The sequence below is a fragment of the Paenibacillus sp. J22R67 genome, from assembly GCF_059692175.1.
Genome location: NZ_JCAUAX010000001.1, coordinates 1,035,785 through 1,093,455, shown reverse-complemented (window position 1 = coordinate 1,093,455; position 57,671 = coordinate 1,035,785). Strand labels below are relative to the sequence as shown.

At 47.2% G+C, this 57,671-nt stretch carries 41 protein-coding genes (2 of these 41 running past the window's edge); 36 read left to right on the top strand and 5 right to left on the bottom strand.

Translation table 11 applies throughout. From position 1 onward, the window contains the following. The 13 genes from AC58VC_RS04910 to AC58VC_RS04850 all read left to right on the top strand — a co-directional run. A protein-coding gene (locus tag AC58VC_RS04910; protein WP_497367690.1) for an O-antigen ligase family protein crosses the window boundary here: on the top strand, window positions 1-75 show its end. Its footprint begins 1,266 nt before the window's first position; the window shows 75 of its 1,341 coding nt (coding positions 1,267-1,341); the start codon falls outside the window, past its left edge; its stop codon occupies window positions 73-75. Continuing rightward, window positions 75-860, top strand: a complete 786-nt coding sequence (locus AC58VC_RS04905) for a WecB/TagA/CpsF family glycosyltransferase (protein WP_477499948.1) — start codon at window positions 75-77, stop codon at window positions 858-860. The genes AC58VC_RS04910 and AC58VC_RS04905 overlap by 1 nt, the downstream gene beginning before the upstream one ends. 10 nt (window positions 861-870) lie before the next feature. Then, complete coding sequence (locus AC58VC_RS04900; RefSeq protein ID WP_497367689.1) at window positions 871-2,364, top strand: O-antigen ligase family protein; 1,494 nt, start codon at window positions 871-873, stop codon at window positions 2,362-2,364. Continuing rightward, window positions 2,306-3,673: a lipopolysaccharide biosynthesis protein gene (locus AC58VC_RS04895; RefSeq protein ID WP_497367688.1), complete on the top strand. Its 1,368-nt coding sequence runs from the start codon at window positions 2,306-2,308 to the stop codon at window positions 3,671-3,673. Before AC58VC_RS04900 ends, AC58VC_RS04895 begins: the two co-directional genes overlap by 59 nt. Before the next feature lie 27 nt (window positions 3,674-3,700). Beyond that, window positions 3,701-4,537, top strand: coding sequence for a glycosyltransferase family 2 protein (locus tag AC58VC_RS04890; RefSeq protein ID WP_497367687.1), 837 nt, complete (start codon window positions 3,701-3,703; stop codon window positions 4,535-4,537). Beyond that, a complete protein-coding gene (locus AC58VC_RS04885) occupies window positions 4,521-5,783 on the top strand; it encodes a glycosyltransferase family 4 protein (RefSeq protein ID WP_497367686.1) in 1,263 nt (420 codons plus the stop codon). The genes AC58VC_RS04890 and AC58VC_RS04885 overlap by 17 nt, the downstream gene beginning before the upstream one ends. Continuing rightward, window positions 5,752-6,897 (top strand): glycosyltransferase family 4 protein, encoded by a 1,146-nt coding sequence (locus tag AC58VC_RS04880; protein WP_497367685.1) that lies wholly within the window; start codon window positions 5,752-5,754, stop codon window positions 6,895-6,897. The genes AC58VC_RS04885 and AC58VC_RS04880 overlap by 32 nt, the downstream gene beginning before the upstream one ends. A 30-nt stretch (window positions 6,898-6,927) precedes the next feature. After that, window positions 6,928-8,028 carry a glycosyltransferase gene (locus AC58VC_RS04875; protein WP_497367684.1) on the top strand — a complete coding sequence of 367 codons (1,101 nt, stop codon included), beginning with the start codon at window positions 6,928-6,930 and terminating at the stop codon, window positions 8,026-8,028. Between the two features lie 4 nt (window positions 8,029-8,032). After that, the gene (locus AC58VC_RS04870) at window positions 8,033-9,364 is read left to right on the top strand and encodes a UDP-glucose dehydrogenase family protein (protein WP_497367683.1); all 1,332 of its coding nucleotides are present in this window, start codon (window positions 8,033-8,035) and stop codon (window positions 9,362-9,364) included. Window positions 9,365-9,405: 41 nt separating this feature from the next. Then, window positions 9,406-10,776, top strand: coding sequence for a sugar phosphate nucleotidyltransferase (locus tag AC58VC_RS04865; RefSeq protein ID WP_497367682.1), 1,371 nt, complete (start codon window positions 9,406-9,408; stop codon window positions 10,774-10,776). A 133-nt stretch (window positions 10,777-10,909) separates the two neighbouring features. After that, complete coding sequence (locus AC58VC_RS04860) at window positions 10,910-12,412, top strand: glycosyl hydrolase (protein WP_497367681.1); 1,503 nt, start codon at window positions 10,910-10,912, stop codon at window positions 12,410-12,412. A 20-nt stretch (window positions 12,413-12,432) separates the two neighbouring features. Next, window positions 12,433-15,042 (top strand): discoidin domain-containing protein, encoded by a 2,610-nt coding sequence (locus tag AC58VC_RS04855; protein ID WP_497367680.1) that lies wholly within the window; start codon window positions 12,433-12,435, stop codon window positions 15,040-15,042. A 618-nt stretch (window positions 15,043-15,660) separates the two neighbouring features. Next, on the top strand, window positions 15,661-16,233 hold the full coding sequence (locus tag AC58VC_RS04850) for a TetR/AcrR family transcriptional regulator (RefSeq protein WP_497367679.1): 573 nt from the start codon (window positions 15,661-15,663) through the stop codon (window positions 16,231-16,233). Window positions 16,234-16,276: 43 nt separating this feature from the next. On the opposite strand, the gene AC58VC_RS04845 is transcribed toward AC58VC_RS04850, so the two are convergent. Genes AC58VC_RS04845 through AC58VC_RS04835 form a run of 3 tightly spaced genes read right to left on the bottom strand, consistent with a single transcriptional unit; the run spans window position 16,277 to window position 22,109 of the window. Next, entirely contained in the window at window positions 16,277-18,346 is a 2,070-nt protein-coding gene (locus AC58VC_RS04845; RefSeq protein ID WP_497367678.1) for a glycoside hydrolase family 65, read from the bottom strand. A gap of 43 nt (window positions 18,347-18,389) precedes the next feature. Then, entirely contained in the window at window positions 18,390-21,074 is a 2,685-nt protein-coding gene (locus AC58VC_RS04840) for an alpha-L-rhamnosidase (RefSeq protein ID WP_497367677.1), read from the bottom strand. Between the two features lie 18 nt (window positions 21,075-21,092). Continuing rightward, on the bottom strand, window positions 21,093-22,109 hold the full coding sequence (locus AC58VC_RS04835; RefSeq protein WP_497367676.1) for a glycoside hydrolase family protein: 1,017 nt from the start codon (window positions 22,107-22,109) through the stop codon (window positions 21,093-21,095). A gap of 234 nt (window positions 22,110-22,343) precedes the next feature. Between AC58VC_RS04835 and AC58VC_RS04830 the strand changes: the two genes are divergently transcribed. The 18 genes from AC58VC_RS04830 (at window position 22,344) to AC58VC_RS04745 (ending at window position 50,207) form a co-directional block, all read left to right on the top strand. Next, window positions 22,344-23,492: an iron-containing alcohol dehydrogenase gene (locus AC58VC_RS04830; RefSeq protein ID WP_497367910.1), complete on the top strand. Its 1,149-nt coding sequence runs from the start codon at window positions 22,344-22,346 to the stop codon at window positions 23,490-23,492. Window positions 23,493-23,569: 77 nt separating this feature from the next. Continuing rightward, window positions 23,570-24,493: a 4-hydroxy-tetrahydrodipicolinate synthase gene (gene dapA, locus AC58VC_RS04825; protein WP_497367675.1), complete on the top strand. Its 924-nt coding sequence runs from the start codon at window positions 23,570-23,572 to the stop codon at window positions 24,491-24,493. Between the two features lie 4 nt (window positions 24,494-24,497). Further along, window positions 24,498-25,418 carry a dihydrodipicolinate synthase family protein gene (locus AC58VC_RS04820; RefSeq protein WP_497367674.1) on the top strand — a complete coding sequence of 307 codons (921 nt, stop codon included), beginning with the start codon at window positions 24,498-24,500 and terminating at the stop codon, window positions 25,416-25,418. A gap of 21 nt (window positions 25,419-25,439) precedes the next feature. After that, a complete protein-coding gene (locus tag AC58VC_RS04815) occupies window positions 25,440-26,066 on the top strand; it encodes an SGNH/GDSL hydrolase family protein (protein ID WP_497367673.1) in 627 nt (208 codons plus the stop codon). 866 nt (window positions 26,067-26,932) lie between these two features. Continuing rightward, complete coding sequence (locus tag AC58VC_RS04810; RefSeq protein ID WP_497367672.1) at window positions 26,933-28,246, top strand: alpha-L-fucosidase; 1,314 nt, start codon at window positions 26,933-26,935, stop codon at window positions 28,244-28,246. A 6-nt stretch (window positions 28,247-28,252) separates the two neighbouring features. Continuing rightward, window positions 28,253-30,976 carry a beta-N-acetylhexosaminidase family protein gene (locus AC58VC_RS04805; protein WP_497367671.1) on the top strand — a complete coding sequence of 908 codons (2,724 nt, stop codon included), beginning with the start codon at window positions 28,253-28,255 and terminating at the stop codon, window positions 30,974-30,976. Window positions 30,977-30,996: 20 nt separating this feature from the next. Further along, window positions 30,997-33,375 (top strand): glycoside hydrolase family 95 protein, encoded by a 2,379-nt coding sequence (locus AC58VC_RS04800; protein ID WP_497367670.1) that lies wholly within the window; start codon window positions 30,997-30,999, stop codon window positions 33,373-33,375. Beyond that, window positions 33,372-34,397 carry a sialidase family protein gene (locus AC58VC_RS04795; protein WP_497367669.1) on the top strand — a complete coding sequence of 342 codons (1,026 nt, stop codon included), beginning with the start codon at window positions 33,372-33,374 and terminating at the stop codon, window positions 34,395-34,397. Before AC58VC_RS04800 ends, AC58VC_RS04795 begins: the two co-directional genes overlap by 4 nt. 80 nt (window positions 34,398-34,477) lie before the next feature. Then, window positions 34,478-36,634, top strand: coding sequence for an MGH1-like glycoside hydrolase domain-containing protein (locus AC58VC_RS04790; protein WP_497367668.1), 2,157 nt, complete (start codon window positions 34,478-34,480; stop codon window positions 36,632-36,634). After that, window positions 36,631-37,698, top strand: a complete 1,068-nt coding sequence (locus tag AC58VC_RS04785) for a sialidase family protein (RefSeq protein ID WP_497367667.1) — start codon at window positions 36,631-36,633, stop codon at window positions 37,696-37,698. Before AC58VC_RS04790 ends, AC58VC_RS04785 begins: the two co-directional genes overlap by 4 nt. Before the next feature lie 119 nt (window positions 37,699-37,817). Beyond that, the gene (locus AC58VC_RS04780) at window positions 37,818-38,708 is read left to right on the top strand and encodes a helix-turn-helix domain-containing protein (protein WP_497367666.1); all 891 of its coding nucleotides are present in this window, start codon (window positions 37,818-37,820) and stop codon (window positions 38,706-38,708) included. A gap of 198 nt (window positions 38,709-38,906) precedes the next feature. Then, on the top strand, window positions 38,907-40,028 hold the full coding sequence (locus AC58VC_RS04775; protein ID WP_497367665.1) for an ABC transporter ATP-binding protein: 1,122 nt from the start codon (window positions 38,907-38,909) through the stop codon (window positions 40,026-40,028). 18 nt (window positions 40,029-40,046) lie between these two features. After that, window positions 40,047-43,022, top strand: coding sequence for an extracellular solute-binding protein (locus tag AC58VC_RS04770; protein WP_497367664.1), 2,976 nt, complete (start codon window positions 40,047-40,049; stop codon window positions 43,020-43,022). Then, window positions 43,009-43,989, top strand: coding sequence for a carbohydrate ABC transporter permease (locus AC58VC_RS04765; RefSeq protein ID WP_497367663.1), 981 nt, complete (start codon window positions 43,009-43,011; stop codon window positions 43,987-43,989). Before AC58VC_RS04770 ends, AC58VC_RS04765 begins: the two co-directional genes overlap by 14 nt. Next, window positions 43,990-44,889 carry a carbohydrate ABC transporter permease gene (locus AC58VC_RS04760; protein ID WP_497367662.1) on the top strand — a complete coding sequence of 300 codons (900 nt, stop codon included), beginning with the start codon at window positions 43,990-43,992 and terminating at the stop codon, window positions 44,887-44,889. A 37-nt stretch (window positions 44,890-44,926) separates the two neighbouring features. Next, window positions 44,927-46,363: a DUF5605 domain-containing protein gene (locus AC58VC_RS04755; protein WP_497367661.1), complete on the top strand. Its 1,437-nt coding sequence runs from the start codon at window positions 44,927-44,929 to the stop codon at window positions 46,361-46,363. A gap of 22 nt (window positions 46,364-46,385) precedes the next feature. Further along, window positions 46,386-47,831, top strand: a complete 1,446-nt coding sequence (locus AC58VC_RS04750) for a DUF5605 domain-containing protein (protein ID WP_497367660.1) — start codon at window positions 46,386-46,388, stop codon at window positions 47,829-47,831. A 12-nt stretch (window positions 47,832-47,843) separates the two neighbouring features. Then, window positions 47,844-50,207: a glycoside hydrolase family 95 protein gene (locus AC58VC_RS04745; RefSeq protein ID WP_497367659.1), complete on the top strand. Its 2,364-nt coding sequence runs from the start codon at window positions 47,844-47,846 to the stop codon at window positions 50,205-50,207. Window positions 50,208-50,400: 193 nt separating this feature from the next. Here AC58VC_RS04745 and AC58VC_RS04740 read toward each other — a convergent pair whose 3' ends face one another. Next, window positions 50,401-51,084, bottom strand: a complete 684-nt coding sequence (locus tag AC58VC_RS04740; RefSeq protein ID WP_497367658.1) for a putative endonuclease domain-containing protein — start codon at window positions 51,082-51,084, stop codon at window positions 50,401-50,403. 337 nt (window positions 51,085-51,421) lie between these two features. Here AC58VC_RS04740 and AC58VC_RS04735 point away from each other — a divergent pair, with 337 nt between their 5' ends. Continuing rightward, a complete protein-coding gene (locus AC58VC_RS04735) occupies window positions 51,422-51,643 on the top strand; it encodes a hypothetical protein (protein WP_497367657.1) in 222 nt (73 codons plus the stop codon). On the opposite strand, the gene AC58VC_RS04730 is transcribed toward AC58VC_RS04735, so the two are convergent. Beyond that, complete coding sequence (locus AC58VC_RS04730) at window positions 51,625-51,867, bottom strand: hypothetical protein (protein WP_497367656.1); 243 nt, start codon at window positions 51,865-51,867, stop codon at window positions 51,625-51,627. The two genes, AC58VC_RS04735 and AC58VC_RS04730, sit on opposite strands and share 19 nt — an antisense overlap. Before the next feature lie 102 nt (window positions 51,868-51,969). Here AC58VC_RS04730 and AC58VC_RS04725 point away from each other — a divergent pair, with 102 nt between their 5' ends. The 4 genes in view from AC58VC_RS04725 to AC58VC_RS04710 are tightly spaced (at most 23 nt apart) and all read left to right on the top strand, a layout consistent with a single transcriptional unit that may run on beyond the window. After that, complete coding sequence (locus AC58VC_RS04725; RefSeq protein WP_497367655.1) at window positions 51,970-53,064, top strand: Gfo/Idh/MocA family protein; 1,095 nt, start codon at window positions 51,970-51,972, stop codon at window positions 53,062-53,064. Beyond that, window positions 53,061-53,936 (top strand): sugar phosphate isomerase/epimerase family protein, encoded by an 876-nt coding sequence (locus AC58VC_RS04720; protein WP_497367654.1) that lies wholly within the window; start codon window positions 53,061-53,063, stop codon window positions 53,934-53,936. Before AC58VC_RS04725 ends, AC58VC_RS04720 begins: the two co-directional genes overlap by 4 nt. Further along, a complete protein-coding gene (locus tag AC58VC_RS04715) occupies window positions 53,929-55,578 on the top strand; it encodes a hypothetical protein (protein ID WP_497367909.1) in 1,650 nt (549 codons plus the stop codon). The genes AC58VC_RS04720 and AC58VC_RS04715 overlap by 8 nt, the downstream gene beginning before the upstream one ends. Window positions 55,579-55,601: 23 nt before the next feature. Continuing rightward, window positions 55,602-57,671 carry the 5' portion of a glycosyl hydrolase 2 galactose-binding domain-containing protein gene (locus tag AC58VC_RS04710; RefSeq protein ID WP_497367653.1) on the top strand. 1,011 nt of this gene lie beyond the right edge of the window, so the window shows 2,070 of its 3,081 coding nt (coding positions 1-2,070); its start codon is at window positions 55,602-55,604; the stop codon falls past the right edge of the window.

Sequence of the window (57,671 nt, the reverse complement as noted above, 5' to 3'; positions counted from 1 at the left end):
ATTCCTTTTTGCTGGTATTTGAATGGTTTGTATATTCTCTCGACGACAAATTCGAAAAAAGAAGAGTTGATCTGATGAGTAGAGTGACTATGTTTGATGTTCATTTTGATAATTATGACTTTCTGGACTTGCTTGCTTATATGGATGAGGTCATTCGCCAGAATAATCATTCTTACATTTTAACCTGCAATGTCGATCATCTAATTAAGCTCAGAAAAGATGCTGAGTTTCAAAAGGTATATTCAGATGCGGGTGCGATTGTGGCGGATGGCATGCCAATTATCTGGGCATCGAAGATGCTGCGCAAGCCGCTCAAGCAAAAGGTGTCCGGGTCTGATTTGTTCGCAAAATTAGGTGAAGCTTTCGCGGAACGCCAATATAAGCTTTTCTTCTTAGGGTCAGCGGCCGGGATTCCAGAACAAGCGGTTAAGAATCTGAAACTCGTATTTCCAAATTTGAACATCGTGGGCTGCTACTCACCTTCTTATGGTTTCGAGAAGAAAAAGGATGAGAATGAACAGATTATTCAAATGCTGATTGATACGCAGCCAGATATCGTCTTTGTTGGCGTCGGCGCACCGAAACAAGAAAAATGGATTTATCAAAACTATCTTCAATATAAAGTGCCGATTTCAATTGGTGTTGGAGCAACCTTCGATTTCCTTTCGGGCACAGTAAAGCGAGCCCCGAACATTATGCAGAGAACAGGGTTCGAGTGGTTTTGGCGACTTGTGCAAGAACCACGGCGGCTCTGGAAGCGGTACTTGGTTCACGATGCGATGTTTGCGGTTTTGCTATGGCGCGAGGTTGTTAAGCAGTTCAAGCTGAAACGGGAGGGGACGGGAATCAATAGTGGATGATTTCAGCAAAATGAGTAAACCCCCTTTGATTATGACGCAGACGGGTCGCATGACAATGCTATTCGCTGCAATGGCTCTTGCCGTCTCTGTCATCATTGGTTATTCAAGTGCAACTCTAGATCCTGATCTTAGTATGCAAATTGCAATCTTGTCTATGCTGCTATTTCCTGCCTTTGTATTGGCTTTATTCGATTCACGCCGATTGATTCCATATATCCTGCTGGTCTGGGTCATCTGCCCGGAGATCCGTCGAATACAGGATTGGATGGAAGGAACCTATCATTCGGTTTCGCTATTAAGTATTGCACCTTTGTTAACAAGTGCTGTGCTTATTATTCCAATTTTGGCTAAGTTTCACCAGATGGAGTCTAGAGTCTACAAGTTGCTTATTTATATGGCAATCGTACTGCTCTATGGCTGTCTAATCGGTGTAACGAAGAATGGGAGCGGGACCTTTTACGATCTGGCGAATTATGTGATTCCGTTGTTGTTAATCCCTTATGCCGCTTTAAGTGAATTCGACAATAAAGCGCTAGACCGTTTAATTGTTGCTTTCTCTAATACCGCCATCCTGGTTGCTGTCTATGGCATTATTCAATACATCATGGTGCCTCCATGGGACGCATTCTGGATGAATCATGTGGAAATGACGTCGATTGGCCACCCTTTTCCCTTGGAGATCAGAGTTTTCTCTACACTGAATTCCCCTGGACCTGCGGGTATGTATATGGGAACTGCGCTTGCACCGATGATTCTGGAAAAAAGATGGCGAGGACCGTTAGGCTGGATCGGTATTATCCTTGTAACGGTTGGACTTCTGGTCACGTTAGTCCGTTCTGCCTGGGTTATGCTTTTCATCGATATCGCTATCTATACAGCTGTATCAGCCGGCAGACAAAAGTGGAAACTGATTGCTCAATTAACAGCTGTTATTGGAGCTATGTATGTCATCATCCCGAAGCTGCCTGGTGCACAAGGTCTTATCGCTCGATTGGATACGATGACGGCCATTCAGGATGATCACTCTTACAATGAAAGACTCGATTTCTTTCATACGGTTTTCCCGATGATGTTTTCGAAACCGCAAGGATTAGGGCTTGGGAGTATTGGTGTCGGCACGAAGTTGAGCAACGGTGGGGCATTAGGGGAATATGGCATTTTCGATAATGGATTTGTTGCTATTTTTCTAACGTTCGGCATACTTGGGGGCTTGTTGTTCTTATGGGCTCTGTGGCTTGTGACGCGATATCTGTTATCTCAGAAAAGCCAACCGGGCGGTATAACGGCGTACGGTAAGCTGGGACTCTCCGCTTTGCAAGGAAGTATCGTTTGTCTCGTTTTTGAAAATGGGTACACAGGTTTGAAAGGTTTTCTATTATGGATGGTCGTAGGCATTGGAATTATGGCGCATCGAACGATCGTTCAAGAGAGGAGGCAAATTTCGGATGCAGCAGCCAGTCAACTTGAAATTAGTCCGCATAAAGCCTCTGTTCGGCTTCATTAAAGCTTTCTTTTCAAGCAAAAGTCATTTGTCATCTTCGGTTAAAACGATGTTTTTCAGTGTACTTATCCTAGTCATCAATATGTTAACCGGTATATTAACAGCGCGATTTCTTGGGCCATCCGGCCGAGGAGAGCAGGCAGCTATGGTTTTATGGTCACAATTCTTAGCCTTTAGCTTCACCTTTGGTATGCCTTCCGCCATTATTTACAATGTGAAAAAGAACATGAAGGATTCCGCCAAGCTTTATTCGACCGCTGTTATCATGGGTTTGACAGCAGGCATGCTTGCGATGTGCTTAGGGATATTGGTTTTACCCTATTGGCTCCGTTCGTATTCCGACAGTGTGGTCCTATTCTCGCAATGGTCCATGGCTATCGTACCTCTTATTGTATTGTCGCAGATTAATAATGCGATGATGCAGGTAAGAGGCGAGTACAAACTATTCAATCGTCTGCGATTTCTTATTCCGCTGAGCACGCTCATCGGCCTTGCTCTGCTAATCCTGACAAAAACCATGACTCCTTACACGTCAGCTGTAGCTTATCTCGCTCCGGCGGTTCCCTTTTACATATGGACCACTGTTCGATTGCTTAGACAGTATCAATGGGTGATCAAGGATATTTTCCGTTCCTTTCAGACACTAATCAAATATGGTATTGGATCCTACGGCAACGATTTAATGGGCAATGTTTCCTACTACATTGATCAGATCGTTATTATCGGGCTGCTGAATCCCTCTGAACTTGGACTCTATGCGGTAGCAGTAAGCCTTTCTCGTGTGGTTAATATTTTCTCAACATCCATTATCGTGGTGCTGTTCCCCAAAGCATCCGGTTTGCCCAAGGATAAAGTGGTTGATATGACGTTCCGTGTATATAGGATCAGCACATGCGTGGCCTTGTTATGCTCCTTGATCATCATGCTGGTTGCTCCTTTCGTCATGCCTCTCTTGTATGGTCCTGATTTCAAAGAAGCCATTAGTGTATTTCGAATGCTGCTTCTTGAAGTATCTATTTCAGGTGGAACAATGGTATTAGCGCAAGCGTTCATGGCCTTAGGCAAACCCAAGATTGTTACGATTCTGCAAGGAATCGGGCTGCTAATTGTCATTCCATTGCTGACAGTACTTATTCCCAAGTTTGGCCTCGCCGGTGCGGGAATGGCTATTTTGTCATCGGGTATACTGCGATTTATCTTTATTTTAATCAATGTCAAATTCACCTTGAAAACCAAACTTCCTAGATTACTGTTGAATAAAGAGGATATCCGTTGGTTACTTTCAGCAATAACAGCATATAAGGCCAAATAATTGGACATTGGGGGAGGGGCGAACGAAATGAGTCGCTATCGTGACGCTGTAGGAGTGAATCGAATTTCTGTTGTCATCATTGCGCAAGACGATGAATCGAGAATAGCTAATGCGATCGCCTCCTGCAAGCCTTTTGCAGACGAAATTGTTGTAGTCGATGGCGGGAGCAAGGACGGAACCGTTCGAGTCTCCGAGCAATTAGGCTGCAAAGTCTATGTGAACGCATGGCCTGGTTATGCGAAACAGCGTATCTATGGCAGTGATCGCGCAGCCTATGACTGGATTTTCGTAATCGACACGGATGAGGTTGTTAATGAGCAGCTAGCTTCTTCCATTCTGAAACTGAAAAGTGAGTTATCTGATCCAAGCAAAGCCTATTCCGTTCTGCGGATTGGAGACTTCCTAGGGCGCTGGATGGGGAAAGGTGAGCGGTTAGTCCGCTTGTATAACCGTTCACAAATTCAGTATAGGGACAGTCTCGTGCACGAAACACCGGATGTGGCGAGTGAGGATGTCATCTTCGTGCCAGGTGTCTTATGGCACTATGGTTTCCGCAGCATTCATGATCACATTCAGCGGTTTAATAAATATACCGATCTGGAGGCAGAAGGCGCAGTGGCGATGGGAAAAAGATTCAGCCTACTGCGGATGCTCGTTAGACCTCCCTTGCGTTTCATACAGAAATATATCGTTCATGGTTTGTATAAAAAGGGAATCCCGGGACTTGCCGTGGCATTTTTCTGGAGCATCTATGAGTTCCTGATCTGCATGAAACAGTATGAGCTTGGATTAGCTCACAAACGTGTGAAGCAGTCCAAAGATGGGCCAATCAAGGAGGGTAAAGCTTATGCAACGATACAATGATTTACGGATCTTGTGCACGGGAATGGGCTGGCCCTCTGCTCAGCCAGGTGGATTAAACACCTATTTCAAGCATATATGCGAAAGCTTAGCTCCGCATCATGATCTTGAAGCTTTGGTATGCAGCGCAAATAAACCAGAAGTGAAAAGTGGTCTTCGTGTCATTAATGTGTCCGGTACTGATTTGAAATTGAGCAAACGGCGCGATGCTTTTCGTGACCAAGCCGCAGAGATGATGAACGGGCAGCATGTAGATATCGTATATTCTCACTTTGCTCCTTACAGTTTAGGCGTGGCCATGGAGGCAAAAGCTCGAAATATTCCGGTTGTTATGACATTTCACGGTCCATGGAGTGAAGAAATAAGACTTGAGGGCAAGGGTTTAAAGCATCGCTTTAAAACAATGATCGCTAGAAACTGGGAAATGAAAGCTTACCAGCTGGCGGATGCCTTCATCGTGTTAAGTGAAACTTTCCGTGATATTCTACATCGCCAGTATCGCGTCCCGCTTGCCAAGATTCACATCATACCAGGCGGGGCGGACGTAGCTCGGTTCAAGCCAGCAGCGAATCGCTCATTAATAAGAAAGAAGCTGGATCTGCCGGAAGAGAAGACCGTCGTGTTGACTTTGAGAAGGCTGGTCAATCGAATGGGTTTGCTTCAATTACTCGAGGCTTGGAAAGATGTTGTACGTTCAAAGCCAGATGCTGTGCTTTTAATAGGCGGCAGGGGTCCGCTGCAAGCTGAACTGGAGAGCCGTATTGTTGAATACGGGCTCCAGTCTAGTGTTAGAATGCTGGGTTACATCCCCGATAGTGATCTTGCTGATTACTACCAAGCTGCCGATCTGTTCGTTGTACCATCACAAGCGTTAGAGGGATTCGGATTAATAACCGTAGAAGCAATGGCAGCCGGGGTTCCGGTCATGGCAACTCCGATTGGAGGAAACCGTGAGATTCTTGAGAAATACCGACCTGACATGCTTTTCGCAGGAACTAGCAGTAGTGATATAGCTTCAGGATTAACTCGGATATTGAAGCATCCTGAGTTGTGGCCTACAAGTGAGCAGTGTAGGAATCATGTACTAGAGCATTATACGTGGAAGAGAGTTTCCGAGCAGGTAAACGATGTATTTAATTCCGTTATTGATCTTGATACTCATGCTTACGTCAAGAATCAATCGATTGCAGCCAGGAAGAGAGGAGGACGTGAACAAGATGAGAGTAGCTTATCTGGATCATACCGCTAGATGGAGTGGGGGAGAAGTAGCACTTTATAATCTCATTACGAATTTCGGCAACGAGATTGATCCGTTAGTCATTGTGGCTGAAGAAGGAGCGCTTGTTGATCGGTTAAGAGCTAAAGGGATTGATGTTCGCGTTTTACCTTTAAGTGATAAGGTACGTAATCGCAATCGGAATGCCGTGAACTTTCAAGCGGTATCGGCTGCATTCGAGCTTCTGAGCTACGGGAAAAGGGTAGCCAAACTACTGAAGGCTGAGAAAGTGGCCTGTGTACATACGAATTCATTGAAATCAGCTTTTTATGGAGCTGTAGCTGCCAAATGGGCTGGGGTTCCACTCATCTGGCATATCCGGGATCATATTGGCGTTCCGTATCTGAAACCAATCGTTGCTCAAGCGATTCGCCTAATGTCCCGATTGCTGCCTAATGGCGTTATAGCTAATTCAAATTCTACGTTGAATGCTTTGAACTTACCGAAGTCCAAGAAAACATTAGTCGTGTACTCGGCGTTCGCGAATTCTAAAACTAAAGGCCTATCGATCGTCGAGAAAGCATGGCGAAAGCCTTATGTCGTTTTACTTGTTGGCCGATTGGCAGAGTGGAAGGGCCAGCATATTTTACTCGAAGCGGCTAAATCTTTTCTGCCGGATGAGCAGGTTCATTTCTGGTTAGCCGGAGATGCCCTGTTTGGCGAAGATGCCTATAAGAAGCAGCTGCTGCAGCAAATCGCCGATAATCAACTGAACAATGTTACCTTACTAGGTCATGTTGAAGATATTCAGGGTTTAATGCAGAAAGCAGACCTTTTGGTGCATACTTCCATCACACCTGAACCTTTCGGTCAAGTTATTGTTGAGGGCATGGCAGCCGGTTTGCCGGTTATTGCTTCTAACGAAGGCGGTCCGACTGAAACCGTTGTACATGGTGAAACAGGACTTCTCATTACACCAGGGAAGCCAGCTGTACTTGCTGATTCGATTCGTTATCTGCTCGAGCATCCTGAGGAGCGACGCCGAATGAGTGAGAATGGCATTAAGCGTGTGGAGCAACACTTTGTTATCGAACGAACCGTTACCCAAATCACTCATTACTATGCAGGTTTCATCGCTAATTCGTGATGACCGCTTAGAGAGTAAAGGATGGATCAAATGAAAATAGCAATTGCGCATGATTATTTGGTTCAAATGGGCGGAGCCGAAAGAGTTGTTGAAGTCTTTCACCAAATGTACCCGAGTGCTCCCATTTATACGACCATGTTTAGCAACAATCGTCTGCTCGATGAACTGAGGGATGCGGATATACGAGCCTCTTGGTTACAAAAAATGCCTGGAGGAAAAAGTCATTTTAAAGAAATGCTTCCTCTTTATCCGTTTGCGATTAAGGATTTTGACTTTCGAGAATTTGATATTGTGCTCAGCTCAAGCAGCGCGTTCATGAAGAGCATTCAGGTGCCGAAGAACACCTTCCATCTCTGTTATTGCCATACCCCGATGCGTTTCGCATGGGATTATGACACTTACATGGAGCGGCAAACCAAATCGAGTGTGATGAAGCGACTTTTGAAAATTTATATCGATCAGCTCAAGCAATGGGATCAAAAAACGTCAGCGAATGTGAATCAGTTTATTGCGAATTCCTCGGTCGTCAAGAATCGCATCCGAAATTATTATCACCGCGATTCCGATGTCATTTTTCCACCGATTAATACGACTCGCTTTCATAGCTCGACGAACATTGATGATTATTACTTGATTGTATCGAGACTTGTGTCTTATAAACGTATTGATTTGGCTGTAGAAGCCTTTAATCGAAATGGTCTGCCTTTGTATATCGTTGGAGAAGGACCCGATCTGATGAGACTTAAGGGAATGGCCAAAGGGAATGTCCGTTTTCTGGGAAGGTTGGATGACGGTTCCGTAACTAAAATGATGGCGGAGTGTCGAGCATTAATCTTTCCCGGCGAGGAAGATTTCGGCATCACACCATTGGAAGCCAATGCAGCTGGAAGACCCGTTGTTGCCTATCAGGCCGGTGGCGCGTTAGATACAATTGTGCCTCAAGTGAATGGTGTCTTTTTCAAGCGGCAAGAGGTAGAGGATCTGCTGATGGCTATTCAGGAAGTGGAAAACCATGCCTGGGACGTGAGCCGAATTATTGGGCACGCCCAGAAATTCGATGAGAAAACTTTTATGGAGAAATTAAAAATCTACATGGCTAAAGCCTATCAACAATTCAGAGAGGGGAATTAATCGTATGGATATTGCAGTAATTGGAACAGGCTATGTGGGATTAGTTTCCGGGGTTTGCTTCGCTGAGGTGGGTAATCATGTTATCTGTGTGGATCAGGATATTCAGAAAATCGAAAAGCTGCAAAATATGATTTCACCCATCTATGAGCCTGGCATTGAACAACTTATGGAAAAGAATATTCATGCTGGCCGGTTAGCTTTTACAACGGATTTGGCTCACGCCATTAACCAATCTGAACTTATTATCATTGCCGTAGGGACACCATCCTTGCCTAATGGCGAAGCTAACTTGTCCTATATTGAGCAAGCAGCCATGGAAATTGGCAAGGCGATGAACGGCTATAAAATCATTGCCACGAAAAGCACAGTACCTGTAGGTACGAATGAGCATATTCAAATGATTATTGCGATGAATACGCAGCAGGCTTTCGATATCGTATCCATTCCTGAGTTTCTGCGTGAAGGTTCGGCTATCGATGATACCCTTCATCCGGACCGAATTGTGCTTGGACTGGATAATCAGAGTTTGGCTGAACCCCTCACAGAGCTGCACCGTGCCTTTACTGATCAAATCTTCATCACAAGTATTCGGAGTGCGGAGATGATCAAATACGCTTCGAATGCCTTCCTAGCGACGAAAATTTCATTTATCAATGAAATCTCTAATATTTGCGAGAAGGTGGGCGCCGATGTCACGGAGGTTGCCAAAGGGATGGGGAAAGATAAGCGAATTGGTTCGTCCTTCCTGAGTGCCGGAATCGGCTACGGAGGCTCTTGCTTTCCGAAGGACACAGACGCTTTGATTCAAATTGCTGGCAATGTTGATTATGAGTTTCAACTGCTCAAATCCGTAGTTGAAGTGAATAAATCGCAGCGCTACAAGGTGATTTCTAAGCTGGAAGCTTCGCTTGGCGAGCTTAGTGGCAAAGTTGTGGGCATTTGGGGACTATCTTTCAAGCCCAATACGGACGATATTCGTTATGCGCCATCGATTGAAATTGTCGAAACACTGATCCGAGCAGGAGCAACACTGAAGCTGTACGATCCTATTGCCATGGATAAATTCAGAGAGCGTATCGATCATCCGTCCATTCAGTGGTGTGAGAATGCCATGGAAGCCGCAGTAGGCTCTGATGCGGTCTGCTTGCTAACAGACTGGGAGGAATTCAAAACAGTCTCCTTGTCACAGCTTATTTTTATCATGGAACAGCCTATTCTCATAGATGGCCGCAATGTGTACAGCCAAGAACAAATTCAAGGAACTGGGCTCAAGTATTATTCCGTTGGGCGACCTGATTTGCTTGGTGTATCCAGGCCTAAAGCGCTGGTTAGATAATTTGCTTGTATCACAAATAAATCAAATGGAGCGTGGTTTTCATGAAATTGGTTCTTCTTTCAGGCGGTTCCGGTAAACGACTTTGGCCATTGTCCAATGATTCTAGATCCAAGCAATTCTTAAAGGTACTTGAGGATGATAAAGGCAAAGATGAATCCATGGTACAACGCGTATGGAGGCAGTTGCAGAATACAGGCCTTGGTGGAGATGCGTACTTAGCAACGAACCGCTCACAGGTCGAAATGATTGTTAGCCAGCTGGGTGGAGAGGCTCCTCTTATTATTGAGCCTGAGCGCAGAGACACTTTCCCTGCCATCGCACTAGCTGCTGCTTATATGTATGATGTGGAAAGCTTACCCCTTAACACCGTGATTACGGTATTACCAGTAGACCCGTATGTCGATGAGGCATTTTTTCAGAAAATTAAACAATTAGAGGATGTTCTACACGAAACAGACGCTAATTTGGCGCTAATGGGTGTTGTTCCGACGGTTCCGTCTGAGAAATATGGTTACATTGTTCCATCGGATGAACGCCGAGAAGGGACAGAAGCACTAGCGGTTCAGTACTTCTTCGAAAAACCTAGTCGTGAACAGGCAGCTGTTCTGATAGATCAAAAGGCGCTTTGGAATTGTGGTGTCTTTGCTTTCCGACTTGGTTATCTCATTGAGGTCATGATGGACAAAGGGATTCCGATTCAATACGAGGAAATGCTCAGAAATTATCATAAATTAACGAAAATCAGCTTTGACTATGAAGTTGTTGAGAAAGAAGCAAGTTGTGTCGTTGTTCCTTATGATGGTTTCTGGAAAGATTTAGGAACTTGGAATACGTTGACCGAGGAAATGGGACGTTCCCAAATCGGAACGGGTATCGTAACGACAGATTGCGAGAATACGCATTTGATTAACGAACTCGACATCCCTGTCACCGTAATCGGCATCCATGACGCTGTTATTGCCGTGAGCCCGGATGGCATTCTAGTGACGAACAAGTCGGAGAGTCCTCGCATCAAGGAAGTGATGAATTCAATCGAGCATCGTCCGATGTACGAGGAGCGCAGATGGGGACGTTATCGTGTTATCGATTATGTCAAATATGCCGAAGATAATGAGGTACTCACGAAACGTATTCTCGTTCATGCCGGTAAAAATATCAGCTATCAGCTGCATTATAAACGTTCTGAAGTATGGACAGTCGTGAGCGGCGTAGCGGATATTATCATTAATGATAAGCTCTATCAGGTGAAACCGGGTGATGTTGTGCGAATTCCAGAAGGGACTAGACATAGCATACGGGCAATCACGGATGTTGAATTTATCGAGGTGCAAAGCGGATCCGACTTAGTGGAAGAGGATATCGTTCGTATTTGTATGGACTGGAAAGACATTCCGCTTCACCAATTTATTTAAGTTTTGTTTTGAAACAAAGAACCGCCTTCTATTCGATTTTGGGGAATGGAAGGCGATTCCTTGTTTGAAGGCATAGCGGAAAATAACAAATATATACATTTTGTGCTCTAACAGCATTTAACTTACAAAGAAGATGGTGATTCCAATTTTAGGAGAGGCAGGTGTACGTAAGAAAGTGGTTTCCTTATTGTTCTTACTCTCTTTAGTAGCTCCGAATTTCTTGTTTCAACCGCAAGTTACAGCGTCTGCGATTTCGGTTCCAGTCAACTCGCAAGCGACGATTGAAGCAAAGCTCGTACTGCAGAAATTAAATGCCGTTTCAGGTGTTAGCACGATCAGCGGGCAGCATGATTACCTTGAAAGTCCAGATGAGTGGACGAATCAAGTGAAAGGCTGGACAGGTAAATTTCCTGGACTTCACGGCTATGAGTTCGGTGCTATTTTGGCTCAAAACGAAGGTCAATTGGCGCAACAAAGGCAGAAGGTAGTCAATAGCGCGATCGCTTGGAATCAAGCTGGCGGCTTAGTCACCATCTCCTATCATCAAAGCATTCCTGGAACCTGCCTATGCTGGTCGAATGTGGAGAAGAAAATGAGCCAAGCGGAATTTGATAAATACGTGACTCCTGGCACTCCCCAGTATGCGAAATTGATTGCGGATTTGGATAAAACGGCAGTTTATCTGGGGAAACTGAAGGATGCGGGAGTTCCTGTCTTGTGGCGGCCCTATCATGAAATGAATGGGGACTGGTTCTGGTGGGGCAAGAAGAACAACTTCGCAGCGCTCTGGAATATTATGTACGATCGCTTCGTGCATGTACACAAGCTGAATAATTTGCTTTGGGTGTGGAGTCCTAATGCACCGAATGCGAATGCCGACCCTTACACAGCCACATACCCAGGTGCAAGTAAGGTGGATGTTCTCGCAGTAGATATCTATGATAATGATTACAATCCAGATTATTACAAGAATATTGTCCAATTAGCAGGCGGCAAGCCTGTGGCGATTGGGGAGAATGGCGAACTGCCAAGTGCTGCTGTCTTAAAAGATCAACCTCGATGGGCTTATTTCATGACATGGGGCAAGATGCTGACTGAAAATAATAAAAAAGAAGAGATTAAATCTTTCTACTCGCACTCGAAAATACTGAGCAGAGAATCCTTTCTGCCCGTTAAACAGCCGCAGATACAGCCGATTTCGCCGCCGGATAAGAAAAATGGCTTGCGAGCGGAATATTATGACAATAAGGATTTGACCGAGCTAAAAGAAACAAAAGTGGATGCCAAGATTGATTTCAATTGGTCGACATCGGCTCCTTTACCCTCTGTGCAAGCAGACACGTTTTCAGTGAGATGGACAGGTAAGCTCCTGCCAGCCTATACGGAAAAATATCAAATATCCACACTAAGCGATGATGGCATTCGAGTTTGGGTGAACGGCAAGTTGGTTATTGATAGTTGGTTTAATCAAAGTTGGGTGGAACGAACGGGATCTATTGCCCTTACCGCTGGCGTACCCGTTGATTTGAAAGTGGAATATTATGATAATCAGAATGGTGCCGCTGCTAAACTCATGTGGAAGAGTCCTTCCCAAACAAAAGAAATTATACCCGCAAGTGTTCTATTACTACCTTAGAGGTTTGAGAGGTATCTAACATGATGAGATATGTGATTGTGCCATCGGCCTTGTTGATCTTACTGATCCTGATCTCGGCTTCGACGAATTACGGTGCATCTGCAAGAACAGAGTTGGTAAAGGTGATGACAGAATCCAATCAGATTGGCAATCAGATCTGGACGTTAGGCAAACACGATGATTCTGATATGGAATTTGGAAAAGATAGCGCAGCTCCAGTTAGTTATACCGTATTTTCGGGCGAACAGCAGCCAGAGACTTGGAACTCGGTGCCGCAAGGTCTCAATAAATCGTTGAATTCTACCTTCTCGATCAACTATTCCTTAGCTGAAATACCCGAATATGGTGTTCATTTCCGAGTGAAAATTCTAGATGCGCATAAGTCCGTTCCTCAGATGGCGGTATTTTCCAATAACATGCTTTCGGGCATCATCCAGGTCGCCGGTGTCGGAGGGACGTCGAGTACTTATGAGTATAAGAAATTATATGAGCTATATATTCCTAAGGAGCAGCTGCAGCTGGGAAATAACGTATTGAAGCTGTCGGCCGAAGGTTGCTTGTCTTGCAGGGCAGATGAGAATAAATTTCTTTGGTGGAAATGGGATTATCTCTCGCTTGATGCACTAGCTGCACCTGCCGAAGAACCTATCCATGGGCGATATGTAGAGTCCGGCACCAAAGTTAGTAATTTGTCATTTTACTATGACCAAGGAGCTGTTAAGCACCTTCCCTATGTCTTAAAGTGGCTGGGAATTGCCTATAGCGGCAATGTGATGAGAGTCGATTGCGCAACCGATGTAAAAGAGGGATGTACGGAAATTAAGTCTTATTATGAAACTCTGCGTGATTACAATACACAAGCGGTAGCTCTTCATTTGCATACAGGAAACATTAAGCTGAAAGACGATGGAACTCTGCCAGCAGATGCTGAAAATAAGTTATCGGACTATGTGAAGCAGTATGGCTCCATGTTCCAATATTATGAGATTGATAATGAACCAGGCTTATTTAATCGATCCAAAAGTGTGAATCTAGCCATAGCCAAATGGCTCAAAACCAACCTGCCTGAGATCGCTCCTCATGTGAAAACGGTCGCTCCAGGATGGGCATATGCCCCGGAATACAGCATGAGGACTTGTCGCAATCAAACGACATCGGGCGTGCTCAGTTGCGGAGATCCTGACGGATGGGAAGGCGATCCGAATCAGCGTATGGAGCTTGAAGAGATGACAGATTTAACGAATGGACATGCGTATGGGACCTCTTATGTGAACAATAATAATGGAAGCTTTGTGGAGAACATGCGTACCTTCGGCGGAGCTGAGGATGGTTTACAGAAGCTGATGCTGAATACGGAGTATGGCACTTCGGATAGCCATACAGATCCAACCGAATATGGCGCGGCAGAACCTCATGCGGCCGTCTTTGATCGGATTATGAGAGCCCATATCGGATATGCCGATATGTTCATGCAGCATGCGGCTTTTTATCCGGAATATGCTTTGTTCGAACCGGGGATTGATTTGAATACACAGAACCCCGCACAAATGCAGATTCATAAGAATTCGTTGGAAAATGATACGCGAGTCGGGGTGATGCGGCGCTTAAATTTAGCGTATGCGACACATGGCAAGCCGCTGGTTTACGAAGTAACCAATAAGCCGGAGCTATCCGATAAGCTGGTTTATTTCCGGGGTGTTGATACATCAACATTACCTGCACTTCCTGGATCAGGCGGGAAATCGGATAAGATTTTACTCAACTTTGTGAATTTCGAATCGAGTCCACAAACGATAGAGGTCAAAGTAACGATGCCGGAGTCAGCGATATACGAAGGTGAGAGGTTCGGAGCGGGTGATACCTATGAGTCGGCTCGATCCTATCTGAGCGGCTTGCAAGCAGCTCCTGAGTTAGCATTTAAGGAAACATTAGGCCCAGGTGAAGCCGTACAGTATATCCTATCACGAGCAGATGTTGTGAAGGCAACTGCACCATCGTGGATTCAAGCTAAGCCAGCGCAACAGCACGCGATTGAGCTTAGCTGGAACGAGTCTGAAGTAGCACAAAGTTACGATGTTTTGCGCAAATCAGGCTTAGGTGAGGACAATTACGAAGTGATTGCTGAGCAAGTGGAAGGTACCGAGTTTGTAGATACGAGTACATTGATAGGGAACCAATACTTGTATCAAATTAGACTTTCTGGTACCAACGAAGTCTCACAACCAGCAGCCGCAATCGCAACAGATAGTGTGGCTCTGGATCGAACGGACTGGGAGGTTACCAGCAGTTCTGGTAAACCTCAAGGGGCGATCGATGGTAACATCTATAGCCGTTGGGACACAGGTGTCGCTCAAGCTCCTGGCCAGTTCTATCAGGTGGATATGAAAACACCGACTAGGATCAACCGAATACGGCTTCGGACCGAGGGTTCCCCGAATGACTATCCAAGGAAATATGAGGTATATGTTTCTGCGGATGGAAACTACTGGTCTCAACCGGTTGCATCCGGTAGCGGCACAAGCGTACTAGACATCAATTTCAGTCCAACGAATGCACGATTCGTCAAGATCATCCAGACAATGAGGGCAGGGAATTTCTGGTCCATTCATGATCTGCAGATTTATGGCTAGCAATTGAAGGATTCGTCGTTTAACTTTTACGGGTTGAAGCTACGATTAGGAACAGAATTAATATGAGCAACCAGATGACTTGAACCATATGATCATCGCCTTTTGATATAATAAGTCAAGTCTAACAAGAATCTTTGAAATATTCTGTCTTAAAACAAACAAAAATGTTGGATTTATGCTAAATATTACTAAAGTAATCATTTGAAAGTCATAATTTCATGTCACTTCTTGATGAAAGTCCTCACTTTGTGGGGATTTTTTATTTTTTTGAATTTTGCAGGGAACTGGAGTCCGCTATTTTTCTGAAAAGCCACAATTTCCACGTTCAAGGGGAACTGCGTTCCGCTATTTTGCCAATTTCACCTGAAAAACGCAGTATTGAGGACAAATAAGACCCTGTAGTTCCGCACAGAGAGGAAATAGCCTGTTTTTCTTCAAATAGAGTACTCCAGTTCCTTGAGCAAACCCTTAGCGGGATTACCGCAAGGTTTAGGAATTTATTGGAAGTTGTACGGAACTCGAATGATTGGTTCAAGGTGATCCCATAGTTCTCAGGTGAAAATTGTGGTGGATCTATGCGGAAGTGTTATACTAGACATTGTACAAAGGAGGTTGAATATGGCTAGAAACAAAGAGTTCGAAGTGAATACCGTGCTGCGAAAAGCCATGCACCTATTTTGGGAGCAAGGCTACGAGAAAACTTCCATGCAGGACTTAGTGACTCATATGGGGATACATCGAAGAAGTATATACGATACTTTCGGAGATAAACATCGTTTATATATGAAGGCAGTAGAGAAATATGGTGAATTGTTGGAAAGTTCCGTTCATAAGAAAGTGGATGAACCCACCTCGATTAAACAAGCCATCAGGCGAATGTTTGAATTCGCCATCACGGCAGAGGAACGACCTAAAGGGTGCTTAATGGTTAATACGGCTGTTGAGTTGGCCATTTGTGATACCGAAGCCGCTGCGAAAGTGAATCAAAGTTTTATTAAAACAGAGGACAAGCTGTACGAACTGGTTTTGCGTGGCAAGGAAACGGGAGAGATTGAAAGTCATCATGATGCATTTAAGATTTCGCAGTTTCTAAACAATGCCTTCATTGGTTTATGCGTGTTGGTTAAAACGACAGATGATAAAGAAAAACTAGCAGGTATTATTGATACGTCACTAGCTATATTGGATTAATAGAAGACGGAGCCACGCGGCAAGCGGGCTCCGTTTGTGCTGATTATAACATTCGTGCCAAACCCTCGAATCTTACGACCCAAGATCCATCTTGTGGAAAACCTGGTGCATGAGTATCAGGTCCGTTTTCCCAACCTGCCGCCATCATGGCAACTGCACTTAGCAGCCCGCCGTTTCCAGGGAGATACACCGTTAATGGTTTCCGCTGGTAGTTGTGGCCATTGGGGAGGAAGGTGTTCGTGACCTTGTCGATCAAGAGAGTGTCTACGGCCAATTGCCCTTCCCCGAGTCTTGCTGATGTCATGGCCACCAATGGATAGTCCCATCCCCATGTCGCATCCCAGTCCCATACCTTGATGACTTCGTGCAGTGTCCGAAGCATCGTCTCACGATCCACCATGTTGCCGGGGAGGATACCAAGCGGCGCTAGCATGGTAGGATGATCTTTGGTGCTGCTGCCACTTGAAAATGTATCGGGAGCTGTCTCCGCAGCGACATATAGACCATCCACCTCAGGAAGCTTGGACAAATGGTTCAGGACATGCTCCCACTTCTCATTACGTGAAAGTCCGAGTCTATCCTGCCATGCAAGGGCTGTTGATAAGCCGAAAGCCCAGTAAGACAATTCAAAAGTTGGATTCATTGTCGTTGCATGATCATAAATTTCTTGTGCAGGGGCAACTGGCGGACCTAGCACATACCGCTGCTGCTCGGTATCCCATTCTGCGAATGAAGCCATGAATGCCGCACTTTCGAAGACGAGATCCGCATACTTCTTGAGCGTATCTCTTGTGCCCTTGATTTGATAGATTAACTCAGCGTAATAAATAGGATGTGGCTGCTGCCAGATGAGGAACGGTTCGATGTAACAGGGACCGTTAATACCATCCGGAGCGACACATTTCGGCCATCTGGCCCCCTCGTATCCTTGAGAAGCGGCAAGCATTCGGGCTTGATCCAGGATGCTGATGTACCATTCCAGACTGTTGGTCAGGCCATCCGTCCGATTCCAGAGTGCAAAGTGAACGGCATGCCACCAGTGCATTTCTAGATGAAATTTACCAGCCCAGCTGTTATGGGTAAGTCCTGATTCCGCCGGTGGCAAGGTTCCGGATGATTGAATAGCGGTCAAATACTGGGACAGCACAATTCTGCGCTCAAGCTCAAGCGCGCGTGAATCTTTGCTGCCAGCAAGCTCAATTGCGCCACCGGAGGTCCAAAAGTTTCGCCAATGCTGCTCAGAGCTGGCTCGTGCAGCTTCAAACGTTGGCAGATCGGCATCCATTGTTTCAGGAGCAAACCTGAACCGGAACTCGAACTCATCCTGATCAGGTGATGGTGTTAGAAGGAGCAAATGGGTGTCTTGCTCGTCTTGACCTAAGCTTCCGCTTGACCAAGCCGCCGCAAACGCATAGGAGTCTTGATCTAACTTTCGCTCAATTTGGACGGAATGGCTGCTGCTGTTAGCGATTTCGGTTTCGTGCTGACCGCCTTTTCCCCAATCCACACCTGCGAACTTCCATGTCCCATAAGGGAAATGAAAGGCAATCTGGAGACGTCCTTGGCGGATCAAATGAGATTGAACGCGAACTGCGATCAGATCCTGTGTGGGGTGACAGCAGGTGGTTACCATGGTTTTCGTTCCGCTGATTGAGAATTGGCTTTCAATGACCCCACCCCATAGATGGAGCACTTGTTCAATATCTTTCAAGTCGTCAGCGGAGGCTTCTTCGCCTGAAGGAAGCGTGAAACGGAAGCTAACTTTTCCCAGATGCAATTTGTGCGGATTAAACTTAAGCCATTTGTATTCATCGGTTATTTGCCCAGGTGCCATATAGGGAAACCCGATATCTCTTCCACCAAAGGTAGAGAAATAGGTTCTTGGGAACTTATCCACATGGTACTGCTCTGGATTTGGGTGCGTATGCCACGCCCAATTGGAGAAGTTGCCAAGCGGCACACCACCGTCAGCATATAGGCTTGGGAAGGTCTGCAAACCGGTTGCGTCAACCGTAAAGGCATAGTTCCCATTGCCGACGGAGAGGGAAGAGAATTTATCAAAGCTGGTAATCAGCGGATTATGACGCCCAACTAAAGCTTTTCGATCGATCATAGCAGCACCCCACCCGAGAATAAGTAGATAATTTCTTTTCATTTTAAAACGTACATTCAAACAGATAGATGCCTGAGCCCACGCGTATGACGGCATGACTATTATCAATGAGCACTTCTTGTATAGACGCTGCATCCGCAATCGGAACACCGCCTTCAAGGAGAGTATCCAAGGAAACAGAAGGAAGGTAGACATCCGCCAAACAATTTGCCGGAATGGTGATCTCAAGCCGGAGTCGACGGTCATCCGTATCCTGCTGCCATGCGACTCGCAGCTTACCGCATGGCAGCAGATAATCTGCCGTTATTTCATTCAAGCCGTCCAGTATAGCTGGCCTTATAGACAGCTTGTAGCTTTCGAAATCGGGGCAATACCGATAATGGATGCCTGCCAAGCCGCTATAGAGCCATTCTTCCAAATGTCCGAGCATAAAATGGTTCTGCGATTTGCCCACGGTGGGTCCGTCCCAAGCTTCCGTCAACGATGTTGCGCCGTTTTCAATCTGATAACCGTAACTGGGGTGATCGGTATTTTGACTCATCCGATAGATCAAATCTGAACGCCCGTTCTGGGAAAGGGCTAGCAGCACATAACGGTGGCCTACATCGCCTGCTGTCGTATGATACCCGCGCGAGGTGATGTCACGTATTAAGTGGGAAAAAACGGTTTCCTTGTATGGCTCGTCGACAAGACCTAGAACAAGCGGCATAGCGTTCGCGCTTTGACTGCCAGTGGCATATTGCTGCGTTTGGTCATCAAAAAAAGCATGATTAAACGCAGATTTAATGTCTTCACGCAGCTGTGCATACTGGAGAGCGTCATCGTTGCGGTCCAGAAGCTTTGCAATTTGTGCAAACACATCGACGATATGGTAGAACATAGCGGTTTCGGTATGCGCAACAGGCGTATTTTGAACAAATCCAGGCGGATTGTCGCCAACATCGTACCAATCTCCAAGGCCGCTGTGGATAATCAGCTGATCAGAGTTTGCTTTTAGATAGTCGATATAGGCTTTCATACCTTCATAATGTTCAGTTAAAATACGGTGGTTCCCATAAAATTGCAGCAAATTCCAGCCTGCGAGTATATAGGCGGCGCCCCATGAGACAGAATCACGGAAGCAGCGCCATTGATCAGAGAAAACAACATATTCCGGCGCAGTTGTCGGCACCATCCCGCTTGGCAGCTGGGCGTCCCGGATGTCCTCCATGGTCTTGATGAACAATCGCTCGACATCGTAATTAAAGGCTACGGAAGGGCCCATCAAATGAATTTGCTCGAGCCAACCTAGCTTTTCCCGATGCGGACAATCTGTGAAAATGCTTTTCATATTGCTTAGAATCGCTTGGTTAATGATCTCATGCGTGCGGTTTAGCAGCTTATTCGAGCTGACGAAGTTTCCACAAACTCTCACGTCTGGGTATATCATCTGTCCTTGAATTTGTAGAAGTACGGGAATATCGGAATCGCCTACCGCTAATTCCGCCGCATCCGCTGGAACGATACCTTCGAGCTGCACATAACGAAAACCGCTGTAGCTGAATCGCGGCGACCAAATTTCCTCGTCCGCATCTCCGCTCATGGTATAAGTGAACCTGTTTGGGGAACCCGTCCATTTCTGATTCATGGTGCCGTTCTCCTTCAATAATTCGGCAGGGGCCATCGTAATTTTTGCGCCTTGAGGGCCTTTTGCACGAATGCTGATCCAACCCGAAAAGTTTGTGCCGAAATCAGCCACATACACACCGGGAAGCGGCTGAGTCATCTGTACAGGCTGAAAGGTTTCCATCACTTTCAAAGGGGAAATCGCTTGTGACTTTAGTTTTCCTTCAGGTGCTGGTACTTCTACCGCTGGTTTCCAGACACCATTCGGAATTAGACCAGGCAGATCCCAATCCGCATGGAGGTGGTTAGCATCGTAATCTTCGCCTCCGTACATACACGAGAAGAGGATAGGTCCCGGAGCGGAATTCCAATTCCGATCACTAAGAATCTGAGTTTGGGTACCATCCGTAAACGTGATTTCCAGCTGAACGAGGCATCTTGGGCTGCCAAATGATTGCTTGAACTTGCTGTAACGACCGCCTGTCACATTAAAGAAGCCGTTCCCCAGCATCACCCCGATCGCATTACCGCCTTCATGAAGTTGGTCAGTCACATCGTAGACGCAATAAAGACAAGTTTTGTCATAGTTGGTCCAGCCCGGCTCAAGGACGTTGTCGCCGACTTTCTCCCCGTTTAAACGCAGCTCAAACTGACCTAGCCCGCAGATGTAGGCACGTGCTTGTGCCACTGGTTTGCCCAGATGGAATTCTCGCCTCATGAGAGGAAGGGCGGGTCTTTCAGCGGGTTCCTTCTCAAATTGAGCGATCCAAGCCGCAGACCAATCCTTGTCATGGAGAAGACCCATTTCCCACCAGGTGACTGGGCTTTCCGTCATTTGGCCTTTCTCATCCCAGACCTGTACCTTCCAATAGTAACGATGCCTGGACGCAAGCGGCGGACCTTCGTACAAGATATGAACGTTTTTCTTGCTGTTACGTTGACCGCTGTCCCACACAATGTCACTTTGAAAGTTATCTTCGTTAGCAGAAACAATGATTCTATAGGCTGTTTGCATTTGCAAACGTACTGGTGAATCAGCAAAACTCCAGCCGAATGCCGGCTGGAGAACATCAATCCCGAGTGGGCGAAGCGTGCTTTCTACTAACAATTCATTCAGTTGCATCTGATTTCACCCCCGTAGTCATCGTGTTTGGGTATCCATCGGTTGTGAGGTTGCGACGCTAATTGTTCGGAACTCTTTACCGTAATTTTTGGTTGGATCGCCTTCTCGATATGGCCTGCAGGAGCAGTAGAAGTGATAGAGTACATTTTCATACTTAATGACTGAGGGTTTATGGGCAAAAATAGAGTCAATGCTGCCTTCATCACCGACACGAATGATCGGCTCAGGATACTTTTCCCAATGTAAAAGATCACGGGAAAGAGCAATTCCTTCCTGCGCTTGCTTGTAATTGTAGCCAAAGTAATACATGACCCACTGGTCGCGGTCAGGATCGTGCAGCACACACGGATCGCTAACAAATCCTGAATCCCATCCATCCGGAGTAACCTCCAGGACAGGATTCTGTTCGTATCGGTGCCACTCTTTCAAATCCGTGGAGAAGGCAACGCCTGTTTGTTCGATCCATCGCCCTTTATTTGTATTTTTGGCATTGTAGTACAGATAGAACTTACCTTCATGTTCGACCAGGCACTCTTTGTAGAGCCCGCCTTTTTCCCAATCTGCGCCTTCCTCTGGGGTGAGGATTGGATCTGGACATCGATGCCAATCGAGCAGCTGTTCATCCTCGGTCCAAGCGATGCCAATTTTGGCGGAGCCTTCTTCATAACCTGCGTTTGGATAAGCGTGATAGACTAACCAATATTTGTTGTTCCATTTTTTCAGCACGGGCGGAGCATCAAGGCGATTTTCTTTCAAAATCCATGTACCGGCAACATTAATGGAATCCCAGGCCGAGTCTTCATTTCTTTGCAGGATGACACTTAGATGCTCCCAGTTTATAAGATCGTAGCTAACGGCTAATGCCGTCTGGTAACCGATCCCGTCAAACCCCACATACATCATGTAGAACATGCCGCCATGTTGAAAGACAAACGGACAATCGACGGCTCGCTCGTCGAAATTACCAGGCAACCCTGATCCCACAAGGACAGGACTACCCCATTTATATGGCGTGAGATAAGGCTGTATATGCAACGTGACACGCTCCTCATTATAAAAAAATCCAATGACCAACTCCCTATTCAGATTACAATTAAGCGCTTACTTGTTGTGTGGGGTATTGTACCTGATATATAGGTCAAAGCGATCGTCAGCGCCTAGCAGCATTGACATCACGAATAGCCGAGCGTAGGATGAGGGGGGAATTTAGGCAAAACAGCTCGAAAGGAGGGGCCCTAAGTGAAGGACAATCACGGTTTCAATCCGTTTATGTTAGAAACAGCAGGCAGTATTGTTGCCGGACAACAGGCGATAGCCGATCTAGTTCCAAGGATAAAAAGGTACGGAGATTTCAAGCACGTGGTGATCGTAACGCAACCTTCGATAAAGGCGATGGGGGTCATTGATCGAATAGAGACCGAACTGTCGCAAGCGGGAATAACCAGCAAATGCCTAATCGATGTGAAACCAGAACCAACGGTGGCTAACATTCAACAAGTGTTCAGCGGCATCGCCTCCGAACCTGTCGATTTGTTCATCGGCATTGGCGGTGGGAGCGTGCTTGACGCAACGAAATTGTTGTCCGTCTTAATGACCGATCCCGTGGACGTGATGAGCCTAATTGGCATTGACCGTGTATCGAAGCCAGGGATACCTACGGTGCTAATCCCAACTACTTCAGGAACGGGTTCAGAAGTGACACCGAACGCAATTGTGACTATTCCAGAACAGGAATTAAAAGTAGGCATCATCAGCAGGTACTTGCTTCCTATGATGGTTATTATCGATCCCGTGCTGACCGTTAGCCTGCCGCCAAACATCACGGCGGCAACCGGTATGGACGCGTTTACTCATGCATTGGAATCCTATATCTCCACGAAAGCTAACCCTATAAGCGATATGTTTGCCCTTGAATCAATCCGTTTAATTGCTGGCAATTTGCTGCAAGCCTACCATCACGGATCAGATCTTCAAGCGAGAGAGAGCGTGCTCCTAGGATCGATGTACGGCGGTATGGCATTAAGTTCGGCTGGAACAGCAGCTGTGCATGCTCTAGCTTATCCGCTAGGGGGGAAATTTAACATTACACACGGTGTCGCGAATTCGATGCTGCTGCCGCATGTCATGAGGTTCAATATGGATGCCATACAGGAGAGGCTCGGACATGTTGCGTGCGCGATGGGGCTGCAGGTTGGAACTGAGGGCGGGAAGGCAGTTTCGGAAGCGGTTAATCGGCGCATATTCGCGTGGACTGTGGAGATGCGCATTCCACAAAATTTGCGCACTTTCGGCGTAACTGATGACGATATCGGCGAGTTGGCTGTGGCTGCTTCCAAGGTAACAAGGCTTCTGCATAATAATCCGAAACCGATGAACATAGATGATATTCAAGCTGTATACCAGAAATTGCTTCCATGACAACTATAGTAAGAATGAGAGAAGTGGTTGGTGTCTTCGAAGTGTGCCAGCCGTGTTCTTAAAGAAGGAGAGAGGATATGGAACATTTACTACAACCATCAGGGATCATTCCTGCTATGGTGACACCTTTCAATGCTGATCAGCAGATTGACGAAGCCGCATTGCGGCAATTAACTCGTAGATTGATTAAAGCGGATGTACACGGATTGTTTTGTCTCGGTACGAATGGGGAGTTCTTCTCCCTGTCCTTCGAGGAAAAACTGCGAGTCGCCGAAATCGTCCTTGAGGAAACACAGGGGCGGTTACCTGTGTATGTGGGTGCGGGTTGCACAAGTACGAAGGAATCTATTGAACTCGCCGTACGTTTGGAGCGTATGGGTGCAGATGCTTTGTCCGTCATTACCCCGTATTTTTTGACGTATACCCAGCAGGAGCTGCTGAGTCATTTCCGCATGATTGCGGAAGCGACGGAGCTTCCCGTGCTCTTGTATAACATTCCCGCAAGGACCGGGAACTCCCTTCAGCCTCAGACCGTGAAGGAACTAAGCAAAGTGCCTAACATTGTTGGTATCAAAGACAGCAGCGGCAGTTTTGATACCATTTTGCAATACATAGAGGTAGTTGGACAGAACTTTTCCGTACTCGCAGGAACGGATTCACTGATATTGCCAACATTGATGGCTGGCGGACATGGAGCTATAGCAGCAACCGCCAACGTGTTTCCAGAAGTTGTGAAGAGTATTTATGACTTGTGGAAGCAGGGGGAGCTGGAGCAAGCAGAATTACAGCAGCGGAAGTTGCGAGCTTTGCGCAGCGCGTTTGCTATGGGGACGCTCCCTTCCGTTCTGAAGGAAGCGATGTGCATGATCGGATTGCCTGCGGGACAACCTCGACTGCCTGTACAATCGTTGAGTCCATCAGCGAAAGAGGAGCTTGGGCGGGTCATGGACACTTATCTGGCAGAAGTCGTGTTGTCGACAAAGGATCAAGAAAGGAGCTAAGGCAATGGCTATGAACATACCAAGAGGTGTTTGGCCCACTATGGTAACACCTTTCACGGATACCGGCAAAGTGGACTATGGCGCATTGGAGCAACTGATTGAATGGTATATTGACCAAGGCGTGCATGGCCTATTTGCGGTGTGTCAATCGAGTGAGATGTTTTATTTGACATTGGAGGAGAGAGTGAGCATTGCTCGATTCGTCACGAACCAAGCTGCTGGCCGGGTTCCGGTCATCGCTTCGGGTCATACCTCCGACCTGTTCGAGGAGCAGGTAGAAGAATTGCAGCGGATAGCAGAGACAGGGGTTCAGGCAGTTGTGCTAGTCAGCAATCGTCTGGCAAGCTCGGATGAATCTGACGAGATATGGTTCGAGCGTGTTTTGCAGCTGATTGATCGAGTCCCGGATGTGCCAATGGGCATATATGAATGTCCGTATCCTTACAAAAGACTGCTGAGTCCGCAGCTGCTCAAACAATGTGCAGATACGGGGAGATTCGCTTTTCTCAAGGACACCAGCTGCGATTTGCAGCAAATTGCCGCAAAAATTGAAGCGGTGAAAGGCAGCTCACTTCAACTATTTAATGCCAATTCCGCAACGCTGCTGGCCTCCCTAAGGATGGGAGCTTCTGGCTTCAGCGGTGTTATGGCTAATTTTCATCCTGATATTTATGTGCGCTTGACCGAAAATTGGAACAAGGAGTCGGTCATAGCGGATAGGCTGCAGTCATTTGTTGGAGCCGCATCTCTAATTGAGCTGCAGATGTACCCTGTTAATGCGAAGTATCATCTGAGCCAAAGGGGACTGCCCATTTCTTTGCATTGCCGTTCCAAGGATGCGAGTGCTTTCAAGGGAAATCATAAGCTTGAAGTGGAGCAACTGGATGCCGTGTATCAGATGCTGCAAGGCAGCTTGTCTAGCTGATTTTAAAAAGGAGGTATGGCAGTGCCGTTTAAAAAGAAAGATCGCATTGTGTTTATCGGGGATAGCATTACAGATAAAGGGCGAAAAAAAGACCCGTTGAAGCTTGGTTCGGGTTATGTGCGGATCATTCACGATTACCTGACAGCGGTTTATCCGCAGCTTAGTCTGAAAATTATTAATGAGGGCGTATCCGGTAATCGTGTGATCGATTTGGAGAAAAGATGGACGCTGGATGTGATGGATCATCAACCCCAGTGGGTGTCCATTTCCATCGGGATTAATGATGTCTGGCGGCAATTAGACGCACCTATGGGCGAGCAGGTATACCCTGACAAATTCGAAGACATCTACCGTAACTTGCTAGATCAAACGAAGCAAATACCAGATTGCAGAGCGATCCTGATGCAGCCTACGGTTATCAAGGAGTATCCGGATGCCACAGGAAACCGGCTGCTGAAGCCGTATGTGGACATTGTGAATCGACTGGCGGATCAGTACGATGCCATTCTGGTTCCGACGCATCTTGCTTTTGTTGATTTTATAAAGCTGGAAACCGGTCAGGATTTAACAACGGATGGTGTGCATATGAACTCCTTGGGGGATATGCTGATGGCCACGACGTGGTTGAAGGCTGTTGAGGGGCGTTGAACGGAGGGCGGTGGCGAGAAGGCCCCCAACGGTGTGAAACATCGTTGTAGGGAAGAGGGCGCCCCGAGGGTTGGCGCTGAAGGGAATGCAACGATGAGAAACATCGTTGCAGCGCTCGTGTGCCTCGGCGAGAAGGCTACAACGATGAAAAACATCGTTGTAGGCAGGAGAGCGCCCCGAGGGCTGGCTCTAAAGGGAATGCAACGATGAAAAACATCGTTGCAGCGCGTTACCGCCTCGGCGAGAAGGCTACAACGATGAAAAACATCGTTGTAGGCAGGAGAGCGCCCCGAGGGTTGGCTCTAAAGGGAATGCAACGATGAAAAACATCGTTGCAGCACGTTACAGCCTCGGCGAGAAGGCTACAACGATGAAAAACATCGTTGTAGGCAGGAGAGCGCCCCGAGGGGTGGCTCTAAAGGGAATGCAACGATGAAAAACATCGTTGTAGGCAGGAGGGCGCCCCGAGGGTTGGCGCTGAAGGGAATGCAACGATGAAAAACATCGTTGCAGCGCTCGTGTGCCTCGGCGAGAAGGCTGCAACGATGAAAAACATCGTTGTAGGCAGGAGAGCGCCCCGAGGGTTGGCGCTGAAGGGAATGCAACGATGAAAAACAACGCTAGAGGAGCGCCAACGTGAAGAGGCGAGTTTCTAACGTTGTTTTTCATTGAAGCATGTGAAGCGCGCCACCTATATATGTGATGAATTCAGCCTATAATGGGCCGCTTGCTTTCTTGTAAACTGATCATGAGGTCATATTCATGCAAGCGGAAAGTAGCGCCTGATCAGGTGCTAGCCGTGGACAGGGCAGGTCGGTTCCACAGACTTTCCAATCCTATTACGGAAGTACAAGGGGGTAAATGCAATGACATACGAAATAGAACCAACAACCGGAGACAGCGGATGGTTTACGCACGACAGGTTCGGCTTGTTCATTCATTGGGGGCTATATTCGCTAGCTGCCAGACATGAATGGCTGCAATCGAGAGAGAGATTGAGCGGGGAGAAATACCGCAACAAATATTTCAATAAGTTCGATCCGGATCTTTACGATCCAGAACTGTGGGCGCAGCTCTCTTACGATGCTGGAATGAAGTACGCAGTAGTAACGACCAAGCATCATGAAGGGTTCTGCTTATGGGACAGCAAGCTGACTGATTATAAGGCGTCTAATACCCCAGCAGGCAGGGATTTAATCAGACCTATGACGGAGGCGTTCCGTGAGCGTGGCATGAAGGTAGGCTTTTACCATTCCCTGATCGATTGGCATCATCCGCATTACACGATCGACACGAAGCATCCGTTACGATTTGATGAAGAGGCTATCTCTGAAAGCGCTAAGAAGGATTTTGCGCAATATCGTGACTACTTGTTTGGCCAAACGAAGGAATTGTTAACCGAATACGGCGATGTAGATCTGTTGTTTTACGACTTTTCTTTTCCAGAGGAGAACGGATTACCGGGCAAAGGCAAGGAAGATTGGAAGAGCAGGGAGCTCATCAAGCTTATTCGCGAGCTGCAGCCGAACATTTTATTGAACGATCGCTTACAAATAGGCGGAGATATTACGACACCTGAGCAGTATTTGCCGACCAAATGGGTACAGATTGATGGTAAACGCGTAGTTTGGGAGACGCCGCATACGTTTAGTGGTTCCTGGGGATATCATCGGGATGAAGAGTCATGGAAAAGCGTAGATATGCTGGTCAAAATGCTGATTGATGTGGTCAGCAAAGGAGGCAATTTGCTCCTGAATGTAGGTCCGACTGGAAGAGGCGAATTTGATGAGCGCTCTATTGATCGTTTAAAAGGCATCGGCGACTGGATGAAGCGTCACAGCCGTTCGGTTTATGGTTGCACACAGGCGCCAGAGACGATTACGTGTCCGCAGGATTGCCGACTGACCTATAACCCCGAGACCAATCGTTTATATGTGCATGTGTATAGTTGGCCGTTTAAAAGCATTCACTTGCATGGGTTGGCTGGGCAAGTCGAATACGCGCAGCTGCTTAACGATGCATCAGAGATCCGATTTAAGCAAGGCGTTGTCCATAGCGGAATCGACAACGGAGCTTATAAAGAGGGTAGAGATGAGAAGACGCTAGTCTTGTCACTCCCTGTAAGAAAGCCCGATGTAGCGGTGCCGGTCATTGAATTATTTTTGAAAGGGGGGGCTTAGACGACTATGGAAACAACTACGAAAGCCGTTACACTTGGTTATGAACGTAACGCTGCCCCTCGTGTGGAATATGGTATTCAACGACTAAGAGAAGCGTTGCAAAACTCCGGCTATACGGTGCTTGAGGCAGAAGTACCATGGTCGTTGGAAAACTACCGATCCGTGCAGGGACTAAAAATTTACATTGGGAACCGCCAAGAATCGGCATTTGTGCAGCAACTGGAAGAACGAGACGTTTTGTTATATCACACAGAAGCTCCAGAGGGAGAAGGTTTTTATTTAGCTTCTTGCCCTGGCGGTATCACGGTGATTTCCGGGGGAAGCGATTCAGGTGTTCTGTACGGCTGCTTGGAGCTTGCAAGCCGAATTGGTGAAGCCCAAAAGCTGCCAAGCGACATCGCATATGGGGATAAACCACGTTTCTCATTGCGTGGACCTGCCATCGGATTGCAAAAAACGACGGTAGAACCTCCACGTCAGACGTATGAGTACCCGATTACGACAGATCGCTTTCCGTGGTTTTACGACCGGGCGTTATGGCAGGACTTCCTCCACATGATGGTTGAGCAGCGCTGCAACGTGGTTTACTTGTGGTCCGGCCATCCGTTTTCTTCCCTAGTACAGTTGGAAGATTATCCTGAAGCGCTGGAAGTGACGGAAGAGGAGTTAGCCTTTAATCGGGAGACGTTCCGCTGGATCACCGAGGAAGCTGACCGCCGAGGCATATGGGTCGTGTTAAAGTTTTACAACATCCATATTCCGCTGCCTTTTGCACAAAAACATGATCTGAAGCTTCATCAACCGAAGCCGCTGCCTATAACGAGTGATTACTACAAGAAATCGATTGCTGCATTCGTTCAATCATTCCCCAATGCGGGGCTGATGGTCTGCCTTGGCGAAGCGCTTCAAGGGCAAATCTATGGCGTGGAATGGTTTAATGAAACGATTCTTGCCGGTTTGTTGGAAGGGCTGAAACATTCGAACGTGAAGGAAAAGCCGCCAATTATTCTGCGATCACATGCCATTGAGCCGCAAAAAGTCATTGAAGCTGCGCTGCCGTTGTATCCAAACTTGTATACGGAAGCCAAATATAACGGTGAGTCATTGACGACTTATACACCTCGAGGCAGATGGCAAGAAACGCACAACCGTCTAGGTTCCTTGCAGACGATTCACATTGTTAATGTTCATATATTGGCGAACTTGGAGCCATTCCGATATGGAGCTCCTTCGTTTATTCAGAAATGTATGCAGGCAGCCAAGTATCGCCTGAAAGCAAACGGTCTGCATCTGTATCCGTTGTTCTTCTGGGATTGGCCGTATGCGCCGGATAAGACGGAGAAGCGACTGCGTCAGTTGGAACGCGATTGGATCTGGTTTGCGGCTTGGTTCCGGTATGCGTGGAATCCAGATCGTGATCCGAGTGCGGAGAGGAACTACTGGATCGATACGCTTGGGAAGCGCTTCGGAAGCCGTGATGCAGGTAAAGCAATTCTGGATGCTTATGAAGCCTCTGGTGAATGCGCGCCGAAATTGTTGCGCAGGTTCGGCATTACGGAAGGCAATCGCCAAACGATGAGCCTCGGCATGACGATGAGTCAGCTCACTAATCCAGAGCGGCACATGCCTTGGCCGGATCTTTGGGAGTCCCAATCACCGCAAGGAGAACGGCTGGAGGAATTCGTCGTTAAAGAACTCAGTGGTGAAACTCACATTGGAGAAACGCCGACAGATATCATTGCCGATGCACAGAGACATTCGGAGGAAGCACTACTGGCAATTAAACAAGCGAGCACTTTCGTGACGCATAATAGGGAAGAATACGAAAGATTGGCGAGCGATATGGCTGCAATCCATCATATGGTGCAAGCCTATGTACATAAGGTCAAGGCTGCGATTAGCATTTTAACCTATAAGCATTCGGTCAAAGGGGAGTATTTTAACCGAGTCGAATTGCTGGAAGCAGCAGCGGTAGAATTGGCACATGGTTTGGACAGCTATCGCGAACTGACAACGCTTACAGAGAAAACCTATTTGTTTGCTAACTCCATGCAGACTCCACAGCGGAAAGTGCCGATTCGAGGAGGACTTGATTATAGGCATTGGAGCGCATGTTTGCCTCTTTATGAGGCGGAACTAAATGCCTTCCGTCTCCATGTGCAAGAGCTGAAGTCAGGGACGCTGCCTGAAGCTCTAAAAAATCTAAAAGCTCCGATCGTTCCCTATGCAGAGGCACCGTTTAGCTTATTGTCTGAACATGCAGAGTCGTACCTCGTGGAAAAAGGAGTTGAGGTTTTCACGGACGGGGATATTCACATCGTTGGCTGCGCTGAGGAGCTCAGTGGGCTCACAGGTATCCGTTTTAGTCAAAGGCAGGCAGGCCTGCACGGCTTAGCAATTGATATAGAACTAAATCAGCCATCGAAAGTGCTAGTCGGTTATTTTAATTCAAAAGATGATCAATGGCTGCAAGTCCCAAGTCTTGAAGAAAACACACATGCGGACGATAGAGGCGGTTATGCGCCAATATTGCGCAAAGGGCTGCGCTTATACGCGTATCCTTCTGTGAATATTCACGCTTTCCAATATGAAGCTGGGCGGCAAACGCTTGATTTTGGTAAAGGAGCTTTTCTAATTCTGGGTGTGATTCCTTTGGATCAGGATATACGTGCACGTGATGTTGAACACAAAAACGATGGGATAGATACATTGGATTGGTTGTACGAATAGAAACAGGTGGGGGAGATCAGGTGTCAGACAAAAGTACGGCATTATGGTATGCACAGCCAGCGAAATCTTGGTTCCAAGCACTCCCCGTAGGGAACGGCCGTTTCGGCGGAATGATGTATGGCGGTGTGGACCGGGAACGCATACAGATGAATGAGGATACGTTATGGTCCGGGGAACCCAGAGAGACAGTTAACAGAGAAGCAGCCGAGTATTTGGATATTGTGCGTGAAATGATCTTCGCAGGCAAGTACGCCGAGGCTGAGGAGATGATCGAACGGCACATGCAAGGGCCGGAGATCGAATCGTACGTGCCGCTTGGTGATTTGGATCTTATTCTCGAAGAGACCGGCGAAATTTCGAATTACCGCAGGGAATTGGATCTAGCGGAAGGAATCGCCCGTGTGCGGTATTTGCAAAATAACGCAGTCCATACCAGAGAGCTGTTCGTCTCTGCGGTTGACCAAGTTATGGCCATTCGCTTGCATAGCGAGCGTAACATCAGCGTTAGCGCAGTACTGAGCAGTCCACTGCAATATGAAGTCAAGAAAGTAGCATGGAATCAATTGATTCTTACGGGGCGCAGCCCGATTCATATTCTGCCTAATACGGTGAAGTCACCCGACCCTGTCCATTATGCGGAAGGGAAAGGTATCGGGTTTCACATTCGAGTGACTGTCATTACAGACAAAGGCAGGCTGGAGGTTAGTGGTGGACGGATTCGTGTCAGCGGTACAGGAACGGTCACTTTCCTGCTGGCAGCTGAAACCAGCTTCCAAGGTTTCGATAAGGACCCAGCCCTGTCAGATAGACCGCCTTTGGAGTTAGGAGAAGCAAGACTTGCAAAAGCGGCATCACTCGGATACGAGCTCTTGAAGGAGAGGCATATCCATGATCATGCCGCACGCTTTTGCAAAGTTTCTCTTGATCTTGGGGGCCAGGAAAGAAACAGCCTGCCAACGGATGTCCGAATTGAAGCCATTAAAAACGGTGTAGAAGATCCCGGGCTTGCTGCTTTATTTTTTCAATATGGCCGATACTTGCTGTTGTCCAGCTCTAGAGTCGGCACACAACCGGCTAATTTACAAGGCATTTGGAACGACAGCATTCGCCCGCCATGGTGCAGCAGTTGGACGACCAACATCAACGTAGAAATGAACTATTGGCCTGCAGAGGTGGGAAATCTTGCGGAATGCCACTTGCCGTTGTTCGACCTGATAGAGGACCTGCAGCACACAGGTCGTAAAGCAGCAAATGTTAACTATCGCTGCGAGGGTTGGACTGCCCATCACAACATCGATGTATGGCGGACAGCGACTCCCGTTGGGGGATCGCCAAGCTGGGCCTTTTGGCCAATGGCTGGGGCTTGGTTATGCCAACATATCTGGGAACATTATGCATATAGTCAGGATGAAATGTTCCTCAAGCGAGCGTATCCTGTGATGAAAGAGGCGGCACTATTTGGCTTGGATTGGTTAGTTGAGGCCAAGGATGGCAGCCTGGTTACTTGCCCTTCAACGTCTCCGGAAAACTTCTTTATCGCGCCTGATGGGCAGAAAAGCAGTGTGACGCAAGGCGTGACGATGGATGTGGCGCTCCTCCGTAATTTATTTGACCATTGTTTGGAAGCGAGTGGCATTATAGCGGATACAGATCAACCGTTTATAGGCCGATTGGAGCATGCGTTATTGCGGCTGCCCCCGTACCGTATAGGCAAATATGGCCAGCTCCAAGAGTGGAACGAGGATTTTGAAGAGTTTGAGCCGGGACATCGTCATGTCGCACATCTGGTCTCTCTGCATCCTTTGGACCAGATTACCTTACATCAGGAACCTGAACTTGCGGCTGCTTGCAAAGTCACACTTGAACGACGTTTGAATCATGGCGGAGCCCATACGGGCTGGAGCTGCGCGTGGATGATCAATCTATGGGCACGGCTTGGAGAGTCGGAGCATGCGCAGCGCTTTGTGAATGAACTGCTTGCCGGTTTACATCCGAACATGATGAACGCGCATCGGCATCCAAAGGTGAAACAGGATATTTTCCAAATTGATGGAAATCTCGGAGGTGTTTCGGGAATTGCCGAAATGTTGCTGCAAAGCCATGGTAACAACGTCCAATTTCTGCCTTCTCTACCACAGAAATGGATGAAGGGTTGTGTAAAGGGACTGCGAGCACGCGGAGGGTTCGAAGTCGATATCGCCTGGGAGAATGGCAAGCTGCTGCGAGCCGTTATCCTCTCAACAGCTGGTAAAGGTTTCCTGCTGCGTACAGCAGAGCCGGTATGCGTCCTGCAAAACGGGTATGAAATCCGAATAGAAGACATTGAACCGAATGTCATCGTGTTTGGAACCAAAAAGGGACAGAGCTACGAAATTGTTCCAAGGAGTGATAGGAGATGAGCGAAATCCAGCAACTGAAGGAGTTTATTTTTGAAGATGACAGACCTTTTCTGAGCTGTCACGCATCTACGCTAGAACTGCTGCCGAGTGGAGACATCCTGGCTGCGTGGTTTGGCGGCACGAAAGAGAAGGCCGGGGACGTTGCGATCTGGACGTCACGCCGAGTGGACGGCCAATGGACACCACCAGTCAAAGCAGCGGATGAGGAGGACGTACCGCATTGGAATCCCGTCCTGTTTCGCAGGGCAGATGGCGTTCTGTTCCTGTATTACAAAATTGGCACCTCGATTGCCGAATGGGTAACGATGGTCATGCGCTCATCGGATGACGGGTTCACTTGGTCGACTCCGGTACCGTTAGTTGAAGGTGACAAAGGGGGCCGGGGGCCGGTTAAGAACAAGCCAATTGTGCTGCATGATGGAACACTTGTCGCCCCAGCATCGATCGAACCCGCTTGGGATGCGTTCGTTGATCTATCCTTTGACGGCGGCGAGACATGGACTCGCAGCGAAACGGTGCCTTTAGACCGCATCGGCCTACTGGGGAAAGGTATCATTCAGCCTACTTTATGGGAGTCTGAACCAGGAATCGTGCATATGCTCACGCGCAGTACAGAAGGGGCTATTTATCGCAGTGATTCGGTAGACGGGGGAAGAACTTGGTGCCAAGCTTATGCAACGGAGCTTCCGAATAATAATAGCGGGATTGATTTGGTCAAGTTGGAAAATGGCATTCTCGCACTTGTTTATAATCCGACTCGTCCAGAACCTGGGAAGATCAAAGGACCCCGATCACCACTCGTTCTAAGCTTTTCCAAAGATAATGGTCTTACTTGGGAACATGAGCAGCTGCTGGATGAAGGAGATAAACAATACTCATATCCAGCAATCATTGCTAACGGTCTAGAGTTATATATCACATACACGTGGAAAAGGGAACGGATAGCCTTCCAAAAAATTTCTTTGGATATGAGCAGGAATGACCTATATTCTGGGAATAATTACACTACTATTCTACTATGAGTTTGTTATATATTTAGAAAGGTTAAAATTGGCAAAACTTTAACCTTGATAGGGGAGGATTCATTCTGACTGCTTATCAATTGAACGAGCAACTACATGCAGGAAGGAAAACGCTTCGCACGCATCCCGGCGCTCTACTGCTGGGTTCGACAGGAGCGAGGCTGTGGGCGGATTATTTGGATCCGGTGCCTGGCTTTTCCGGCAGATTCGATTTTATTCACAAAGTTAACATTCCCATGCTCTATCGGGTAGAAAATAGTTTAATTAAGAGTTTTGAGCCGTGCCGAACCGAGTGGTATCCCAGCTATTTGCTTATGTCCTACACAGATCATCGCCTTTCTTTGGTGGAGAAAAAGTTTATTTCATGGAATGACTGTGCCGTGTCTTGTCAAACCTGGACGAACCACAGCAGCGAAGAGCTTGTGCTTCGATTAACCACGTACGGCGACGCGTTTCAGATGCGCAGTGGAAATTATTTGCAAGGAGAGTATCTGATACCGCATTATAGTTTCGATGTAGCTGGTGCGATTGCTGTAAGCGATCCTGCCTTGTATGAAGAAGTGCGTTTGCAGCCAGGACAGTCAGGTACGTACATCATCGCGGCTTCGTTCGGTATATCGGGGCAAGATGCCACCCACTTGCTGCAAGCCAGGGCAGCGGCTTATACGGATGGCGGATGGACGGCCGATCAAATTATTGAAAAACAGTGCGAGGAGTATGAGGAGTGGTTTGAAAATACCCCTGTGTTTACAAGCAATGATGCACTGCTCAACAAAACCTGGATCTATCGCTGGTTTCTGCTTCGGCATAATTTGTCTGATCCGCAATACGGCAATTTGACCCATCCCTTGTTTTATGAAGGAAGATCGCATAAAAAAAGCAAAGAGCCTTTTAGTAAAGGCGGATGGGAATTCAGTAAACTGATTAACTTGTCGGTACCGCTTCATTTGATGGATGCTAGATGGCACCATGAAGGGCGATATAGTGAAGGCCCCCTGCGCAACATGGCGGAATCCCCGGGAGAGGGCGGGCAATTCAGCTGCCTTACCGTCGACACGGTTATGCATGCATTCGCTAACTTTACATGTTGGGCAGCTTACCAGCTCTACCTGGTGCAGCGCAATCGGGATATGATCGTCGAGATGCTTCCTGCTTTTAAAAGCCAAATTTCAGAAGCCATTCGCATTAACGGGACCGATCAAGATCAATTAATGATCGAATACAAGCATACGCGAACGGGAAAAGAATATCAGCCGAGTTACTGGTATTTTCATAATTTCCCTAAGAATCCAAAGGATAAAGAAACATATACCCACCTAAAAAGAGTAGATCGCACCGTATATCATTATTTGAACACGCTTGCAGTAGCCCATATGTGTGAAATCGCTGGCGATTCGGAAGCGGAGCGCTACCATCAGCTGGCAGATGGGATCAAGCAAGATATCCTTGAGAAGATGTGGGATGAAGAGACGGAGTTTTTCTACGATCTCCATTATCAGACTGACCAAAAAGCACTCGTGAAAAATATTGTTGGCTTCTATCCAGCTTGGGCGCAAATCATCGATGATTCCTACAAGGGAATGATCGGGCATTTAATGAACGAACGTGAATTTAATTCGAAGTGCCCCTTTCCTTCTGTTTCCATGGATTGTCCGGCCTATTCCAAAGATGGGGGCTGGATGGGCCATTTTGTGAAAGGGCGGAACGGCTGTGTATGGGATGGTCCTACCTGGCCGTATACGAACTCAATCGCCCTAGACGCGCTCGCGAAAGAGAGCAAACGCAGCGGTTATCAGTACGATGCATTTTTCGCGGAATCGCTGCGAGAGTACGCATTTCTACATTTTATGAAAAGAGATCTCAATCAACCCGGTCTTGTTGAGCACTACAACAGTGCGACAGGCGAACCGCTAAGTGATGAGCAGGAATATAATCATTCGTTTTTTATTGATCTGATGATTACGCATGTAGCTGGTTTCATGGTGGAAGCGGATCGCATCATTTTGGATCCACTCGATATCGGTTTAGATTTCTTCTCTCTGGATCGTGTGAAAGTGGCTGGAACTGAATATCGGATTACGTACAAGAAACCTAACGTGCATGCTAATGTTTCTGATCTTGAGGAAGGCTATCGGCTATATGTGGATGGCAAGCTTGTTTTCTCGAACCACACACTTTGCAGAGTTGAGATTCCCTTACAGGAATTAGAGACGATTAAGGGGGCGATCCTATCATGAGTAGATTTAACGGTGCTGTACTCGATGGCGGGACAGATTCAACCATTCAAGAGGCTTACCTGCCTGTTTTCCATACGAATGATAATCATGCGGCTAATTTGCTGGAATTAGATAATGGAGATTTATTATGTGTTTGGTTTTCAGGCAGCGGGGAAGGGAATCCGGATACGAATATCGTCATGTCGAGACTAGCAGCAGGTTCCAATAACTGGTCAGCTCCGGTCAAGCTCTCCGATGACCTTGAGCGATCCGAGCAAAATCCCGTTCTGTTTCAAGCGCCAAATGGCAAGCTTTGGTTGTTTCATACGTCGAATGAACCTCACAATCAAAAAACGTCACGGATCGTGTACAGAATCTCGGAGGATCGCGGTGAAACATGGAGCGCTGTAGAGGTTCTCTCGGATGGACTAGGCATTTTCTTGCGGCATCCACCCCTTGCGATGAAGAACGGGGACTGGCTGTTACCGGCCTATTACTGCCGACTAGAAGGTCATTATAGCGTTGTTTTGATAAGTTCTGATGCGGGTGCGACATGGACCGAATACGAGGTGCCAGGCAGCATACATCGTGTTCAAATGAACGTGGTAGAACTTGATGAAGGCAAGCTTTATGCCATGTTTCGCAGTCGTCAAGCCGACCGCATTTATACAAGTGTTTCTCAGGACTATGGGAAAAGCTGGTCGGTTCCAGTGAAAAGTGAACTGCCGAATAATAATTCCTCCACACAGCTCGTTAAGCTGCATAATGGACAATTGGCATTAATCTATAACAATTCAACGATGGAGCGAGATCAGTTCCGTTGGGTCCAGCGCAAAGGCGAATTCCGCAAAAAACCACTTCGTACACCGCTTACACTTGCTGTATCGGAGGACGAAGGCAACACTTGGCCGTATGTCAGAAACGTGCAGATGGCTGATCTCGAATACAAAGAATCGGAAGTCGGATATTCCTACCCATCGATTATCACGACACGCGACAATCACATTCATCTTGCTTTCTCTTATCTGCGTAAAGGAATTAAGCACATCCGTATGCCATTAGATTGGGTCAAAGAGGGACAATAACCATGTTGTCAAGACGGAGCAGGGAGCACCTATAATGGGCTCCCGCTTTCCTCGACTTGCTGCAGATTCACATACATGAATACGTAGATCACAAATACTTGTAAGAGAAGGTGACAACTATGAATGGAAGAATCGATCATTTAAGCGGGGATTTATTTTTTGAAAATGAGATGGATATTTTTCTAAATCGAGAATTGGAATCGTTTACAACACTGCAGCATACGCACGATTTCGTAGAAATAAGTTTCGTTGGCGAAGGTTGTGGCTACCACTACATTGACGAAGAAGTTATCTATGTGAAGCAGGGGGATTTGTTTGTCATCCCGATTGGCACGTCCCATGTGTTCCGGCCTTCCTCTCCCAAACAGGACAAAATGCTGGTCATCTACAATTGCATTTTCCGTGTTGAACTGCTCGATAAATGGAAATATCTGCTACAGCAAGATTCCGTAACTTACGATGCCATTAATAACCCAAGTCAATGTTCGGCACGTTGGTTGCATTTTCAGGATAAACACGACACCTTCTCTTTGATCGTACAAAACATGTATAGGGAATATTTGAAAAAGAGTGCTGGCTTTGAAACGGTTTTGATAGCGCTTTTAATCCAAATGTTGGTATTGCTTCAACGTTTTGAGATGGTCAATGAAACGGAAACCGCTTCATTTCGGATGTTCGATGAAGTCGTGCATTTCATCAAATCCCGTTATACGCATAATCTTACGGTGCAGGATGTGGCGGATTATTTCTTCCTTAGCGCAAGCCATTTTCAACGATTATTTAAAAAATCGACAGGCCTATCGTTTACTCAGTATTTGCAAAATGTTCGCATTCAAAAATGTTGTGAACTGTTGAAATCGACCGATATCCCGATCTACCAGATTGCCAATCAAGTTGGCTATCAGGATATGAAGTTTTTCCATGCGCTTTTCCGTAAAAAAACAGGGGTAACACCAAGACAATATCGTCAAAACTTTCAAGAACTCGACGAATCCGATATTTCTTGTTAATTTATGGAGCTGGCCATTGATATGGAGCAGCTTTTTTTGTTTTATTTTACACAAAAGAAAAGAACTGAAAGCAGGATTCCCCCTATAACTAAGTAATCATCACCTATAATGCGTTCAAAAGTGGGGTGTATAATAAAAAACAAGCGTATTGAAACCGTTATCAACAAATTGTTGATATGACCTATAGGAGGTACAGTAATGGGGCGAATTCTATTAAATCACGTGGAAAAACGTTTTGGTAAAGAGAGAGCGTATGCGGTCAGAGATTTTAATTTGGAAATTCAAGATGGCGAATTTATTGTCATGGTCGGGCCTTCCGGTTGTGGGAAATCGACGACACTCAGGATGATCGCAGGCCTAGAAGACATCACTTCAGGCGAGCTTTACATTGGAGACAAACTAGTCAATCATTTGCCGCCAAAAGACAGAGATATCGCGATGGTTTTTCAAAACTATGCGTTGTACCCGAACATGAGTGTATATGAGAACATTGCGTTCGGATTGCGGCTACGGAAAATGGCCAAGAACGAGATCGATCAATCCGTCAAAAGTACATCAAGAGTACTGGAAATCGAACCATTCCTGGATCGTAAGCCGAGACAACTCTCCGGTGGTCAGCGGCAGCGGGTAGCCTTAGGAAGGGCGATTGTCCGCAATCCGCAAGTCTTCTTGATGGATGAGCCTCTATCGAATTTGGATGCGAAGTTAAGAGTTCAGATGCGTACGGAGATTATCGCGCTTCAGAAGCAGCTTGGTGTAACCATGGTTTACGTTACACATGACCAGGTGGAAGCCATGACGATGGGGCATCGCATCGTGGTCATGAAAGACGGCGTGATTCAGCAAGTGGATACCCCTAAGCTGATCTACAACAATCCGCGCAACATGTTTGTTGCTGGGTTCATCGGTACGCCTCCGATCAACTTTATCGAGGGTAAAGTGCAAGAAGGCAGCGAAGGTTCACTCGAATTTCACACCAACCGCTATTACCTCAGAATTCCCAAGGTTCAAGCCGATATGCTGAGGAAGCACAAGAAGGTCGACAGAAACGTCATCATGGGTATACGCTGCGAGAATATCCATTTGGATGCAGCCATTCGGGAGGCAAATCCCCATTCGCAAATTACTGGCATTCAGAAATTGAATGAACTAATGGGCGCGGACATGTATTTGTATTTGGACATCGGGGTGCCTAAACTGCTCATCGCCAGGGCACAGGCAGATCATGACTTTGAAGACAATGAGAAGCTGGTTTTAACTATAGATATGCAGAAAGCACTGTTTTTCGATAAAGAAACCACTGAGAATTTGTGGTACTAGAGCGGTGCAGCGGGAGGGATGGAGTTGAAAGCGTTATTAAGAACACGGACAGTGATGTCCGTCATGTTAGCCCTCATATGCGTGCTGGGTCCTACACTATCAGCACTGGCTGACACCAACGGCGCATTGCCTAAAGCAAGTTCCACGTCTGGAGGCGCGGAGGCAACATCGAATTCACCGAAAAATCTGATACCTACCTATGCGGAAGTACTTGAAGGTTGGAAAAAGGAAGGCGCCAAAGACAATCATACCGGCAGCATGACGTTATCAGCTGCGGATATGACAGGAAAGTCGCCTAATGCGAATGTTGCAGTAGAGTCGTATGATGGCAAGAATAACGTACTGGTCTGGAAGGCCAAAGGGGACGAATGGGTTGAGTATGATTTGGACGTCGCTCAAGGCGGACTGTATACGATTGAGATGTCGTATCATCCATTTGTAGATTCGAGAGATCGTAAACCGATCGCACTCAGCCTAAGCGTTGACGGAGTTGCTCCCTACCTCGAATCCAAGTCGCTTGAACTATATCGCCACTGGAAGGATAAAATGCCGATTGTCAAAGATGACAATGGGGATGAAATTCGTCCGGCAGCAAACGATATCTCAAGTTGGCAGACCTGGGAATTACGTGATATGTCCGGTGCTTATTTAGATCCTCTCCTTTGGAATTTGACACCTGGCAAGCATAAGATCCGCTTGGCGGGTAGTGATCCAATGGCCTTAGAGTCTCTTTCTTTCAAAGCTCCTGTGCCTGTTGCAGATTATGAAGTCGTGAAAAAAGAGCAGCCTAAGAATATCGCTCCTGTAGAAGCCGATCCCATTGTAATCGAAGCGGAGCAGGTCGGGTGGAAAAATGATTCCTCGATAACGCTCGCTTTTGATAATGATATTGCCAATAGTCCCTATGTGCGGGGGAAAATTAGCTACAATACACTGGATGGAAGTCACTGGTCGTCGAAAAATCAAGAAATCAGCTGGAGCTTTGATGTTCCAGCAGCTGGTTTCTACAAAATAGCGTTGCGCCAGCAGCAATCACTAGTTTCAAATCGCTCATCGTTCAGGACGATTATGATTAACGGGAAAGTACCGTTTTCCGAGCTAAAAGCCTATCGATTCCCTTATGCAACAGGTTGGAAAGGGCGGGAGTTAGCGAATGATGAAGGCGAGCCTTACCAGTTTTATTTGGAAAAAGGAAGCAATACCATCTCGATGCGTGTCACGCAAGCTCCTGTTGTTTCGGCTGGCGCAGAAATGGATAAAGCCATTGCCACATTGGTTAAGCTGTCCACGGATCTACGCACCCTGACTGGCGGGGTAGATGACAAAAACCGGACATGGGATCTCAAAAAGGATTTACCCGGATTCGTTGAGCAGTTACAGGAACTAAATGATAATCTTGCGACAACAAGAGAACAGTTGATAACAATTAATGGCCGCTCTGATGCATTGTCCCAAGGGCTAGTGACGGTAAGCAAAGATATTGAAACGCTTTTAAAGTACCCGGATGAAATTCCTTATGATGCAGGCAGGATGAATAAAATGCAAGGCAAGCTCGCTGACTTGGTCAAACAGCTTAGCTCCCAGCCGCTGCAGATTGATCGAATTTTTATCGTGCCGGTTCAAAACTCTTTTCCCAAAATGGAATCGACGTTTACCGAGAAAATCCAAGGTTCGATTATCAATTTCTTCAACTCGTTTAGAAGCAAAGAGGTTTCTGAAAAAACAGATGATCAAGTGCTGAATGTGTGGATGAACCGTGGACGGGATTACGTAAATTTGCTGCAAAGCATGGCGAATGAATCGTTTACACCGCAAACGGGCATTAAAGTAAAAATTAATTTGCTTAAGGATGATAAGCTGCTCTTATTGATGAATGCGGCCGGGATGGCACCGGACGTCGGTATCGGTTTGCCGCATGATACGCCGTTCGATTATGCCATTCGTAATGGGGTTTATGATTTAAAGCAATTCCCTGATTTCGATGAAGTGTATAAGCAGTTCGCTCCGGGGGCGTGGATGCCGTATTTCTATGATGGAGGTTATTATGGCGTTCCGGAAACGCAAACGTTCTCTGTAATGTTTTACCGGAAAGATATTCTGCAAAATCTAGGGCTTAGTGTCCCGGACACATGGGATGATATGTACCGAATGCTGCCGGTGCTTCAACAAAATGGCATGAATTTCACGCCGGTTGAACACAGCATATTTATGCAAATGCATGGTCTGGAGTACATCAAGCAGGACGGTTCTCGAACAGGTCTCAATACGGACAAAGGCTTCGAAGCTTTCAAAGAGTGGACGGATTTGCAAAATAAATACGGAATCGATCAGCGAAGCGATAACTTCGTACAGCATTTCCGTGATGGTTCCTATCCGATCGGTATCGCTGACTTAAATGGTTATCTCCAATTGACTGTTGCTGCACCTGAACTCAATGGCGTATGGGGCGTGGCACCGATTCCTGGCGTCAAGCAAGCGGATGGAACGGTTGCTAGGTGGACAGGTGGCAACGGCGGCGATCAATTCGCATCCTCCATCTTCAAGCACACGAAGAAGCCGCAAGAAAGCTGGGAGTTCCTGAAATGGTGGATGTCTGAAGAGGTGCAGGAGAAATACGGCCTCGACTTGGAAACGCTCAATGGGGTTACATTCCGTTGGTACACATCCAACGTAGATTCTTTTGTTAAACTTCCTTGGAAGGAAGAAGATCTTCAAGCGATTTTGGAGCAGTGGAAATGGTTCCGTGAAGTTGGGAAAGTACCAGGCAGCTATTATATGGAGCGCGAGCTTACGAACGCTTGGACTCGAACCGTCATCGGCGGGGAGAATTATCGGACTTCGCTCGAAACCGCAATTAAAGAAGTAGACAGGGAAATCCAGAGGAAAATGCAGGAGTTTCATTTCGTTGATGCCAATGGACAATTAGTACGATCTTTGAATTTACCCGTGATTACCAAGCCATGGGAAGGAGTGGATAAGTATGTTAAAAAGTGAAGTGCAAGCGCAAGTGCTTCCAAGAGCGCTTCAACCGGTCAAAATCCGAAAAAATAAGCTGATATCGGGGCTGCAAACGCTTTGGGAATATCGGGTCTCGTATTTATTCATCGCCCCATTCCTGATCTGTTTCATCATTTTTATTTTGCTGCCGGTTTTGTCCGCCTTAGCGCTTAGCTTTACTTATTTCAACGCGATCGAAGCACCTCGATTTATTGGGTGGGATAATTTCCGTTATATGCTTTCTCAAGATCTCATTCTGATTAAATATGCGCTTCCCAATACGCTTTCATTTGCTCTAATTGTGGGTTCAGGCGGCTATGTGTGCGCCTTCATGCTTGCTTGGCTGATTTCGATTCTGCCCGGGGTGTACCGTAAATGGTTCACGCTTGCCATGTATACCCCGTCGCTTGCAAGTCTTGTTGCGATGAGTATCATTTGGACACCTATGCTATCCAGCGACAGAATTGGTTACTTGAATAGCTTTTTATTAAAAATGAGCTTGATTAGCGAACCAGTCCAGTGGGTAACAAGTAAAGAGCATCTAATGACATCTATGGTCGTTGTCTCCCTGTGGAAGAGCATGGGGATCGGGTTCCTCGGCATGTTAGCGGGTATTCTCAACGTGAATCCCGAATTGTATGAGGCAGGCAGATTGGATGGCATTCGAAGCCGTCTAGAAGAAGTCTGGTACATTACGATTCCTTCCACGAAGCCGCAAATGTTGTTCGGAGCCGTCATGGCCATCGTTGGAGCCATTCAGCTATCATCCATCGGGACAGCGTTGTCTGGTATGAATCCGACACCGGAGTATGCGGGCCATATGATTACAACACATATTGATGACTATGGACTAAAACGGTTTGAACTCGGCTATGCGACGGCTTTGACCGTGTGTCTGCTAACCATCGTTTATTTCGCCCAAAAGCTGAGCTGGAAGCTGTTCGGAACGAAGGGAGAAGAATAAATGAAAATTGCAGGGACAATGCGTCAATTGGACGCGTGGCGCAGGCGCGTGGGGATTCGGCGACTCAGCCCATTCGAGATGTTTGCGGCCGTGCTTCTCGTCGCGCTGAGCATCTTCATGCTGCTGCCGATCGTCTACATCATTAACCATGCTTTCAAGCCTTATCAGGAGTTGTTTATCTATCCGCCAAATATCTTTGTAAGGGAACCGTCGCTGCAGAACTTTGCAGAGCTGCTTGCTACGACCAAAGGGACGGCGGTTCCCGTCTCCCGCTATTTATTTAATAGCGTAATCGTCACAGGAATGGCTGTATTTTTGATCACGATGACAAGCGCAATGTGTGCTTACGCGATTTCCAAACATAAGTTTCCGGGGCATAAACTGGTGTTTGCAACGATTTTGCTAACGCTGGTATTCGTACCGGAAACCGTTGAAATCCCTAAATATTTGATCATTAGCAAGCTGCATATCTTCGATACGTATTGGGGGCACGTGTTGCCGCTCGTCGCTGTACCAACCGGCGTGTTTCTTATGAAGCAGTTTATTGACCAACTGCCAGATGAGCTGCTTGATTCTGCACGGATAGATGGTGCGAAGGAACTCAGACTTTTTATCAGTATCGTAATTCCAATGCTGATGCCGGCTGTTGCGACTATTGCGATTATCGCCTTTGACTCCGCCTGGAAGGATGCAGGCACGTCGACCTTCTATATGCAGGATGAGACGATGAAGACGTTCCCGTTCTATGTGGAAACATTAACGAGCGGTATGGCGAACAGTGTGGCTAGGCAAGGTGCTGCAGCTGCAGCTGCGCTCCTGTTATTCTTGCCGAACCTGATCATGTTTCTTGTTTTTCAAAGTAAGGTCATTGCCACAATGGCTCATTCCGGGATTAAGTAACGGATAGTTCTGGCGATAAGGAGAGGATTGCGAACCTATGGCAATTGAGCAGAGCATGCGGGAAGTGGAGCAGTGGGCACAATTTGAGCTGACATTGAAAGGTCCAGTTGAAGGGAATCCTTTTCTGGACGTTAAGCTCTCCGCACGATTTCAATATAAAAACTATATGTGTGAACCAGACGGCTTTTATGACGGTGACGGCACGTACCGCGTTCGATTCATGCCTGATAGACCTGGCATTTGGCGATATGTGACCCGTAGTATTCATGAAGAGCTTGATGGGCTAAGCGGTGAGTTTCTATGTACACCGCCATCTGCCGGTAACCATGGCACTGTGCGGGTAAAAGACGAGTATTTATTCGCCTATGAGGATGGAACTCCGTATATGCCGTTCGGCACAACCTGCTACCACTGGACACACCATGGCAGCAATGAGTTGGAAGAACTCACCCTGCAGACACTGAAGAACTCGCCTTTTAACAAAGTGAGAATGTGTCTTTTGCCAACACGGGATATGCAGCCGCCGCTAAGGTTAGCCTTTGCTGGCACTTGCCCTGAGGATCTGGACAAAAAGCAATTTAATCCGTCATTTTTCGCCCATTTGGAAGATCGTATCCGTGATCTCATGCAGCTTGGTATAGAAGCTGATCTCGTTTTATTCCATCCCTATGATAAAGGGTATTGGGGCGTTGATAATATGGACGCGGATACGGATGCCTTTTATCTGCGTTATGTGATCGCCCGCCTTGCCTCGTTTCGGAATGTGTGGTGGTCGCTCTGCAACGAATATGATTTCAATAAATACAAATCAATTCCAGAGTGGGACCGTCTGCTTCAGCTAACTCAGCGATACGATCCGTACCAGCATTTGCGGTCCATTCATAACGGCACGAAGATGTACAAATCTTCAAGTTTATATGATTTTAGCAAGCCCTGGATTACGCATCAAAGCATTCAGCATTGGGAGGCCGAGCTAACGACGTCTTGGCGTGAAGCCGTTGCCAAACCGATTGTCATCGACGAGATATCCTATGAAGGCAACAGCTCTAGGCGTTGGGGCAATATATCCGGCGAGGAATTGACTCACCGTTTTTGGGAGGGCTTATCAAGGGGCGGATTTGTCGGGCATGGAGAGTCCTTCATCAACCGAGAAACGAGAGCCTGGATTTCCTCCGGAGGCAAGTTGTATGGCGAGAGCACAGAGCGAATTGCTTTTTTGCGAAAAGTGATGGAAGAAGGGCCAGCGGATTGGATGAAAACAGCGGAGGAAGGCACGTACAAACTGCTGTACTTCGGACGTCATCAGCATGCGTTCAAAGACTTAGAACTTAGGCAGGATGACTCCTACCGAATAGAACTTATCGATACTTGGCAGATGACTATTAGACCTTTGCCAGGCACGTTCAGTGGGAGCTGTAGGGTAGACCTGCCAGGAAAACCTTACATGGCGCTTCGTATACAAAAGATTGGATAGGCAGCCTACGTGGAAGGAGGAGATGAAGCTGATCTATACAAGGGAAGTAGAGCGCTGGGGCATGTTCGAGTTAACGCTGGACGGCCCCTCACAGGGGAACCCGTTAACGGACATTCAGCTTAGCGCCCGGTTCATGAAGGGACTGAATGAGGCTTATGCCGAAGGCTTCTATGATGGTAACGGCAAGTACCGTATCCGGTTTATGCCAGAGGAAGAAGGTCAATGGCGCTTCGAGACTTCATGTTCGTCCACGGAAATGGATCAACTGAAGGGGGAGTTTAGCTGCGTCACTGCTGCGCAGTCGAACAACCACGGCCCAGTGAGAGTAACGGACTCTGCCTATTTCGGGTATGCGGACGGAACACGGTATACGCCAGTCGGTACGACGAGTTATGTGTGGCATCTGCAAAACAGAGACGTACAGGAGCAAACTTTGCGAACGCTAAGTAATGCGCCTTTTAATAAAGTTAGAATGTTGGTTTTCCCGAAGTCGTACATGCTGAATGATCGGGAACCTGATCGTTATCCATTTGAAGGATCGCCTGAATCCGGTTTTGATTATACAAGGATCGTTCCCGACTATTTCGCGCATCTGGAGAAGCGGGTCAGCGATTTGGCCGAACTGGGCATTCAGGCGGAACTCGTCTTGTTTCATCCCTATGATGAAGGACGCTGGGGATTTGACCGGATGCCGCAAGAAGCGGATGACCGCTATGTGCGTTATGTCGTCGCTCGTTTCGCAGCATACAGCCATGTTTGGTGGTCACTTGCGAACGAATACGATTTAATGACCCATAAAAAATTGGATGATTGGAGCCGATTATTTCGGATTATTCAGGATTGTGATTATGGAAATCATTTACGGTCTATTCATAATTGCAAAACATGGTATGATTTTGGCACACCATGGACGACACATGCCAGCATCCATCATGCCGATGTGAAAGTTATTTCGGAATGTACCAAACAATACGGCAAGCCGGTCATTATTGACGAATGCGGTTATGAAGGCAATTTGGATACAAGATGGGGCAGCTTAACACCCGAAGAATTGCTTTGCCGGATCTGGGAGGGGACATGCCGAGGCGGGTATGTGACGCATGGGGAAACGTACTGGAATGCCGAGAACATATTATGGTGGTCGCATGGTGGAGAACTGCAAGGAAAAAGCATGCGGAGAATCGAATTTTTAAAAGGAATCATTGAAGAAGCTCCCACTCATTTGGCTTATACGAGCGATAGCTATGATGCAGCGACATTATCAGTTCGGGGTGAATATTACTTGCAATATTTTGGCCCACACCGCTTTGCGTATCGCGAATTTTCATTACCAGAGGGTGCTTACCGAGTGGATTTAATTGATACATGGCATATGGACATTACCCCGATAGAGGGCAAACATGAAGGACGTTTTCGAATCGATTTGCCAGGAAAACTCTATTACGCGTTACGCATTCAAAAAATTTAGGGAGTGATGCTGATGAAACAAATACGAAATTCAGCCAACGGAACAAAATTGTGGTACGAAAAACCGGCAAGATCTTGGAACGATGCGCTTCCAATCGGCAATGGACGTCTAGGCGCCATGATATTCGGCAAAGTGAACAACGAGAGACTGCAGCTAAATGAGGACTCCGTATGGTATGGAGGACCTGTTAACGGTGATAACCCAGAGGGGCAGAAATACTTTCCAATGGTCCGCCAGTTATTGATGAAAGGGAAACAAATCGAGGCTGAAGAGCTCGCGCAAATGGGCATGATGTCGATTCCCAAATCGCTGCATCCTTATCAGCCGCTTGGAGATTTTCAAATTTACCACGATGGTGAAAAGAAGATGATTTCCAACTACTACCGGGAGCTGGACATCGAGCAAGGTGTCGCGCAAGTGGGGTATTGCCTGAATGATATTCAGCATTCCAGGGAAATGTTCAGCAGTGCGATTGACCAAGTCATCGTCATTCGCATCAAGTGCGATCGGCCAGCCAAGTTAAATCTGCGCATGCATTTGAGCCGCAGACCTTTTGATGAAGGCACCCAAAAAATTGCCAACGACACACTGGTGATGAGCGGTGAAAATGGCCGAGGTGGAGTCACCTATTGTGCGGCGGTGAAAGCGGTTCCCGACGGTGGTTCGGTGAAAGTGATTGGTGATTTCCTCATCGTTCAGGCAGAAGCTGTAACGATCTATATCGCGGCGCAAACATCCTTTCGTCACTCAGACCCGATTGCCATCTGTACGCGTCAGTTAGAGCATGCGGCGGGCAAAGGGTACGATAAAGTTAAGCGAGACCACCTTGCGGATCATACCAGCCGGATACAACGTGTGAAGCTGGAGTTAGGACGTCCGGAAGAAAGTAAAGAAGCGGATTTACTGCCTACCGATGCTCGGTTGCAGCGGTTCAAAGAAGGCGGAAGTGACCCTGGGCTAGCACAATTATATTTCCAATATGGCCGATATTTATTGATGGCTTCCTCTCGTCCCGGATCTAATCCGGCCAATTTGCAAGGGATATGGAATGAAAGCTTTACACCGCCGTGGGAGAGTAAATACACCATTAATATCAACACGGAGATGAATTACTGGCACGCGGAAGTGTGTAACCTGCCCGAATGCCACGAGCCGTTATTTGATTTAATTGATCGTATGCGTATAAATGGCAGGAAAACAGCGCAGGAGGTCTACGGCTGCAGAGGGTTTGTTGCGCATCATAATACCGACATGTGGGGAGCTACCCAAATTGAGGGCAATTTTATGCCTGGATCGATTTGGCCGATGGGCGCTGCTTGGTTAACTTTACATCTCTGGGAGCATTTCCGGTATGGGCAGGATGAGCGTTTCCTTCGCGACCGGGCGTATCCGATCATGAAGGAAGCAGCGGAGTTTTTCTTGGATTATCTGTTTGAAGATGAAAATGGACACCTGATCACTGGACCGTCCACTTCACCTGAAAATAAGTTTATCGGTGCTGATGGCAGTGTCGGCTGTTTGACCATAGGTCCATCCATGGATACACAGATCATCTATTCTTTGTTCCGTGCCTGTATCGATGCCTCTGAGCGTCTGAAAATGGATGAAGGAACAAGGCAAGAATGGGAACGCAAGCTTCGCAAGCTGCCACCGCCGCAAATCGGGAAGCACGGGCAGCTGCAAGAATGGGTGAAGGACTGGGATGAAGTGCATCCAGGTCACCGCCATATTTCCCACTTGTTCGCCTTGCACCCAGGTGAAATGATTCATGTGCGCCACACGCCGGAGTGGGCGAATGCTGCCAAACGAACATTGGAGCGCAGACTGGAAGCCGGAAGCGGCCATACGGGCTGGAGCCGGGCTTGGATCATTAATTTCTTTGCTCGTTTGGAAGATGGCGAGAAGTCATATGAGCATCTTCGCATGCTGCTCTCGCATTCCACATTGCCGAACTTGTTCGACAATCATCCGCCGTTTCAGATCGATGGCAATTTCGGCGGAACAGCCGGCATCGCAGAGATGCTTCTGCAGTCTCACCGAGGGGAGATCAACCTGCTTCCAGCCTTGCCGAGCGCTTGGGCCCGAGGAGCGGTTAGCGGTTTGAGAGCCCGTGGCGGTTTCGAAATCGACATGGCTTGGGAAGATGGAGCGATGACTCGCTGCGTCATCCAAGCCAAGTATAGCCAAGCTTGCACCGTTGTTTACAAAGGCGGCCAATTGCCACTTATTGTAGAATCCGACGGCGCTACTGTGGAGGCGGTACTGGAGGATCAGTCTGGTATACTTACTTTCCATGCTGAGACGGGCAAACGTTATGTGCTATCGCTCGGAACGAAAGCGGAGAGTGAAAGTTTGAAAGAAGCTACTAATATTTGAGTTGTGAGGCTGCCATTTATGGCGGCCTTTTTGTTTTAGGTGCTTTAGCGAGTTGACTTCTACCTGACGTGCCAACACTATTCACCTAGTAGCTGATTACGACCTCACGTACTACACAATTCACCCAAGAGCTGACCTCGACCTCACCAGTCAACACTATTCACCCAGAAGCTGACTTCCCCCAACTACCCTGTCAAAGATCGATAAATTCAGCGGCAGAAACAGAAGGTGATAACAGGTACAGGGACAGTCGCTGCTGACCACGACCTCCGGGTACAAGTATCCCTTTAGTGAGTAGGTTCCGGAGTATGCTGCGTGCTTTTTGTTGCTCTACGTTCAAGGCTTCGCAAACGTGAGAAGGTTTTATTTTTCTTTGATTGCGGAACGCAGTACGAATGATTTCTTTTTCTTCAACCGTAAGCTTGTCATATGAGCTGGAAGAGAGATTTCCCAACCATTTTCCCATAAATTGTTGGATCATTTGCTCGCACATTCTAGGTTTGTTTTGCACGTCATCGAAGGAAAAACGCAGCAGTTTCCATCCATCTAGCAGCAAATGATTTTGCCGTACCCATTGATCGGAAAACTGTGATCGGGAAATCTTTTGCAAGTGTGGACCATAACCGTCGATTTCAATTGCCAGTCGAACATGCCCATGAATGAACGCAAAGTCAATAAATCGTGTGCCATCACGGAAATCATGAATCTCATATTCAGGTGTGAGATGATCAAGTTTTTTGAAGGCAGGCCACCAAACTTGCTGCAGAAATAACTTTTCTGCATGTCCGTGCCCTTCCGTTAAGCGCCTCTTCGCCTCTCCTTGCCGCGATTTTGCATGTTTTTGCATAAATGCTGAATAAGCTAATTCAAATGTCAAACCTGTATCCTCCTTATGAAAAGTAAAAAGCCGCCTCCCGTCAGGATAACCTGAAATCGGGCAGCGGCGTGTGCTTCACAACCAATTATGTATTGGATGATTATAGCATAAATGGAAGCTTAAATGCTAGCTATGCAAGAGTTGCTAAGCTATGCCCGGGAACGCTCGCATCGCAGCGAGCAAAAGCCAGCCACAACGATATTTTACATCGTTGTGGAGTAGAAATTGAATCGTTGCGAAGCTGCAACGATGTTTTTCATCGCTGCAGCGGGGATTCCCGTGTCGCAGCGAATAAAAACAGGCCACAACGATGTTTTACATCGTTGTGGAGTAGAAATTGAATCGTTGCGAAGCTGCAACGATGTTTTTCATCGCTGCAGCGGGGATTCCCGTGTCGCAGCGAGCAAAAGCCAGCCACAACGATGTTTTACATCGTTGTGGAGTAGAAATTGAATCGTTGCGGTGCTGCAACGATGTTTTTCATCGCTGCAGCGGGGATTCCCCGCGTCACAGCGAGCAAAAGCCAGCCACAACGATGTTTTATATCGTTGTGGAGTAGAAATTGAATCGTTGCGAAGCTGCAACGATGTTTTTCATCGCTGCAGCGGGGATTCCCCGCGTCACAGCGAATAAAAGCAAACCACAACGATGTTTTATATCGTTGCGGAATAGAAATTGAATCGTTGCGAAGCTGCAACGATGTTTTTTATCGCTGCAGCACGCACTCGCCAAGCAATCACCCACCACAGATCCCCCCACTCGCCACAATTCGATGCTTTTCACGCTGAAAAGCCAACGTGGTTGAATCCTCCCTACAAAAAAGCATGAACACCCTATAAATGTTTTTCCATCCTCGTGTAATGTAAGAAATAAAGAGGTGTAGCTATGGAGTTCATTCGACCAGACGATTATTTGCCTAATAAGAAGCGTCTCACTAATGTAAATGAATACGGAATCGGCCTCATCGGCTGCGGCAGTATAGCGAATACGGCACATTTACCAGCATACCGCAAATACGGTTTGCACATCGCTGCATGCTGCGATGTCAACGAGGAAGCAGCACGCAGCACAGCGGAAAAGTTCAATATCCCCTTCTGGACGACGGATGTTAATCAGCTACTCGAGAGGGAAGATGTAGGTGTAATCGATCTGGCTATCCATCCTGAACCGCGACTGGAAGTGCTGAAGTTAATCGGGAAGGCACCAAGGCCCGTGTTGTGCCAAAAGCCTTTAGCCCTGGATCTTGCACAAGCAGAACGCCTGAGCGAAGAGGCCAACAGGATGGGGATTATCCTCGGAGTCAACCAGCAAGCTCGCTTTGCACCAGCGCATAAAGCGCTGAAAACGGTACTGGAGCAGGACTTGATTGGGGAAGTATACAGCATCCATCATCATATGCGCTCGTTCCAGGATCAGGCTGGCTGGTGGTGGACAACGATGAAGAATTTCAACATTGTCGACCACGGTGTGCACTATGTGGACCTCTGCCGATATTTCAATCCTTATCCAGAGGAATGGTCAAGAGTACACTGCACGACAGCTCAGTTACCCAAGCAAAACGCAATCGACCCTCTTATCTATTCGGCGAATGTAGAGTTTGGGCCTAAAGGGGGCAGAAACCCGCTCATGGCGACGCTGCATTTTAACAATATTGCCAAAGCAAGCCGCTCACACAGCCATACATGGTGGATTGACGGGACAGAAGGAAGCCTGTGGTGCACGCAAGATACGCTCTATATGGCACTGAATAAACACAAGAATGTCATTCATGAAATCAAGCTTAAAGGAACATGGTTCCCGGATGCTTTCGCTGGTTCGATGATCGCATTCATGACGGCGCTAGAGGAAGGCAATCTCCCGCCGGTCACAGCGGAGGATAATATCCAAACGGTGGCGTTAACAACTGCGATGGTAAACTCCAGCCAACAAGCGTGTGTAGTGGAAAGAGCGGATTTGCTGAAAGGAAGCGTTGTGGGATGAACCAACTCGGATTTATGAGCTACATCTATATGGGCTGGAGTGCGGAAGCCATGGCGGAAGATGCACGGAATCAGGGCATGAAATACGTGCAAGTTGATCCGAAGCAAGCGATGCAGGTGATGGATGACCAACCATTTTCACCCACCCGAGCTGAGAAAATTCGATCGATTTTTGAGAATAAGGGGATCACGGTGATCGGCTTATCCGGTTATACCAACTTAATGAATCCTAATCTTGCAAAAAGGGAAGTCAAGCTAGAGCAATTGGAAAAGATGATCGACCTATGTTCGGTCTATGGAACTAGGTATATGGCGACAGAGACGGGGAGTCTTCATCCGACCAATGCTTGGCGTGATTACGAGGGGAACCGTACCCCCGAAGCATGGGAGCAGCTGCTGCAAATCATAGATCGCTTGCGAAATCGGGCGGTGAAGCAGGGTGCCATTCTGCTAGCTGAAGGTTTTGTAAACAACGTACTTGCCACCACAGAACAAGCTAAGGATATGATGGAGCGCCTAGGAACGGAAGGTTTGGCATTCATTATGGATCCCTTTAACTACTTGAAGCAAGAAGATTTGAGCAGACAACCTGAAGCGATGGCCACCATGTTTGACCATATCGGCGAGTATTGTCCCATCGCGCATGCCAAAGATGCGCTTTATGGAGCCGAAGGGTTCACAACACCTCGGGTCGGGGCAGGTCAAGCGGATTGGAATGTGTATGCAGAGCTCCTTGCTCGCCGGATGCCGGATGTTCCCTTGATTCTGGAACATGCGAAGCCGGAAGAAGTGGCCGATTGCCTATCAATTATCCGCCAATCTTTCGCGAATGTTGAGGCGAGCTGGGGAGTGAAGAACACCGGTGATGCATAAACCGAAGCTAGGAATTCAGGGGCCAGTCGTAGCGTGGCAGGATCCATGGGCGGGAGAGGAATCAGATCTCATCATGCGGACGGGAACAGGAAGCATCTGTCCCTCCCAGGATCCGAAACCGGAACCAGGTGCTTTTGTAAATAGCTTGCGTGAATTGGGAACGGATTTCTACGTACATCATGTGCTTCCAGGCACCGATCATTGGGACGTGGTTGCAGATATAACCGCAGCAGGGATGGACATCTGTCTTGGAAACGAATACGGCAACATTAACGGACCTTGGGTGGAAGGGACCAATCGGTATGACATTCCTGATCAGGCGATTGTCGAAGCCTCTACCTCAGGACGATGCATCGGACTGCTGTACGATGAGCCGGAGCATTTGCAAATAAACGCTGGACAGTACCGTAAGGATGGATGGTTCCCGCATTGGGGCAGCACGGACGGTTTGAGTGTGGCACAGGCGCGGAGCAAGGTGGAACAGTCCGTGAGATCCCGTACGAATCACGTGAGTCGAATTGTGGAGCAAGCGGGTTTAGCGAGTATGTCTGTCCCTTTAATAGCGGAGCATGTGTTTCCTACCATGTTTCACACATTTGCCAGAGCTGGGATGGATCTTTGTCCGAAAATCATGAAAGAGTCGTTCCAATCGCTGCAGCTGTCTACAGCATTAGGAGCAGCCAAGCAATATGGGCGGGCGTTGTGGATTTGTGCCGATTTATGGGGACCTGATACAGGCAAATGGTTTACAAGGTTTCCTGGATTCCCTGGACATTCTCCGCAGGAATTTGAGTCCGCTTTGAAGATGGGCTACTTGATGGGGCCAACCCATTTGTTCGTAGAAAATATCGACGTACTGCTCAGACATAAGCCAGAAGGCTTCATGAAGACGGAATTCGGAGAGGTTTGGCTGCAGTTCGTGCGGAAATTCATTCCTGAGAACCCGCTAACTTGGCATCACTCCCAAGCTGATCCTGATATAGCCGTTATTCATTCGGATGATAGCAATTATGGTCAAAATGAACGGCTTTATGGCAATCGCACACTTCAGACGCAAGATATCACGCAAAGCCAGAGCGTATTTCACATTTGGCATCTGCTTAGTCGAGGAACAATTCCGGCTCACGGCAGCTGCCAGCATATTCCGGGGTACGACTTCCCGAGACATCAGTTGAAGCGGGACGTACCGCTTGATCAATTCCCTCTCGTGGAAGGATTTGACGGAGCTGCAGGTAGACGGGTACATCCTTTATTTTATCCGCTACCCAATGTTCTTGCATTTGATGATCACGTAACTGCAGATAAACTAGGTCAGCCCAAGTTAATTATTGTCGGTGGAACTACGCTTTCGGCAGACACATTTGCAATGATTACGAAAAAGGCAGAAGACGGGGCCATTGTTGTCATCGCGGATTGGCTCCTTCCTCCGGATTGTTCGGAACAACAAAGGAAAAGCGGTCGAGCAGGCTTCGGAAGTTGGATCGTGACGAATGATTTTATGACAAGTGAAGTGAAAGAAGCCGTAGAGCCATTCTTAGATGAGAAACGGTGCTGGACACAGCGATTCGGATCGACGGAAGTAAGCATGTATCCGCAAGATGAAGAAGGTTATACGTTAGATTATGAAATCGTGAGGGTATGACGAGAAGTAAGGTGGAGATGTGATTGGAGCCAATTAAACGTTTGGATCAGTTCGCGGAAATTGCGTTTCGTGAACATCCCGGAAACAAAGACGAACTGCGGGACATTCCGCCTATAACTTATGAGAAAAAATATTTCGCATCAAGCACAGATAAAGCTAAGCGCGTAAATGAGCTTACATTCGATGAGCAGATGGTTCGATTTTATGAAGAATTGAAGCTCCAGCGTGAGAAGTATAGACCCTATATGAGAAATTTAGTACCAGCCCCTTCGATGACGCGAGATCGGCAAGTATGCAGTCAATTTCAATTTCGCTATCAAACGCCTACAGATGTGAGTTTTACTCGCGTACTGGATGGTGCAGGGGATTGGGAAGCTGTGACCATCCCTGATTTCCGCGGACCTACGGGGGAAGATGGCAAGTGGACGGGATTTTATCGCAGTGAGTTCGCCTATCCCGGCATGCCAGAAGGAAAACGAGTTTATCTCGTATTCAAGGGTGTTGATTATAAAACGACGGTATACCTCAATCACAAATGCATTGGCAGTCATGAGGGTTTTTTCGCACCGTTCGAATTTGATGTGACAGACTTTTTGCAGGAAAACAATACACTCGTCGTTGAGGTTCAGACGGACATCCCCATGATGGGTGTCGGGGGAACGAAGCTGGATGGGGATAAAATATATGCTGCGACGGGTCCAGGGTGGGATGATCCCTACAACGGTTGGAGTCACTGTCCGCCGGGAGCGGGCATTTACAACAAGGTGTTTCTGGAACAGCGGTCAGAACTATTTATCCAGGATGTCTTCGTTAGACCGGATATTGACAGCGGATCAGTGGAAGTTTGGATTGATGCGGTGAACACCACGACGCGTGTGATGGAAAATTTTGAGTTGGAACTGGAAATTATGCCTCAGAATTTTGAGGGGCAAGGCATAGAGCCCATCTCATTTACAGTGGCTTATGCCGGGCCAGGCATTAATTATTTCCGTTATAAAGTAGAATTTCCATCGTTTCAAATGTGGGAACCCGAATCCCCTTTCCTGTATGCCGTACGTATCGAAGTAAAGAACGGCAGCCACTGCGTCGATAGCCGGGATCGCACATTCGGTATGCGCAAATTCCATATGGATGAGCAGCAGGTTCCGAAAGGCACGCTTTATTTGAACAATCATCCGATCATACTAAGAGGCGCCAATGAAATGGGGCATCTGCAGCAGTGCGTGATGAACAACGATTTTGAACAATTAATCGATGATATTTTGATTGCCAAGATAGCGAATTTGAATTTTTACCGAATTACACAACGCCCCGTGCAGGAAGAAATCTATGATTATTTCGATATGCTCGGCATGATGCATCAATGCGATTTGCCCACGTTCGGATTTATTCGCCGAAATCAATTCGTCGAAGGCGTGAAGCAAGCAGCAGAGATGGAAAGGCTGATTCGCAGCCATCCATCCTCTATTATGGTATCACTGATCAACGAGCCTTCTAGGACTGAGAAAAGACGCAAGGGCCACCGCTATTTGCACAGAAATGAGCTGGAAGCTTTTTTCGTAGCCTCCAGGCAAGCGATATTTGTTGAGAATCCGGATCGTGTTGTTAAGAACGTGGAAGGGGACTATAATCCGCCTACACGTGAAGGGCTGCCCGATTTTCATTGTTATAATTTGTGGTATACGAACAACGTCATTCCGGTTGGGAAAATGTACAAAGGGTTCCTTCCTACAATCAGAGAGGGTTGGAAAGCGGGCTGCGGAGAGTATGGGACCGAAGGTCTGGATCATGCGGAACTTATGTTAAGCCGTTATCCCAAGGAATGGCTCCCAACACTAGAGCAAGATCGTTGGCTGCCGAATGACATCCATGGCGCCCAAACCTACAATCTTCACGGAGATTGGTATGCGGAACAAACGACCATGCAAGGTTGGATTCAGGCTAGTCAGAAGCATCAAAGTTTAGCAACGAAGCTGATGACGGATGCATGGCGCAGAAGGGCAGACCTTGTTGTGTCTACCGCCATCCATCTGCTAATTGACGCGTGGCCAGCCGGTTGGATGAAAGCTCTTGTAGGTGTCGATCGAAAACCG

Bases quoted from the DNA above. Each gene is read 5' to 3' on its own strand.
- AC58VC_RS04905 (WP_477499948.1), top strand. From the start codon at position 75: ATGAGTAGAGTGACTATGTTTGATGTTCATTTTGATAATTATGACTTT.
- AC58VC_RS04900 (WP_497367689.1), top strand. From the start codon at position 871: ATGAGTAAACCCCCTTTGATTATGACGCAGACGGGTCGCATGACAATG.
- AC58VC_RS04895 (WP_497367688.1), top strand. From the start codon at position 2,306: ATGCAGCAGCCAGTCAACTTGAAATTAGTCCGCATAAAGCCTCTGTTC.
- AC58VC_RS04890 (WP_497367687.1), top strand. From the start codon at position 3,701: ATGAGTCGCTATCGTGACGCTGTAGGAGTGAATCGAATTTCTGTTGTC.
- AC58VC_RS04885 (WP_497367686.1), top strand. From the start codon at position 4,521: ATGCAACGATACAATGATTTACGGATCTTGTGCACGGGAATGGGCTGG.
- AC58VC_RS04880 (WP_497367685.1), top strand. From the start codon at position 5,752: ATGAGAGTAGCTTATCTGGATCATACCGCTAGATGGAGTGGGGGAGAA.
- AC58VC_RS04875 (WP_497367684.1), top strand. From the start codon at position 6,928: ATGAAAATAGCAATTGCGCATGATTATTTGGTTCAAATGGGCGGAGCC.
- AC58VC_RS04870 (WP_497367683.1), top strand. From the start codon at position 8,033: ATGGATATTGCAGTAATTGGAACAGGCTATGTGGGATTAGTTTCCGGG.
- AC58VC_RS04865 (WP_497367682.1), top strand. From the start codon at position 9,406: ATGAAATTGGTTCTTCTTTCAGGCGGTTCCGGTAAACGACTTTGGCCA.
- AC58VC_RS04860 (WP_497367681.1), top strand. From the start codon at position 10,910: ATGGTGATTCCAATTTTAGGAGAGGCAGGTGTACGTAAGAAAGTGGTT.
- AC58VC_RS04855 (WP_497367680.1), top strand. From the start codon at position 12,433: ATGATGAGATATGTGATTGTGCCATCGGCCTTGTTGATCTTACTGATC.
- AC58VC_RS04850 (WP_497367679.1), top strand. From the start codon at position 15,661: ATGGCTAGAAACAAAGAGTTCGAAGTGAATACCGTGCTGCGAAAAGCC.
- AC58VC_RS04845 (WP_497367678.1), bottom strand. From the start codon at position 18,346: ATGATCGATCGAAAAGCTTTAGTTGGGCGTCATAATCCGCTGATTACC.
- AC58VC_RS04840 (WP_497367677.1), bottom strand. From the start codon at position 21,074: ATGCAACTGAATGAATTGTTAGTAGAAAGCACGCTTCGCCCACTCGGG.
- AC58VC_RS04830 (WP_497367910.1), top strand. From the start codon at position 22,344: ATGTTAGAAACAGCAGGCAGTATTGTTGCCGGACAACAGGCGATAGCC.
- dapA (WP_497367675.1), top strand. From the start codon at position 23,570: ATGGAACATTTACTACAACCATCAGGGATCATTCCTGCTATGGTGACA.
- AC58VC_RS04820 (WP_497367674.1), top strand. From the start codon at position 24,498: ATGGCTATGAACATACCAAGAGGTGTTTGGCCCACTATGGTAACACCT.
- AC58VC_RS04810 (WP_497367672.1), top strand. From the start codon at position 26,933: ATGACATACGAAATAGAACCAACAACCGGAGACAGCGGATGGTTTACG.
- AC58VC_RS04805 (WP_497367671.1), top strand. From the start codon at position 28,253: ATGGAAACAACTACGAAAGCCGTTACACTTGGTTATGAACGTAACGCT.
- AC58VC_RS04795 (WP_497367669.1), top strand. From the start codon at position 33,372: ATGAGCGAAATCCAGCAACTGAAGGAGTTTATTTTTGAAGATGACAGA.
- AC58VC_RS04785 (WP_497367667.1), top strand. From the start codon at position 36,631: ATGAGTAGATTTAACGGTGCTGTACTCGATGGCGGGACAGATTCAACC.
- AC58VC_RS04780 (WP_497367666.1), top strand. From the start codon at position 37,818: ATGAATGGAAGAATCGATCATTTAAGCGGGGATTTATTTTTTGAAAAT.
- AC58VC_RS04775 (WP_497367665.1), top strand. From the start codon at position 38,907: ATGGGGCGAATTCTATTAAATCACGTGGAAAAACGTTTTGGTAAAGAG.
- AC58VC_RS04770 (WP_497367664.1), top strand. From the start codon at position 40,047: ATGGAGTTGAAAGCGTTATTAAGAACACGGACAGTGATGTCCGTCATG.
- AC58VC_RS04765 (WP_497367663.1), top strand. From the start codon at position 43,009: ATGTTAAAAAGTGAAGTGCAAGCGCAAGTGCTTCCAAGAGCGCTTCAA.
- AC58VC_RS04760 (WP_497367662.1), top strand. From the start codon at position 43,990: ATGAAAATTGCAGGGACAATGCGTCAATTGGACGCGTGGCGCAGGCGC.
- AC58VC_RS04755 (WP_497367661.1), top strand. From the start codon at position 44,927: ATGGCAATTGAGCAGAGCATGCGGGAAGTGGAGCAGTGGGCACAATTT.
- AC58VC_RS04750 (WP_497367660.1), top strand. From the start codon at position 46,386: ATGAAGCTGATCTATACAAGGGAAGTAGAGCGCTGGGGCATGTTCGAG.
- AC58VC_RS04745 (WP_497367659.1), top strand. From the start codon at position 47,844: ATGAAACAAATACGAAATTCAGCCAACGGAACAAAATTGTGGTACGAA.
- AC58VC_RS04725 (WP_497367655.1), top strand. From the start codon at position 51,970: ATGGAGTTCATTCGACCAGACGATTATTTGCCTAATAAGAAGCGTCTC.
- AC58VC_RS04720 (WP_497367654.1), top strand. From the start codon at position 53,061: ATGAACCAACTCGGATTTATGAGCTACATCTATATGGGCTGGAGTGCG.
- AC58VC_RS04715 (WP_497367909.1), top strand. From the start codon at position 53,929: ATGCATAAACCGAAGCTAGGAATTCAGGGGCCAGTCGTAGCGTGGCAG.